Origin of the sequence: Propionigenium maris DSM 9537 (assembly GCF_027925155.1) — a bacterium.
In the GTDB taxonomy this organism is placed as follows: Bacteria; Fusobacteriota; Fusobacteriia; order Fusobacteriales; family Fusobacteriaceae; genus Propionigenium; species Propionigenium maris.
Genome location: NZ_BSDY01000019.1, coordinates 1 through 57,671 on the forward strand (window position 1 = coordinate 1; position 57,671 = coordinate 57,671).

Below are 57,671 nucleotides of genomic sequence, written 5' to 3' on the forward strand. Positions count from 1 at the left end.
CAAACTCTTCATTCAAATATATTTTAAATCACTTTCGTGATTATACACCTAATTATTGGTTGCGAATTGATTAAAAAATCATTTCGTCTTTCTGACTTATCTTCTCTATTTAATTGCTAATGTCCTTGCTGCAAAACACCGACATTGCTGAGGATGTTTTGTAGTACTCAGATAACTTTCAGTTATTCTGAGTTTCATTTTTCGTCCTTCGGTCTCCCTCGCGGACAAGAAGTATAATATCACTATTACAGTCTTCCGTCAACACTTTTTTTAAGTTTTTTATTTTTTTCTTCACCTTCCCTTAATCTTAATTCCAGCTAAACCCAGTATCTGCACCTTTACCTCCTAAAATCCCCTGGAAATATTAACTTTTTTTTAATTATTTTAGAAATATTTAATTACCCCCTTCCCCTGTTACCTTGTACTATATTTAGGTATAATAAGGATCTTTTTATTCTAAGGAGGAATAGATTTTGGACGGATTTTCTATAAATTTAAAGAAGAACTTTGAAAATATAACCGATGAGGAATTAAAAAAGGAACTGGAAGACTTCTATGAGAAGAAACAAAAACTTAGAAAGTTAGTTGAAAAGCAGGCAAAGAAGGAGATGCTCTTCAACGTAACCTTTTTGGTTGTTGTTTTAGGCTTCTTTATCCTAGGGGCCATCCTGAAACATATCGATGCCACCCTTTCCCTGGAGATAGCTATCCTCCTTGTTTCTGTAAAGATGGTATGGATGATCTACGAGCAGCAGAAGGCCAACCACTTCTTCTTTTGGATATTAAGTACTCTAGAGCACGAGGTCAATCAGCTCCACGTCACCATCCACACCCTAAAAAGGAAAAATAAAACCCTATAAAAAAAGCTGAGATTTTAAATCTCAGCTTTTTTATCTTCAAATATATCTTTCAGAACTTCCTCTAATGCATCTTCCTTGGCTATATCTTCCTTGGCATAGATGAAGCCCCTTCCTATAGCTTTTCCATCTACAAGGACTCTGTAACTTCCTAGTTTCTCTCCCTTTGCTACAGGAGCTACAATCCTCTTATTATAGTCGGTCTCTATCTTTACATCCCACTTATTGCTTGTAAACTTCATGATATCCTTCTCTGGATAGATAGGAAGATACTCCTCCTCTCCCCTCTCTACCCTGATCCTTCCAAGGGCAGCATGGGAATCCACTACCTTCCTTACCTGAAACTCCTTATAGAAGAGATCTATAGTTTCCTCGGCCACCTTATTTCTCCTGTATTCCGTTGGTGATCCGAAAACTACAGTTATGGCATTTATATCATTTCTTTTACTTGCTATACTTATATTATATCCCGCTGTGCTGTGGTGCCCCGTCTTTATACCATATATCCCCTTCTCCACAGAAAGGAGCTTATTCCTGTTCCGGATTCTCTGGCTTCCCTGGATAACTGTTTCCTTGGTAGAGGCGATCTTTATGTAGTCTGGATACTTAAGAGCTTCCAAGGACAGAAGGTATATCCCCCTTGCACTCCCCTCATCCATTCCTGTACCAGTCATATGAGGCGGCAGTCCCATGGGAGTATAGAAGATAACCTCGTCACCGGCTCCTGCCTCCCTGGCCTTTTCATTCATAAGCTCTATGAAGTTATCCACATCTCCACCACTTACATACTCTGCAAGGGCATAGGCTGCATTGTTGGCTGAATATATAGCTGTGGCCTTGATGAGTTCCTCCACAGATATCCTCGATCCTCTTCCCATCCAGATCCTGCTTCCTCCCAGGTTTCTGGCTTTCTCACTTATGGGAACCATATCCGTGAGCTTTATCTCTCCTGCATGGACCTTGTCGTAGACCACCATCAGGTTCACCATCTTAGTTACCGAGGCCAGAGGGTGCCTCTCATCTATATTCTCTGAATAATATATATGTCCCTTATCATCTCCCAAGAGGAGAGAAGTATAATCTTCCTCTGCCATCCCCTTTAAAGACATAAGAAGCATCAGTATCATTAAAATTCTTTTCTTCAACATTCCATCTCCTGTTTTCCAGTATTTATACCCTATATTTTAACCTTTTTTCACCGTTTCTTGAAGGTTTAAATTGACATTTTCAATTTAATGCGATCATTATTCCAGCTCTTCCTTCCATTTTCCCCATCAAATATAAAAAGAGAGGTTTCCCTCTCTTTCTTAAATTAATTATTTTTTGCTCATGTAGTCTTCGATAGCTGCCTTGATAGCTTCCTCAGCTAGTACTGAACAGTGCATCTTTACTGGCGGAAGACCGTCTAATGCCTCTGCCACTGCTTTGTTAGTAAGCTCTAGCGCTTCACTTACATTTTTCTCTAGTATCATCTCAGTAGAGATAGAAGAAGTTGCAATTGCTGATGCACAGCCAAAAGTTCTAAACTTTACATCCTTGATGATATCGTCCTCTATCTTTAAGAATATCTCCATTACGTCTCCACATGAAGGACTTCCTACCTTTCCGTATCCATCTGGATTTTCAATTACACCTGAGTTTCTTGGATTCATAAAGTGATCCATTACTTTTTCTGAATATTGCATCTGCCTTCACTCCTTATTTATTAACGAATTCTCCCCAAAGAGGTGATATCATTCTTAATCTTTCAATAATTGGCGGTAACTCTGCCAGTACATAGTCGATCTCTTCCTTGGTGTTGTATTTACCAAGGCTAAATCTGATCGTTCCGTGGGCAAACTCTACCGGTATACCGATTCCCAGCAGTACATGGGATGCCTGAAGTTCATCTGAAGAACATGCTGATCCCGAGCTCACTGCAATTCCTTTATAGTTAAGGGAAAGAAGTATAGACTCCCCTTCTAGATACTTAAATGTCACACTTGAAGTTCCAGGTAGTCTTGGTGCTCCCTTGGCATTTATAACTATCTCAGGGACCTTCTTCAGAAGCTCCTCCTCAAAGTAGTCTCTCAGTTCAGATAGCCTCTTGCACTCCTCCTCCTGGTGAGCTACAGCAGCCTTCAGGGCTGTTGCCATTCCTACAATACCAGGTACATCAGATGTTCCAGGTCTTCTCTTTCTCTCCTGTCCACCACCTGTGATTACCTTTCCAAGTCTTGTTCCCTGCTTTATATAAAGGAGTCCCATTCCCTTAGGCCCGTAAAACTTGTGCCCGGAAATAGTAAGAAGGTCTATTCCCATCTCCTTTGGTTTAAGCTTTAGTTTACCAGCAGACTGTACTGCATCTGTATGGAATACAATCTTCTTCTCATTGGCGATCTTAGCGATCTCCTCTATAGGCTGTATAGTACCAATCTCATTGTTGGCATGCATTACAGTTATAAGTATAGTTTCTCTTTTTATTGCAGCCTTTAGCTCCTCTAGATCTACCAGACCATTCTCATCCACTGAAAGGTAGGTAACTTCATACCCCTCCTTCTCAAGGTCTTTACAGGTATTTCTCACTGCAGGATGCTCGATGCAACTTGTAATTATGTGGTTTCCTCTTCTTTTATAAGCTCTTGCCACTCCACGAATAGCCATATTATCAGACTCTGTTCCAGAAGCTGTAAATACTAACTCACTTGCCTCTACTCCCAGTATATCTGCTATAGTTTTTCTAGCTTCTTCCATCGCCTTATTTGACTCTTGACCAAAGCCGTGCATACTTGATGGATTTCCATAAACTTCCCCAAAATAAGGTAACATAGCCTCTAGGACTTTTTCATCTACTTTAGTTGTAGCATTGTTGTCTAAATATACCTTCATTTCCATCCTCTCCTGAACATTAGTTAATATGAATATAGCATTCTTTATGATCGCTGTCAAGAATTGTTTTTTCCTGCTCTTAGTATAACACAGTTACCATACTCATTCAAGGTATAACCCTTGTTTTTTAAGGAGTTTAATGGTTTTAAGGGCTTAAATAACACTAGTGATTTTATACTTTTTGAAACCTGGGTTTTCTCTAGAATAGTGTTTAACTGCTCTAGAAATGTTTGGACACACATTTGTTTTAAGTTTCAAAATAATAGAACTCCTCACTTTATTTTCTTACTTTTTTGATAAGTTTCTCATTATTTTTCTTCCGTAGTTACAGAGTTCATTTAATTCACATTCTGTACATCTAGGTCTTCTTGCCACACACACATCCCTCCCCTGAAGTATCAGGTAGTGGGAGAAGTCTATCCAGTGATCCTGGGGGACTATCTCCATGAGCTCCCTCTCTATTATTATGGGGTTATCTCCCTTTACAAGGCCTATGAGGTTGGTGAGTCTCTTTACATGGGTATCCACTGTAATCCCCGATGCAAGTCTCCACACCTCTCCCCTCACTACATTAGCAGTCTTTCTACCTACCCCTGCAAGGGCTGTGAGTTCATCCATCCCCTGGGGTACCTCGCCATTATACTTTTCCACTATCTCCATACTGGCTGCCTTGATATTCTTGGCCTTATTTCTGTAGAAGCCTGTACTCTTTATGTGTCTCTCTATCTCCTCCACAGGCATAGCTGCAAAGGCCTCTGGAGTATTTACATGCTTATACATCTCCTCGGTGACTATATTTACCCTCTTGTCCGTACATTGAGCCGACAGTATTACAGCTACCAGCAGCTCAAAGGGTGTTGTAAAGTTCAGGGCACACTCCGGGTTCCCGAACTTATCATTCATTATCTTTATTATCTTTTTGGTTTTTTGCTTCTTGGTCATCTATTCTCCTTGATACCTATACCTCTCCTCAGGCTCTATATACTCCAGACCTATCTCGGTATAGATCTTCCTCTCCTCTATATTCTCTCTTCTGAGCTCCATCTCCCTCTCCCTGTAGATCTCCTTTACCCACTTGACGTGCTTCTTGGGACCCGTGGACTGCCACAGGGTAAAGTTGTATCTCCTCTCTATCTCGGGAATGGCGTGGATACATACCCCGCTCCTCAGCTGAAACTCATACTTATTTATCCTTCTCTCTACCTCGGGGTAGCTTCCTACCACTTCCAGTACCTCTCTCTTCTCTCCCAGTACAAGAAAGTCTATATCCCCTACATCTTTCCTTCTCCTTCTGAGGCTTCCGCTAGGTTCACACCTGTACCCCCTCTCAGAGAGGTATTCCTCCAGCCTTCTATACTCTCCCGCGGCAAATTCATATGAAAAACGCTCCTCCATCTTCCCCTACCTTCCAAAATTTCTCTATTTTATCCCCAGCTTAATCTAGCTTAAAGTCAATCCAGCAGCTAGTGCCCCTTTAGATCTCCCTTCATAAACTTCAGGCCCTGCTGCTAGCATCTATATAACTATTACATCCTCTACTCCCAGAGCCAGAGCCCTTCCCTTCAGCTCCTCCAGATACTCATCGGAAGGGGAATCTACTCCTGTGAGTTTTCCCTCCCTCACCCCTATCCTTCTGTACTTTATTATCTTATACCTTACTCCCCTTCCCCCTATGACCTTGGAAACCTCCTCCACAGTCTGGGTGTTATCGAGCTTTTCAGGTACAACCACAGTCCTTACCTCAAAGAGCTTTCCACAATCCAGGAGAAACTTCAGGTTTTCCTTCACATTTATATTTCCCTGGCCCGTGAGCTTCTTGTGCTCCCTCTTATCCCAGGCCTTTACATCTACCATAAAGGCATCGGTAACCTCTACAAACTCCCTATACCTCTCCTCCCATAGGGGAAGGGATCCGTTGGTATCTATGTAGCAGTCCAGCTCGGTCTCCTCCTTTACCCTTTTAAAGAGCTCCGTCAGCTCCTTATACTGAAGGGTAGACTCTCCTCCGCTGATGGTAATCCCCCTGAGGAAGGGTGCCACCCTCTTTATCTCACCTAGGAGTTCCTCAAGGGTATACCTTCTCACCATGGGACTTGCGTCCTTGGGACAGGTCTTTATACACTTATCACACTCTATACAGCCCTTGGAATCCCACACTACCTTCTTCCCCTCTTTTTTCAGGGCTCCTGTGGGACAGCCTACTACACACTTCTTGCATGAGCTGCACACACCTATGGTTTCAGGGTTGTGGCAGTAGTCACAGTTGTAGTTGCATCCCTGGAGGAAGATTGCCATCCTGTTTCCTGGGCCGTCTACACTGGAAAACTTTATTATCTTATTTACTAATATCATCTCTGCACCTACTCTGTAAATCTTTTATTGTCCCTGCAAAAAGGAGCAGACCAGGTCTGCCCCTCTACCTCTATTTTTCTTGTCTCAGCCTTCTGGAAAGAGCTCCGCTGTGGTCCGCTGCTCCCTTTCCCAGAACAGTGGTGTCTCTGAGGACCGCTTCTCCCCTTTCAAGCTTCTCTATCTCAGATCTCTTTACCAGGTAGCCAGTTACCCTTACCACGTCGCAGTCGCTTCCGTAGAGGGAGTAGAACCTCATCCCTGCTCCAAAGGCTCCCCTTATTATATCCAGGATAGATTCCTTGTTGTTCTCATAGGTCCTGTCAAACACAAAGATATCCCCTATACCACTTGGGAAGTACTTGTGAAATGGTGCCGACTGAACCACATGCTCAAACATCTCAGGTTCCTCTCCCACTGGAATTCTGCACCCTGGGCTTTCATTTTTATCCGTCTCTATACCTACCTGGGAGTGGAATAAGTGCTTGTTGTCGAAGTAGGCTCCTGCATACTCCGACCTGTGGTTCTCTATCATGGAGGATATTGCCTTTACGATCTCCATTGCCAGCTCATCAGCTTCCCTGTTCCTTCCAAATCTCAGGTCTCTCCCCTCTGTCTTCATAAGGGTATTGGTACACTCAGCCAGGCCTACTATTCCCAGAAGTCCCGTAAACTGCTCCTTTTTAAGGAATCCCTCCCTCACCAGGAAGTGGGTCTCATAAAAGCCGCTCTCCTCTATTATAAATCTGCTTCTCTCATCTATATATCCCAGGGTTTTCTCCACCAGGTGTGGAAGAGCCGTCTCCATAAACTCCTCTACACTGTCGGTATCCTGAGCCAGCCTTCCAAGTCTCATCCTTACAAGGGTATTTGCTCCTCCCCCTACCTTAAGGCCATTGTAACAGCTGACGATTCCATACTCTCCTCCGAAATCCTCTGTAAACATCCTGTTATTGGCAAAGCTTGGCTTAGCTGTAGTAAGAGCTGTATCTATACTCTGGATAGCCAGCTTTTGGCTGGTAGTTTCATCATACTTCAGTGTCAGGTTTGGTGTAGGAAGCTGCAGCTCCTTCATCACCTCTAAGATTATAAGACCTGCTTTAGTTTCAAGGGGTCCTATATTGGCGTGGCAGAAGGAATCCGTTATCGTTGCATCTATATGCTTTAAAAACAACCTTATTGCAAGACGTGCCTCCTCCTCATCCTCCACATAGGGCTCCAGCAGATAATCCAGATTCCCCAGATAAACAGGCATCGTCGTTATAGACGGTACATGCTTATACAGAATCAGCAGATTGTTGGTTGCCTCCCATATATTAGTTGCAGGAGTAAGCCCTAAAAACTCACATCCCTTCTGCATAAATAACTCATAGTCTGGTACGATATATCTCGGTCTGTAGGGAGCATTCCCCTCAAAGAGGTCACACATAATCCCCATATCCCTGTACCTCTGTGTTTCCTCATCTATCTTAAGTATATCGATAGTACTTTCAGCCAGTCTTGCCAGCCCCGCTATCTTCTGCTCCTGGGTAAGTCCCCTGTCCCTTACTATATTCAGAGCCTGTTCCATCAAATCACCCCTAAAAATTCTCTTTTTTAATGTGTTTATTATACCATCTCAGGCTTTTTTTTAGAAGAAAAAGGACCCCTCTCGGGGATATTTTTTACTCTTTTTATAAAGAACTTTAATCTCTCCCCTCTACTCCTTATCTAATGGTGTATTTTTTTTTAATTTTATGCTATAATATGTGGTATTTTTAAACTCAGCTAAACTACCTAAGTTGGTAGTTTACTTTATAATAGTGCAATAGATGTTATGGGCTAATACCTGAAGCCCTGGGCTATTTTTGATTTTTACAGGTAATGCAGCAGTTTTATGATTTTGAGGTGATTTATGTTCCTACCAACTACAATAGAAGAAGTAAATAAACTGGGATGGGATGCTCTGGATATCATCCTTGTCTCAGGGGATACCTATATAGACTCATCCTACAACGGCAGTGCTGTTATAGGGAAGTGGCTCGTTAAACATGGTTTCAGGGTAGGAATCATAGCTCAGCCTGATATAGATTCCAGTGAGGATATTACACGTCTTGGTTCTCCGGAACTCTTCTGGGGAGTCTCAGCAGGATGTGTGGATTCCATGGTGGCAAACTATACTGCTACCAAAAGAAGAAGAAGGTCAGATGATTTCACACCTGGAGGGGAAAACAACAGGAGACCCGACAGGGCTGTCATAGCCTATACCAACCTCATCAAGAGGAACTTCAAGGATGAGAAGAAGCCCATAGTTATAGGTGGTATCGAGGCTAGCCTTAGAAGAACTGTTCACTATGATTTCTGGTCCAATAAACTGAGGAAGTCGGTGCTCTTCGATGCCAAGGCTGACATCCTCTCCTATGGAATGGGAGAGAGATCCATGTTGGAGCTTGCCCTTGCCATGAAGAGAGAGGAGGAGTGGAGAAACATCAGAGGTATCTCCTATATAGCCAAGAAGCCCAGAAAGGGTTACGAGCTTCTTCCCTCCTACACAGAGTGTGTAGAGAGCAAGGATAAGTTTGTAGAGGCCTTTGAAAAGTTCTATATCAACTGTGATCCAGTTACAGCTAAGGGACTGGTACAGCAGCAGGATACCCGTTACCTTATACAGAATCCCCCTAGTCTCACTCCTACCCAGGAGGAGATGGATGAGATCTACGGAATGGACTTTGAGAGGGAAGTACACCCCTACTATCTCAAGCAGGGGCCCGTTAAGGCCATGGAAACAATCCGTAACTCCATAACAACTCACAGGGGGTGTTACGGTGAGTGTAACTTCTGTGCCATAGCTGTCCACCAGGGAAGAACCATCAGTCAGAGAAGCGAGGACTCCATAGTTAGGGAGGCTGAGCTTATCACAACTGGAGACAAGTTTAAGGGATATATCTCAGATGTGGGAGGTCCCACTGCCAATATGTATGGCATCGAGTGCCCTAAGAAGCTAAAGGCCGGAGCCTGCAAGGACAGAAGGTGTATGTACCCACAAACCTGCAGTGCAATAAGGCCAAACCACAGCAAGCAGATCTCCCTCCTTAAGAGACTTAATAAGCTGGAGGGTGTAAAGAAGATCTTCATCGCTTCTGGTATCAGATATGACCTTATCATGAGTGATAATAAGTGTGGTAACCTCTACCTGGAGGAGCTCATCAAAAGCCATATCTCTGGTCAGATGAAGGTAGCTCCCGAGCACACAGAGGACAAGATCCTTAGTCTTATGGGTAAACAGGGAAAGGGTGTACTGAAGTCATTTAAGGATAAGTTTTATGATATAAATGAAAGGATGGGTAAGAAGCAGTTCCTTACCTACTACCTCATTGCAGCCCATCCGGGGTGCGGTGACAAGGAGATGGCAGACCTCAAGAAGTTTGCCAGTCAGGAGCTGAGACTGAACCCCGAGCAGGTACAGATCTTTACCCCTACTCCATCCACCTACTCCACATTGATGTACTACACTGAAAGGGATCCCTTCACAGGGAAGAAGCTCTTCGTAGAAAAGGATATCAGCCGGAAGGAAAAGCAGAAGAATAAGCTTACTGCCAAGGAGGAGAGAGGATTTGGTAGAACTTTCCTGGGAAGGTCAAATGGAAGCTCCAAGAAAAGCTCTGAAAGCAGGGATGGAAATAATTCCAAAAGAAAGAGCGGTAAAAACACTAAACACAGTAAAAACGCTAAACTAAGTACAAATAATAAAAATAGATCTAAGAAAAAATAAGGAGGTTTAACATTGAAACCAATAGTTGCTATAGTTGGAAGACCTAATGTAGGTAAATCTACTCTATTTAACAAGCTTGTTGGAGATAGAGTAGCTATCGTTGATGACCAGCCGGGTGTTACAAGAGACAGATTATATAGAGAAACAGAGTGGTGTGGTACAGAGTTCGTACTAGTTGATACTGGAGGACTTGAGCCTAGAAACAACGACTTTATGATGTCAAAGATAAAACAGCAGGCTGAGGTTGCCATGAACGAAGCTGATGTTATTATGTTCATAGTGGATGCCAAAGCTGGAGTTACAGCTCTAGATGAGGAGGTAGCTTACATCCTCAGAAAGAAGAATAAGCCGGTTATCCTTTGTGTAAACAAGGTAGATGATTTCCTGGCTCAGCAGGACGATCTCTATGACTTCTGGTCATTGGGGTTCGAGCACCTGATGCCAATCTCTGCAGAGCACAAATCCAACCTTGGAGATATGCTGGATGTTATCACAGAAAACATCAACAAGCTGGAACTTCAAGAGGAAGAGGAGGGACTGAAGCTTGCTATCATCGGTAGACCAAATGCTGGAAAGTCCTCTCTAGTTAACAGACTTTCTGGTGAGGAGAGAGCTATCGTAAGTTCCATGGCAGGAACTACAAGAGATGCCATCGATACTTCCATCGAGTTTGATGACAATAAATATATTCTTATCGATACTGCTGGTATCAGAAGAAAGTCCAAGGTAGAGGAGAGCCTTGAGTACTACTCTGTACTTAGAGCTATTAAGACTATCAAGAGAGCAGATGTATGTCTTCTTATGCTAGATGGTCAGGAGGGAATTACCGAGCAGGACAAGAGGATTGCTGGTATTGCCTACGAAGAGAGAAAGCCTATTATAGTTGTTGTAAACAAGTGGGATGCTGTTGAGAAGGAAACTATGACTATGAAGCACATGACAGATGAGCTTTATGAGGAGCTTCCATTCCTTAGCTATGCTCCAATCGAATTTGTTTCAGCTCTTACAGGACAGAGAACTCTGAGACTTCTTGAGCACGCTGACCTTGTATATGGTGAGTACACTAAGAGAATTTCCACTGGTCTTCTTAACGGAGTGATCAAGGAAGCGACTATCATGAATGCACCACCTACAAGAAAGGGTAGACTTGTTAAGATCAACTACGCTACACAGGTATCATCTGCACCGCCTAAGTTCGTAGTATTCTGTAACTACCCAGAGCTGGTACACTTCTCATACCTGAGATACCTTGAGAACAGACTTAGAGAATCATTTGGATTCGAAGGTTGTCCTATAGATATCATGACTCAGACTAAAAATAGATAATTAAAAACCACCCTGAAACCAGGGTGGTTTTTTTTATCTATCCTTAACTTCTTAGGAAATGAGCTCCTTCACTACATTTCCATCTGTATCCAGTATCTGTATATTTGAATCGGGGTGGGACAATAAAAACCTCTCATAGATCTCCTCAGCCTGAGTATAGTTCCCTGCTGGCGCCTTGCCACATACCACTGCCATCCCATCTTCGGTAATCTCGGACACTGCCCTGACAACGTGAGAAAACTTATAACTCATGTTAAATCCTCTTGCCCTTTTAATCTGTTCCTCAGAGTTTTGTTCGAATGTTGCTAAATCAGCCTGATTAAACCTTCTTCTTCCCAATATTATCTCCTCCTGATACCCAAGATTAAATACCCTTACTACAAAGATAGCCAAGTTTTCCCCTCTTGTCAATAACCAGACATTCGTAATTTTTAGAGAATGGAGTTCCGAACACCTTTCATTCACCTGAAAAGATAAGATCCTCAATAAAAAAAGAAGGGTTTCCCCTCCTTTAATGTCTCTTTTCAAGAACCATATATATCAGGTGGTTGGTGACATCTATCTTTGTCCCATCCCCATACCTTCTCATATAGATATCCTCCAGCTCCCTGAGGCTTCCCTTTGTAAGGATCTGTCCAGTTCCCGTTGCACTATTTGCCCCTATACTCTTTATCATCTTCAGAAAATCAAGTACACTTGGATAACTCTCCACCATATACTCCTCATCCGATGCCAGCAGAAGGAAGCTGTCCTCCACTATCTCCTTTAAGGCACCGGTAGATATAAAGTCCTGAGAGAAACAAAAGCTTCCCTCCATCATCTCAAAACTTTCCCTCAGCTCACAGTAGGTTCTCTTTCCAAAGGTAGAAAAAACTATCTTTCCTCCAAAATCCAGCAGTGAATGAAGGTGTTTAAATAGATTTTCCTGGTTCTCTATCCACTGAAAGGTTGCGTTGGAAAAGATAATATCATACTTACCCTCGATGACGTGCTGCTCTATGTCACTTAGGACATAGCTTATCCTCTCATCCTCTCCCAGTTTTTCCCTTGCTTTCTCCAGCATGCTGGGAGATATATCCAGTAGGTCTACCCTGGAGTTGGGAAATCTCTTGAGCAGCTTCTCAGAAAATATCCCTGTTCCGCATCCTACCTCAAGGATTCTGTAGCTCTCCTTGGATCCGTCCACGAATATCTCCATCTTATCTGCCATATGTTTTTGAATTATTGCCGCCTTATCATAGGTACTTGCTCCCTTGGAAAAGTTACGGCTAACTCTATCCTTATCTATCATGCTGGCTCTCCCTTCTAATTTTCCCACATTCTTCTTACATTTTCCATAAATGCAAAGTCCTCAGCCTCACTTCTTCCCTTTACTGTGAGGTATCCTCCAACTAACATTCCATTGGCACCGCACATAAAGGCACTTCCCATGAAGTCCTTGAGGATCCCCTCTCTTCCGGCTCCTATCTTTATTACCTTGTCCTTAAATATGATTCTATAGATAGCTATGGTCTTCAGTATCTCATCCATTGCCAGATGCTCCCTCTCTCCGTGGGGAGTTCCTGGAATAGGATTTAGAATATTTACCGGTACACCGTCTACATCCAGGTCCTTTAGGGTAAATGCCATGGAGATCCTGTCCTCCCACGACTCACCCATACCGATGATACCTCCGCTGCACACTGCCATTCCTACATTTTTAGCTGCCTTAATGGTAGCTATCCTTCCCTCTATATTATGGGTAGTTGCCACTATCTCATTGTATGACTCCACAGATGTCTGCAGGTTGCTGTGAAACCTTGTCACTCCCGCTTCCTTTAACTCTGCCAGCTCCTCTTCATTTAGAAGGCCTATGGAACAGCAAAGACTTACCTTGTTGTCTGTCTCCTTGGCTCTTTCTATAAACTTCTTTATATTTTCAAATTCTTTGCTTCCCTTTTTTATACTTCTTCCGCTTGTTACTACCCCAAACTTAGAGCTTCCCAGCTCCTCAGCTCTATTATATTCATCTAAAAGTACCTGCTCCCCCTTTAGATCATAGGTAGTTAAACTTGTCTTATAGTGGGCCGACTGAGCACAAAACTTGCAGTCCTCCTCACATTGTCCAGACTTGGCATTTGATATGGTACATGTATGGATAGTATTTCCGCAATACTTCTCCCTTACCTCATTGGCTACTGCCATGAGTTCCATAAGCTTTGATCCCTTTAGCTTTGTTAATTCCAATGCCTCTTCCCTTGTTATCTCTCTATCTATGAGTTCTCTTAAATTCATAATCTCCTCCATAAGGTTTAAAAGCTACTCTAATTATAGCACATTAATAGAAATAATTTTTCTACTTAATTCCCTCTAATATTTCAGCCAGTCCTTTAACAGCTTCCCCTCTTTTATAGTTAGCATATAAGTAATTGATAGTTTCTTTTTCTGCAATATATATCACTGGACTATATCCTATCACTTTAAAATTCTCAACCACTAAACTATAGTCTCATACTTCTATAAAAAAAAACTACCAAATAATGGCAGTCTTTGAATTTCATTATTGAGCTCTTCTTATTGCTGTCTTCAATCTGGCCCTTATAGTAAAGTCAAATGCTCCCTTATCTTCCACCTGGATATGAGCATCCCTTATCTCTGCCTTTGCTAACTCCTCTCTGATGATAGCCTCTATACTTGATCCAAATTGCTCATATACTGAAGATTCAATATTTAATGTGAGTCCCTCTCCTGGACTTACGATTATCATTAAATCATTTGATTCTACATTTCCAACTACAGCAGTTTTAGTAATTTTCATGGTTCCTCCCTCTTAGTGTCTTTGGCTTACCGACATCTTCTCAATTTTTTTTATGATTTCCTTCCCTCTATCCGATCTCAGGAATTCAATAGTTGTTTCAGGTAATAGTTTAAAGGCTTCCTCCAGCCTTCCCTCCCTTATATACCTTCTTACATAGGAGGCACTTATTACCCTTCCCTCTGCTTGGCTTCTCTCTACCTCTATAACTTCAATGCTCTCTTCTCCCAGAGCTTCCTTTAAAACCTTGTTGTACATATTAGTTGTTTTTGACAGGGGTTCCGTCCCTACATACCTTCTGCTTATATTTAAGGTCTTGGCTATATATTTGGCAAATACTAAGGCATCCACCCTTGCATATATTTCAGGTATATCATCCTTACTCTTTATAAAGTAGGTCGGAAAGGTGGTACTGGAAACGATATATTCACTGCCCTCATGGACAGTGACATTCTCAAATTCAGCGGTTCCCCTTCTCAGTAGCTCCAGCCTTACATCATAGGGAAATACACTCCTGTCTTCCTTCACAATAAACACGTGTACATGATCATTTTCCCTGGATGCTTTTTCAATTAGAGACCTGTGTCCCAGGGTAAAGGGGTTTAAGTTCATTACTATGGAAGCCACCCTCCCCTTCTCCGATCTTTCCTTTTCAAGGTTTTTCAGGTAGGAACCTATCCCGTCGGATCTCTTCTCTAAGAACAGTACATCCTCTGTTTTTACTATGGTGTAAAACCCCAGCTTATTGAACTCAAACTCCTTCTCTGGTTTGGTAAAGATAAAGACATTCATCCTTCCACTCATATAGACCCTTTTGAGCATCTCCCCTACCAGCGTATTGGTGAGTCCCTGCCCCTGATATAGCTCATCTATAGCCAAGAGCTTTATACAGTTTTCGGTCAGGGAGCAGCATCCTATCAACTTATCACCGTCATAGAGCCCTATGGTATAGTCTGTTTCCTCATAGGTAAGCTCATGCTTCTTTAGAAACTCCTTATACTCACTGATCCTGCTGTTAGTTACAATCTCTTCCCTACTATACATTTAAAATCCATTCCTTCCCAAAATTTTTAATTACTTTTTGTAATATTAGCGCTAATATCACCATATCCGCCGATCCGCCGGGAGATATCCTTCTCTTAATAAAAACTTCAGTTATTTCATTGATTTTATCGTAGTCCAGTTTATTGTCCCTATAACACTCGTGAGATACTTCCTTTACTTCCCTCAGTATCTCCACAGGATGTCTGTGAAGTAGTGTGGTGTCATCTATCTCCCTCATAAAAAGTAGTAGTAGCCTGAGAACATTTTCATTACCTTCCAGCTCACTACTTTCAACTATCTCATGGATATTATCGGTGAGTACCTTGAATCCTTCAAAAACAACCCCTCTTACTCCTGTAATTCCGTGATCTAAGTAGATTCTCTCACCATAGGTCAGGTCTTCCTTCCCCTCCAAACCTTCAAAGTCTTTTAGGATAGACTTTCCTAGCTCCCCTACTATATGGCATATGGAATCTATCTCCTTGTCATAGTAGAGGACATTTGTAAGGGAGGGAAGCAGGAACCCCAAGAGGAAAACTGCCCCCTTGTGGGTATTTACCCCCCCTGTACTCTTAAACATCTCTTTTTCTGCTTCTAAACCTATCCCTCTGAGACGGGGAAGGGTATCTTCATCTATTTCAAAGCCCGTATACAGGTATCTTTCCATACTTTCGGTGAGGGCTTCCTTACTCCTTATAAATGTGTCGTAATCCATATCTCTATGGCTTCCGCTACACTCCTTGGTTACCAGACCAAATTTGGGATGAGCAGATACTTCCTCAACAATAGAGTCCGTGGTAAACTTTAAAAGAACCTCAACCAGTCCCTCTCTTATTAACTCCTTGGTTTTAATAAGGACCTCCTCCAGGGTGTGGGCCCTCTCCCTGAGACATGTATTGTATAACCTGCCGCATACAATGCATCTTCTCGGTTCCAGCCCCAGATCGATTCTTGATACTGACTTTTTCATATCTGAAAAGAGGTCTATATCAACGAGCCTTCCCAGAGTTGTTTCCTCCAGCCCTATTAACTTCCTCTTAGTCTCTACATAATCAAGCCTTGGAAGCTCTATTATATAGTAGTTACCATCAAAGGAATCGATGAATTCAGTGGAATTAATATCAAAGGTTTCCTCTATTTTCTTATAGAAGTAATCCAGGATAGCTTTTGTTCCATCTATATTTTTGTCGTTACCTACAATATTCACCTTAAGGGTGAGAATTAAGTTGTTACTGCTTAATCTCTCCCTTACCAGGTTCACTCTATTTTCTCTGTCTAAAAGTATCTTCTCTCTTATATCCATCTTATTAACCTTTTTATTTTTTAGTTTTTATTTGTCTGATCACATCAATAACAGTTCCATCTCTGTACTCGATTACACCAACAATCTTGTCTGTGTACTCATTCTTAGCTGGCTTTCCTGTCAGTGCCTCGACCTCTTCCTTTAATTCGTTTATATCCTTTAACACGATTCCTGCTCCTGTAAACTTCTCAATTAGATCGGTTCTTCTAGGGTTTACACATACTCCCCTTTCAGTAACCAGTACATCGATTGTATCTCCAGGAGTTACAACATTTGTTACCCTATCCATTACGATAGGAAGTCTTCCCCTCATGGAAGGTGCCACCACTAGAGTCAGTCCCGCTCCTGCTGCTGTATCCTGTGCTCCACCAATAGCTCCCATGATCACTCCAGTTGAGGCTGTCAACGAGTTGATGTTAAAGTTTGTATCTATCTCTGTTGCTGAAAGAATCATTACATCCAGCTGGTGAGCCACACACGATCTATTATGAGGGTTTGCATACATACTTGCAGACATCTCTACGTGGTTAGGGTTCTTTCTCATAGACTCTGCCGCTGCTGCGTCAAATGTCTGAACGTCCAGTAGCGACTTGAATAGTCCATCCTCCAGGAAATCCACTGCTACCTTAACGATTCCTCCAGATGAGAATGACCCGGTAATCTTGTTTTCCTCCATATACTCTCTCAGGAACTTACAAACAGCCAGCGACGGCCCTCCGCTTCCAGCCTGGAATGAATATCCCTCCTTGATCTCTCCAGAAGCTATCAGTACATTTGCTGCCTGCTCGGCAATAAAGAGGTCCTTTGGGTTACTGGTGATTCTAGTGGCTCCAGTTGCAATCTTTCTGGGATCTCCAATCTCATCTATCTCAACGATAAAATCTACATTTGTCATTGGGATTGCGATATTATTTAGAGGGAATGGTACCAAATTATCCGTCACTGCTATTACACAGTTGGCATACTCAGCATCTGCCATAGGGTATCCCATTGCACCAAAGGCATTCTTCCCCTCCATACCATTCATATTACCCATTGTATCACAGATAGGTGCTGCAAGAAATGCCACATCTATTGAAAGCTCTCCAGACTCGATTGCTCTTGCTCTTGCTCCGTGAGACCTGAAGATAATTGGCTTATCCATAATGGCATTCCTGCTCATCTCTTCAGCAATTAGTCCTCTAAGTCCTGAAGTCTCCAGCCCGCTTACCACTCCATTCTTGATATGCCCCAGTAGCGGCTCATGAGCCTTTGTCAGTGACGATGCCGCCACTGTCAGGTCCTTGATTCCCATCCCAGCAATTACATCCATTACCTTGTTTAATACAAAGTCACCATTTCTTAGGTGGTGGTGGAATGAGATAGTCATCCCGTCCTTAAGTCCGCTTCTCTTGATAGCTTCCTCTAGGTTCTCTATTATCTTTGAACCTCCCGGCTTAGAAGATCTTATCCTTCTGGTTTTTGTTACTGCAGTTGGCTCTGTTTCAAAGGCTCCTGCATATGGTTTAAAGTCTTTTCTGTATCCCTGAATCTCCTGAGGTATCTCTATACCAACCTTGTTTATGCTCACACCAATCCCTCCTACTTAATTAAGCCTGCAGCTTTTGCAAGTCCGACAATTCTTCTTGCTTTATCAATTACTGGAATATCTACCATCTTTCCGTTAACCTGTACTACTCCACCCTTTTCAATTCCAGCTTTTTCTGCTGCCTCGATTATAACTAGAGATTTTTCTACATCCTCCATCTTAGGAGTGAACACATCGTGAACCTGTCCAACCTGTGAAGGGTGGATACAGGATTTTCCTGCAAACCCAATCTGCCTTGCGTACTTAACCTCATTGATAAATCCATCTATATCCTTAAAGTCAGCCCATACAGTGTCGATAGCATCAACCTTAGCTATAGCAGCTGCATTAACCACTCTTTGTCTTGCAAACTGTAGTTCACTTGCATCCTTTGTTCTGTCTACACCTAATAATCTTGTGTAGTCTTCCGCTCCAAAGGAGATAGATATTACTCTCGGTGATGCAGTAGCCAGATCCAGTGCATTCCAGACTCCAAGGGGAGTCTCTAGGGAACACTGTATCTTACAGCTTCCCTCCTCTATTCCATATGCTCTCTCTACCTCTGTTAGCAGGGCATCCAGCTCCTTTACCTGCTCTACCTTTTCACACATAGGTAGTCTCATTCTTCTGAGTCCCGCTGGAACAAGGGCTCTTACGTCAGCCTCTCCAAACTCTGTATATAGAGGATTTATTCTTGCAAAAACCTCTATATCTCCAAAGCTTAAGCTCTTAAGAGCTTCTGCTAACAGATCTCTTGCCAGGTCCTTTTCATCGTACCTTACTGCATCCTCTAGGTCAAACAGCAGACAATCTGGCTTATACATTTGAGCATCTATATACATTGTTGGGTTTGTTGCAGGACAAAAGAGCATAGTCCTACGTAACTTTTTTATTTCCATCCTTATCTCTCCCTCTTATAAATTTTAATTTTCACATTTCTTTTTACAGGCTGAGGTAGTGATACTATGACCACTACCTGCCTTCAAAGTTTATAAATCTTAGCTTTCAGAAGTCCCCTTTCCGTTCCATAAGCTAGACTTCAATAAATGAACTCCCTATTACTCAGATTATGGCATTAAAGGGCAAGGAAACCCTTGCACCTCCTAAGGGGATGCTATAATACTCTCACAGCAAATATAGTTTTTACTAATATCCCTGCACCTACATCGATTCTACCACCAATGTATGATCCTATCATCCCCATAGTCGGTCTTAAGGCAACCTTCTCCTTTTATCTTACTTTTAGAATACGTTTAGAAGTACACCGGCAGCTACCGCTGACCCGATTACCCCTGCCACATTTGGCCCCATGGCGTGCATAAGAAGGAAGTTGTGGGGATTCTCATCCTGTCCTACCTTCTGTACTACTCTGGCTGCCATAGGTACTGCTGATACTCCCGCTGCTCCGATCATAGGATTAATCTTTCCACCAGTCGCTTTACACATTACCTTACCGAATAACACCCCGCTGGCTGTTCCTATAGAGAAGGCTGCAAGTCCAAGAGCTGTTATCTTCATCGTCTGTGGATTCAGGAAGGACTCAGCGTTAGCTGTAGCTCCAACTGTAATCCCCAGTAGAATAGTTACTATGTACATCAACGAATTTGTTGCTGCATCCACAAGCTTTGGTACCATTCCAGATTCCTTGATAAGGTTACCAAACATAAGCATTCCAACTAGCGGTGCCGCTGTAGGTAGCAGCATTACCACTAGGATAGTTACAATAATAGGAAAGGCTATCTTCTCATTCTTACTCACGTGCCTTGCCTGCTCCATCTTGATCTCTCTCTCCTCCTTAGTGGTAAGAGCCTTGATGATGGGCGGCTGGATAATTGGTACCAGGGCCATATATGAGTAGGCTGCCAGAGCTATTGGTCCCAGTAGCTGCGGCGCTAGCTGTGAAGTCAGGTAGATAGCTGTAGGTCCGTCTGCTCCTCCGATGATACCGATGGAAGCTGCTTCCGGTCCTAGGAATCCCATTGCGATAGCTCCAAGGAATGCAAAGAAGATTCCAAACTGTGCTGCTGCTCCAAGTAGGATACTCTTAGGATTTGCTATAAGTGGTCCGAAGTCTGTACTTGCTCCCACACAAAGGAAGATAAGAGGTGGATATACTCCGTACTTAGTTCCCTGATACAGATAATAAAATAGTCCGCCCTTTTCCATCAATCCTCCCCCTGGAAGGTTAACCAGTAACATTCCAAAGGCAATTGGGATCAACAGGTATGGCTCATATCCCTTTTTTACTGCTAGGTACAGGAATCCACATGCAATAAGCATCATGATTACCTGCTGAATGGATAAAAGGGAAAATCCTGTACTGCTCATAAACTGAGCTATAATCTCTAACATTGCTTTCCTCCTATCCTAAAGATACTATTGCATCTCCTAAGTTTACTGCTGCACTCTTTCCTACGTGGATCTCAGTTACAGTTCCCGCATCTGGAGCCAGGATCTCAGTCTCCATCTTCATAGCTTCCAGTACCGCTACAAGCTGTCCCTTAGCTACCGAGTCTCCTACCCTTACCTTGATGTCTACGATAGTTCCAGGCATCGGAGCTGTTACAGTCTCCCCACCTACCATTGCCTTCTTAGGTGCAGCGCTAGCTGGAGTTGACTCCCCTACAGATGCTGGTGCCTCTACAGTTCCCTCCGCGGTAGTTACCTCCTGTAGCTCCACCTCATATGCCCTTCCATTTACCTTTATCTTATAGATCTTCTTCATCTCTTCTAAATCCTCCGTTAAAGCCTTTTTATTCTTGTTATTTTATAGTTTGTATCTCTATTCTTCCCTGCTGCTTCCATGGAAGCTACAAGTGCCGCTACCATCATGTCCTCATCTGCTTCCAGTTCAGCCCAGTCTACCCCTGCAGCTGCCACTGCCGGCGCACTTGGTGTTGGTGCAGGTCTGGATGATGCCTTCTTTTGTTCATCCTGCGGGATGTGTTTAAACATCTCCAGGATTAATGAAATGGCAAATAGCAGTATAAATACTATTCCCATGGCTATTGCTGTAAGCTGTAGACCCTCTGCGAAGGTCATTTGCTCTTGAAATATCAAGTTATTTCCTCCTTTTTTTTGTACCTTTCTCTTGAAAGAAAGGTACTCAAAGTTCAAGACCTGTTAAAAATTAACTATTGCGTAATCTTAAAATTATGAAATAATCGTATCGTCTGACTAAGTTCCTGGCAAGTCGCCGAATATATTTCTATAATTTTAATTCATACTTCATTGACGTAAATTTTCAAATGGTCCCTTAAAACCTCTTTATTGTAACCCTTTATATAACCAAATTTATATGGTACTCCTCTACTTCCTCTACCTGAGGCTTCCCCCTATTCTCCAGGAACTTCTTGGCATTTTCAGGGAATAGAGCATACATGAGTACATCCTCCTCCGATTTAGCCAAGTCTCCGATCTCAGCTGCTAATCTATCAAACTCAGGTTCGATATCATCTGCAGGTCTGTGGGTTATAGGAGTCTCATCTCCGATTATTATCTTTTTTATCTCCTCGTCCACCGGTGCCGGTGACTGCCCGTACATCCCCATTACATAGTCCTTGATCTCCTTTGGTACCACCTTGTATCTTCCGCCAGTAAGCACGTTGAATACCGACTGGGTTCCCACCATCTGTGATAGCGGTGTAACAAGTGGGGGATAACCTAGATCCTTCCTTACCCTAGGAATCTCATTAAGTACATCCTCATACTTGTCTGCTGCTCCCTGTCCCTCTAGCTGGGAAAGAAGGTTTGACAGCATCCCTCCGGGAACCTGATACTTCAGTGTCTTAGGCTCCGTATCCATCACCTTGGGGTTCAGTATCCCCTCTGCTCTATACTTCTCCTTGATAGGCTTAAAGTAATCAGCTATTTCAGCCAGGATATCCATATCAAGCTCTGGGTCCCTCTCATGTCCTCTGAAGGTCTCAGCAAATACCTCTGTTGCAGGCTGTGCTGTCCCCCCTGAAAATGGTGAGATGCCTGTATCTATAATGTCCACTCCAGCTTCCACAGCCTTCATGTAAAGCATATCTGCAATACCAGATGTACAGTGGGTATGAAGCTCTATGGGAAGCTCAGTTACTTCCTTCATCCTCTTTATCAGCTCATAGGCTACGTTGGGCATTAGGATTCCAGCCATGTCCTTGATACAGATAGAGTCTGCACCCATGGCATCTATCTCCCTTACCTTCTCCACATAGTAGTCCACAGTGTGAACCTCACTTGTTGTGTAGGCGATGCAGATCTGGGCGTGCCCCCCATACTTCCTTGTAGCCTCTACAGAAGTTTTGATGTTTCTGTAGTCATTTAGTGCATCGAAGATTCTTATGATATCTATACCGTTTTCAATTGACTTCTCTACAAACTTCTCTACTACATCGTCTCCGTAGTGTCTGTATCCAAGCAGGTTCTGACCTCTAAGCAGCATCTGCAGCTTAGTGTTCCTTACCCTCTTTCTGATCTCTCTCAGCCTCGCCCATGGATCCTCATTAAGGAACCTGATACAAGCGTCAAATGTAGCCCCTCCCCACACTTCCAGAGAATGGTAACCAGCCTCATCCATCTTCTCTAAGATTGGCAGGATCTCTTCAGTTTTAAGTCTAGTGGCAATAAGAGACTGGTGACCATCTCTTAGGGCCGTTTCCGTTATCTTAAGCTTACTCAAAAGATTAACCTCCTAAATTCGTTATACCGTACTCTGTATACAGTATTCTTTTAACAGGAAAAGTATATAATTTTTCACATCATATGTCAACGTTTTTATAGTATTTAATGCATATTTAATAAAAAAAACTCCTGGTTATTTGTTCGTTTTGTTTGTTTTAAAAACATTGAAAGTAGTTTTAACAATAAGATAGCAGGCATAGTTTTTATAGAACGACTCTGTTTCTGCATAAGCTATCCCCTGCTTTATCATCCTCTATGCAAATAGCCCGAATACTATGGATCCCACTATAAGCATCATGGCTCCCCCTATCCTTGAGGATATCTGCCCAAAGGAGATAAGCTCCATCCTGTCTGCTGCTCCAAGGACCGCAATGTCCCCGGAACCTCCCCTGTTTGCCATACACAGTCCCGCTGTAATGGCCGCTTCTATTGGATAAAATTTAAAAAACTTCGAGAAAAACATAATTGCTCCTACAGCCCCTAAAACTATAGCTGTTGCTATTACCAGATTGGAAAGGGTAAGAGCCCCTATAATATCATTTACATCTGTACCAAACCCCACTGCTCCCATAAGTACCCAGATAGTGTACTTGGAGAAAAAAGTCTGCATATTTTTGGCTCCCGCCTTTAATCTGTCTGGAATCACATCTGCCACATTGAGGATAATTACATAGATAACCAGAAAGGCCAGCCTGTGGATATCAAAGGCCAGGTTCCAGGACTTCCACACCTCTGCAGACAGGTGAGCAAATAAAAATAATACAGCCGTCATAAAAAGAGCTGCTGCAAAATCCTGCTCATCTGCTCCTGTAGCCTTCCAGTCTGTATCCTCCTCCCTCTCATTGCCGCTCATTATCAGCTGCCCATGTCCTGTAAGGTGAGGTCTCTCCTCTCCCAGCTCCTTCAGCAGTGCTCCTGTAAAGATGGCTATGATATTTGCTATGGTCAGGATAGATATTCCAAAGGCAAACCACTCCTGGGGATCTCTTCCCGTCTTGGCTCCCCACATCTCAGACATGGGAATCGCCCCTGCCCCGGTTCCTCCCCCCATTATGGGAAGTACATAGTTCATCACTATATCCATGGGATTTATTCTGAATAACAGTCCCGCTACAACTCCTCCTGCAGTTGCCCCCAATACTCCCAGTATGATTAGAGGAACATAACCACTTACCGACCTCAGAAGGGTTTTTCTGTTAACTGTAAGTACCGACCCCACAATGAGAGCAGGGATAAAGAGCTCCAGAAAGTTCACAGGCTGCTTACTGTAGAATATTCCTATGGATTTCATTACTGCCTCTGGTACCATCCTGTATGTGCCCAATATAGCAGACATAAAAAATACCAGTACCGTTCCTCCTCCTACATACTTGTTCCATATGGGTATCCTGTCCCCTATCTCACCAAATAGAAGACCAAATACAGCAAGAACTCCCAGAATTCCCAGGAAGTTCCCCCTTATATATCCTCCCTGTATCCCCTCACCATCTGGGAGATAAACCATGAGAGCCACCACAAGGAGCATCGTAAAAAATACCCCCGTTGGCAGCCCCTTCCACTTACTTTCCTTCATATCCACAAGTTCCTTAAAGTTTTTCATTCCTCATCCTCCCTCTGGTGAACCTCTCCATTAAAGGAGAGAAACTCTATTCAAAACTTTCACCTAAAATATCTCCGTCTTATGTGAAGTCTAGCTCAGAAGTTCACACATTTCAAATATCCTTTTCAGAGAGACAAAACGTCTAGACCAAAGGGTTTCCTTCACTCTTTCAAATGAAAATAACTATAAAATAAAAGTACCGGAGATAATCCCGGCACCTTTACTCTATGAGGTCTTTTACTATGCAAATAATCCGAATATTATGGAACCGATAATCAGCATCATCGCTCCACCTATTCTAGATGAAATCTGTCCAAAGGAGATTAGCTCCATTCTGTCTGCTGCTCCTAGTACAGCTATATCCCCGGAACCTCCTCTGTTTGCCATACAAAGTCCTGCTGTAATAGCCGCTTCAACAGCATAAAATCTAAAGAACTTTGAAACTAGCATGATAGCTCCAGTTGCCCCCAGTACAATAGCTGTTGCTATAGCCAGATTAGGAACTGTAAGGGCATTTATAATGTCATTTACATTTGTTGTAAATCCAACAACTGCCATAAGCACCCAGATCGTGTATTTCGAGAAGAAGGACTGCATATTCTTAGCTCCGGCCTTAAGTCTTGTAGGCACTACATCAAATACATTTAATATGATTACATATATTACCAGGAATGCCAGTCTGTGGATATCAAAAGGCATATTCCATGATGCCCAGATCACTCCTGAGAAGTGGGAGAACATAAACAGTACTCCAGTCATAAATAGTGCTGCTGCAAAATCCTGCTGGTTGGCCCCCACCGATCCCCAGTCGATATCCTCTTCCTTCTCTCCATCTCCTGAGATTATAAGATCTCCATTCCCTGTGAGGTGCGGCTTCCTCTCTCCCAGAGTCTTAAGTAGGGCACCTGTAAAGATAGCTATGATATTTGCTATAGTCAGGATAGATATTCCAAAGGCAAACCACTCAGTTGGATCTCCACCAGTTTTAGCAGCCCACATCTCAGACATAGGGATAGCCCCTGCTCCAGTTCCTCCACCCATAATAGGCAGTACATAGTTCATCATGATATCCAGAGGAGTTTTACCGAAAATCAACCCCATTAAAGCTCCCCCTACTGTTGCACCCAGTACACCAATAAGGATAAGAGGTACATATCCACTTACTGATTTCAGAAGGGTTTTCCTGTTAACTGTAAGTACAGATCCTACGATAAGTGCTGGAATAAAAAGCTCCAGGAAGTTTACCGGCTGCTTATTATAAAATACCTTAGAAGATTTTAGCACTGCTTCTGGCAGTAGATCATAGGTTCCAAAGATAGCTCCCATGAAGAAAACAAGTACCGTTCCTCCCCCTACATACTTATTCCATACTGGTATTCTGTCTCCAATCTCTCCAAAGAAGATACCGAATATTCCTGTAATTGCCAGAATCGATAGAAAGTTTGGCCTGATATATCCTCCCTGTACTCCCTTTGCATCTGGCAGATACACCATTAATAAAACTGCTACAAACATACTGAAGAAGATTCCTGTTGGAAGCCCCTTCCACTTACTCTCCTTGAAGTTCACTAGTTCACCAAAAGTTTTACTCATTTTAGAACTCTCCTTATTTTAATTTTTTAATACTGGATTAAGATCCTTCTATGAGCTTCCCGTAGATGTTTATCATACACTTTGCCCAACAAAAACAACTTTATATCCAATATCCTGAACACTGTATACAGCATTGTATTTTAAATGTTATTTTTTTTCAAACTTTTTTACTTCCCTCTTCATTTAAGCTTATTTTAAGGTTTTTAAAATTTAATAAACCTTTAAAAACAAGGCTTTAAAAGAAGGCATCTGTTTTTAAAATTAAATGATAATCTTACTCGTCCTCTTCTTGTATGTTTTTTTTGTTTTTTGTTCTTATATCAGACTCTTCCCCTACTCCTGTTAACTTTAGATTTTATCATCTATATCATCACATTTCTTAATTTAAGCTTAAACGTTTTTTAAGCTATATTTTAGCATTAGGCCTGAAATAACAATAAAAAAACCGGGAATATCCCGGCTTTTTTAAGGGTTAATATGTAAATTTTAGATTAATATCCTCTATGCAATCATTTGGAATACTATAGATGCGATGATTAGAATTATTCCTCCACCTAATCTAGATGAGATCTGGGCATATGAGATAAGGTTCATTCTCTTTGAAGCTCCTAGCACCTCTATATCTCCCGATCCTCCTCTGTTTGCCATACACAGTCCCGCTGTAATTGAAGACTCGATGGCATAGAATCCTACCAGGTGACCCATTAATCCTGCTCCTATAGTAGCTCCTACAACTATCATCAGTGCGATAATCACATTTGCTGGGGTGATTGCAGCGATGATCTCTCCTAGGTCTGTATAAGCTACCCCTACTCCTACCATCAGTACCCATGTCAGCTGCTTAGAGAAGAACTTCTGGAACTTTCCTGCACCCTGCTTGATAGACAGTGGGATAAGACCTAATCCGTTAAATGCCACTAGAGTTAATACTGTTAATGCATAGGTATGAATTCCAGATAGGAAGGAAACATTCTTATTTAAGAAAGTACCTATCATATAAGCTGAAAGACCCATCATGAACCCAACTGCCATATCTCTTGGAGTTACTTCTACCTGCTCATCCTCTTCTAACTGAAGGTTTCCTGCTCTTACAAGTTCTCCCTCTCCTGAAAGAACCTCATACTTCTTACCAATCTTATTAAGAACTGCCGCTACTACGATTGCCCAGATATTTGCAATAGTCAGTACTGCAATTGCATAGGAGTAGTAAGCTTCCTTAGGATTACCAGTTGCTGCCTCATAGATCTCAGACAGTGGAACTGCTCCTGCTCCGTTTCCTCCACCCATAGTAGGAAGTACATATAGCATCATGATCTCCTTTGGTGAGATCCCAAAGATAAATCCTCCCAGGATACCCATAATAGAAGCTCCTATTACTCCAGTTAAGATAGCTGGCAGGTAACCGATTAAAGATCTAAGTAGTAGTTTTCTGTTAACTGCAAAGATAGATCCAGTCATTAGAACTACAATATACAGAGTAAGAAACTTCGACTTCTTCATGAAGAAGGTAACAATATCTATCTCTCTCTCTGTAAACCATCCCTGATGTACAAACAGTGCTGCTGCTAGGAATATAAGAACTGGTGCTCCTCCGATATACTCCTTAAATACCGGCAATCTGTCTCCGATCTCTCCAAATATTGCTCCAAATACAAATGAGAATGCTAGTGCTCCCACAAGCCCCTTTGGTAGTGAATCTGTGAAGTGTACTAAAAGCACCGCCACAAGTGGAATTGAAAATAATTTTGCTGACATTCCAAATATCTTGAATTCAGCCTTTGATTTTTCTGAACTTACTGCTGCTGTTGACATTTTCCCTCCTAAATAATCACATAGTTAAATAATATTTCCCCGGTCCTGAAGAATATAGTTATGCCTGAAGATCTTCAAGCCTCCCATCAGAAGCTAAAAAGATTTTGAGTTAGAAATCCCTTAGCAATAAACTTCTCTTCAATACTAAATATAAACTGTCAGGTCCAATTGAGTTCCCCAACCCAATCACAGCATCCTGTATGTTGTATACAGGATATATGTCGATAGTGATTTTACATCACTATTATGTTTCTGTCAACAATTTGTTTCATTATCGTTCGTTAAGCGTTGTTTAACAAACATCTTTAAGCCTTGGTTAATATTGGTGTTCGTCCACTGTACCTTCTTTAAAATTTTCTTAAATTTTTAATCATTTCAAAAGTTTTTACTGAGTTATACAGTATACAGTACGTTCTGGCATTTAAGTTTTCTTTAGGTGGCTTTAAAAACTTATATTAACTCTCTTTCTCTATCTATTTTTAAGTCCCTACCACTACAAAAAACAAAAAAAGAGCCTAAGCTCTTTTTGCATTTTAGTATTGAATATTGGCCTTGATAAAGTCCCTGGATCTCTCAAGGTGCACCTTGTTTAGACTTCTTGCCTCTTCAACTGCCTTTTCCTTGATTGCCTCTACTATGGCCCTGTGATCGTTAAAGGCAACTTCCTTTCTGTCTCCGCTCTCTATAGCCATCCTTCTGAACCTTCTCAGGTATAGGTTTATATTGGTAATCATCTCAGTGACCCTGTCTAGGCTTGCTATATCATAGAGGGTGTCGTTAAACTCCGAGAAAAGCTTAAATACCTCCTTATCCTCACCACTTTCATCTATGAGGTCCTCTGTATCCTCCATGAGCCTTTCCAGCCTTCTTATATCCTTTTTCTTGGCATTGTTTATAACTTCCTCAAGGATTACTCCCTCCAAAGCTATTCTTATCCTATAGATCTCGTCTATATCCGACTTCTTGATGCTCTTTACCATTACTCCGCCCTTGGACTTGGATTCCACAAAGCCCTCCAGCTCCAGCATCCTAAGTGCCTCCCTTATTGGAGTCCTGCTTATCTGAAACTTTTCTGCATACTCAGTTTCCACAATCCTCTCTTCAGGCTGGATCTCTCCCTCTATTATAAGCCTCTTCAGCTCCTCATACACCAGCTCTCTTACCGATTTACTCTTCTTAATCACCATCTATCTTCACTCCCTGAGATAATCTCATCTCAATTCATAATGTTTTCTGTATACAAAGTACAGAGTATATAATAATATTATTTATACTTCCTTGTCAATTTAAAAATTCAACTATTAACTTTTTAAGCTCTCTATCTATACCATCCCTCTTACTATAATCTGAAATAAAATAAGGACTGAGATCTCTCTCAGCCCTTCTCTATAAACTTCCCACAATAAAATCTCTAGACCTCTCCAGGTGAAGCTTGTTCACTTCAAGAGCTTTAGAGATATCTTTCTCCTTTATAGCTTCCACTATCGCTTTATGATCCTTAAAGGCGATCTCCCTTCTCTCCTCATTTTCTATGGCTATCCTTCTGAAACTGCTCAGATATAGCTTGATATTGGTTATCATCTCTCTTACCCTGTTTAAATCCGCTATATCATAGAGTATATTATTAAATTCAGAGAAGAGCTCAAAAACTTCCTTCTCATCCTCATACTCTGCCATAAGATCCTCTGTATCCTCCATGAGTCTCGTCAGCCTACGGATATCCCTGGCTCCCGCCTTCTTGATTACTTCCTCTATAATAATGCTCTCAAGAGCTATTCTTATCCTATAGATCTCCTCGATGTCATCCTTGGTTATGGTCTTTACTATGACTCCCCCCTTGGACTGTGATTCTACAAACCCTTCCAGCTCCAGCATCCTTATAGCTTCCCTTATGGGAGTCCTGCTTATCTGAAACTTCTCTGCATATTCAGTCTCCACTATTCTTGACCCAGGTTCTATCTCTCCCTCTATTATAAGCCTCTTTAACTCCTCATACACCAGTTCTCTCATGGGTTTGCTCTTCTGTATTTTCATCTATATTCCATCCTTTAACTTCAAATTTCACTTCCCAATGTTTTCAAAAAAACATTACCTTTCCTTAGATATCTTAAGACCTTTTTCCTCCTTTGTCAATTACATCCATCCCAATTATTCCCTGCCTTCCCTTAATATCCTCAGTAGTTTAGAGAACCCCTCTCCTCTTTTGTGAAGATAATAACGTTTTTGACCAATAGGTGGTTAATTTTTACTCTCCCCAGCTTTCGACTTTTTTGTGAAAAAATTATATAATTATTACAAGATAAAAATATCACTAAAAAAACTCTTTAAAATCAATGTGTTTAAAGAACACTTTGGAAAAAGGCTTAAATCAACCATCATTTTAAAGGGCTTATTTTTTACCGGAATACAGAGATAAAAAATTGACATATAATTTCTAGGAGGAACTATTATGAAAAAAATATTTGAAGGATGTGCATCTATTTTACTGGGAGGAAGTCTTCTGTCTGGAATCTTCTACACTCTTGTTTCATTCAACTCATTAGTTGCTGTCAGCTAAAACTACTCATTATTGGACTAAAAAAAATACTTCAGGAGAGCTCTCGCAAGCTCTCCTTTTTTAGTTTCAAAAGATATAAAAAGCAACGTGACGTTGCATCCTTTCTAACCTTATGCAATAACTCTTTATAATGGAGTTAATCTATAATTCTATACTTTCCTTAGCAATAAAAAAGCAGCCTGAATCTCCAGGCTGCTTTTTTAGAATACATTTAGAAGTACACCGGCTGCCACTGCCGATCCGATTACCCCTGCCACATTTGGTCCCATTGCGTGCATAAGAAGGAAGTTGTGAGGATTCTCATCCTGTCCCACCTTCTGTACCACTCTGGCTGCCATTGGCACTGCTGACACTCCCGCTGCTCCGATCATAGGGTTGATCTTTCCACCGGTCGCTTTACACATTACCTTACCAAACAACACCCCGCTGGCTGTTCCTATAGAGAAGGCTGCCAGTCCAAGAGCTGTTATCTTCATCGTCTGTGGATTCAGGAAGGACTCAGCGTTAGCTGTAGCTCCAACTGTAATCCCCAGTAGAATAGTTACTATATACATAAGCGAATTTGTTGCTGCATCCACAAGCTTTGGTACCATTCCAGATTCCTTGATCAGGTTACCAAACATAAGCATTCCAACAAGCGGAGCTGCTGTAGGTAGTAGCATTACAACTAGGATAGTTACAATAATAGGAAAGGCTATCTTCTCATTCTTACTCACGTGCCTTGCCTGCTCCATCTTGATCTCTCTCTCCTCCTTAGTGGTAAGAGCCTTGATGATCGGCGGCTGGATGATTGGTACCAGGGCCATATATGAATAAGCTGCCAGAGCTATTGGTCCCAGTAGCTGCGGCGCTAGCTGTGAAGTCAGGTAGATAGCTGTAGGTCCGTCTGCTCCTCCGATGATACCTATGGAAGCTGCCTCTGGTCCAAGGAATCCCATGGCAATAGCCCCAAGGAATGCAAAGAAGATTCCAAACTGTGCTGCTGCCCCAAGTAAGATACTCTTAGGGTTGGCAATAAGGGGCCCAAAGTCCGTACTTGCTCCCACGCACAGGAAGATCAGCGGCGGATATACTCCATACTTAGTTCCCTGGTATAGCCAGTAGAAGAGTCCCCCCTTCTCCATAAGTCCTCCCCCTGGAAGGTTAACCAGTAACATTCCAAAGGCTATTGGGATCAGCAGGTAGGGTTCATATCCCTTTTTCACTGCAAGATACAGGAATCCACAGGCTATTAACATCATTATTACCTGCTGGATGGATAAAAGGGAAAAACCTGTACTGCTCATAAATTGAGTTATAATTTCTAACATTGTTTTCCTCCTATCCTAAAGATACTATTGCATCTCCTAAGTTTACTGCTGCTCCCTTTCCTACGTGGATCTCAGTTACAGTCCCCGCATCTGGAGCCAGGATCTCAGTCTCCATCTTCATAGCCTCAAGTACTGCCACAAGCTGTCCCTTAGCTACAGAGTCTCCTACCCTTACCTTAATGTCCACAATAGTTCCAGGCATTGGAGCTGTTACAGTCTCTCCCCCTACCATGGATTTCTTTGGAGTAGCTGGTGCCGGTGCTGTTTCTCCTAGGGTTGCAGGAGCTTCCACAGTCCCCTCTACAGTAGTTACCTCCTGCAACTCCACCTCATATGCCTTTCCATTTACCTTTATCTTATAGATCTTCTTCATCTCTTCAAATCCTCCGTCTATAGCTTCGTTATTCTTGTTATCCTATAGTTTGTATCCTTATTCTCTCCTGCTGCTTCCATGGATGCCACAAGGGCTGCCACCATCATATCCTCATCGGCTTCTAGCTCGGCCCAGTCCACTCCTGCCATCTCCACTGCTGGTGCTTTTTGCACTGGAGGTGCTGGCTTTGTCTCCGATTTCTGCTCCCCATAGGGAATATGTCTGAACAGCTCTAAGATTACCGATATGGCAAAGAGCAGTATAAATACTATACCCATGGCTATTGCTGTAAGCTGTAGACCCTCTGCAAAGGTCATTTGCTCTTGAAATATCAAGTTATTTCCTCCTTTTTCTTCTTCTTTCAATGTCACACTAATGTATATTTGAGATTTTTATCTGCCTTTAACAGTCGATCAAGCTTTGTACAGAATCTTTCTACCTCAGCCGTTAAACAATTTAAGTTTCTGACCGAGGGAAAGACTGTAGCTCATAAAGTCGATAAAATTAATATTTAGCCATTAAGACATTGTTAAAGGATCTCTTTTCTTGGTTCGTTCTTTGGAGAAGCAAAGAATGAACTAAATTATTAAATTACCAGGTTTATATGATACTCCTCTACTTCCTCTACCTGGGGCTTTCCTCTGTTCTCCAGGAACTTCTTTGCATTTTCCGGGAAGAGGGCATACATGAGTACATCCTCCTCAGATTTAGCCAGCTCCCCTATCTCTGCAGTGATCTTCTCAAACTCAGGCTCAATATCATCTGCAGGTCTGTGGTCGATGGGAGTTTCATCTCCGATTATTACCTTTTTTATCTCCTCGTCCACTGGTGCCGGCGACTGACCATACATTCCCATTACATAGTCCCTGATTTCCTTAGGTACTACCTTGTATCTGGCTCCAGTAAGGACATTGAATACCGACTGGGTTCCCACCATCTGAGACAGTGGAGTTACCAGTGGTGGATAACCAAGATCCCTTCTTACTCTGGGGATCTCGTTAAGTACATCCTCATACTTGTCTGCTGCTCCCTGTCCCTCCAATTGAGATAATAGGTTTGACAGCATTCCTCCGGGGACCTGGTACTTCAGGGTCTTAGGCTCCGTGTCCATCACCTTGGGGTTCAGGATTCCCTCGGCTCTGTACTTCTCCTTGATGGGCTTGAAGTAGTCGGCTATCTCAGCTAGGATATCCAGGTTTAGTTGTGGATCCCTCTCATGCCCCTTGAATACCTGGGCAAATACCTCGGTAGATGGCTGGGCTGTTCCCCCAGAGAATGGAGATATTCCCGTATCTATAATATCCACCCCGGCTTCCACTGCCTTCATATAGAGCATAGACGCAATTCCCGATGTACAGTGGGTATGAAGCTGCACAGGAAGGTCCGATACCTCCTTGATCCTTCTTATGAGCTCATAGGCTACACTGGGAAGGAGGATTCCCGCCATATCCTTGATACAGATGGAATCTGCACCCATGGCTCCTATCTCCTTCACCTTCTCCACATAGTAGTCCACTGTATGAACCTCACTTGTGGTATAGGCGATACACACCTGGGCGTGTCCACCATACTTCTTTGTAGCTTCCACAGATGTTCTGACATTTCTGTAATCGTTTAGGGCATCGAAGATCCTTATGATGTCGATACCGTTCTCTATGGATTTCTGCACAAACTTCTCCACCACATCATCTCCGTAGTGTCTGTACCCAAGCAGATTCTGACCTCTAAGGAGCATCTGAAGCTTGGTGTTCTTTACCCTCTTCCTTATCTCACGAAGTCTCTCCCACGGATCCTCATTGAGGAATCTAATGCAGGCATCAAAAGTAGCCCCTCCCCACACCTCCATGGCGTGGTATCCAGCCTGATCCATCTTCTCAAGGATTGGCAGGATCTCTTCAGTTTTAAGTCTGGTGGCTATGAGGGACTGGTGCCCGTCTCTAAGTGCCGTTTCCATTATCTTAAGCTTACTCAAAAAAACAACCTCCTGTTTTTATAATAAAACTTTAATCATCTCATATTTGACAAAATAAACTTTATACCATATTTAAGATACACATTTTAACATTTTTCTTCTTTATTTGCACTTTTTTTGAATATAAGATTTTTTTTCGAGACAATAATAAAAGTAAACGCCAGATAAGAATAAGTGCGTTAACTTATTATACTTCCTTAATTCATACTTCCCTCTATCCCAAAACTACTTTTCTCTTCCATAAAAAAACTCCTGCCTAAGCAGGAGTTCCCCTTATAATTTTACCAGATCTTTAGTTGTTCCATTGAGGATCTCATACCCGTCCCTCTTTACTACGATGTCGTCCTCTATCCTTACTCCCCCAAATCCTTCAAGGTAGATTCCAGGCTCGATGGTGATTACCATGTTTTCCTCAAGGACTATCTCCTCAGCCTTAAAGGATACCCCTGGATACTCGTGGATCTGAAGACCTATTCCGTGCCCCAGTCCGTGGGCAAAATACTCTCCATATCCCTTACCCTCAATATACTCTCTGGCTATCCTATCCAGCTCCCTGGTTGTTACCCCGGCCTTCACACTTTTCACTGCCAGCTCCTGAGCCTCTCTCACTGTATTATATACCTCCAGGTGCTTCTCTGTAGGGTTGCTTCCCAGGTAGATAGTTCTTGTCATATCAGATGCATACCCCTTGTAGAAGCATCCGAAATCAAACTTTACAAACCCTTCACTTTCAAGCTTCTTCTCACTTGCCACTCCGTGAGGCATAGCAGATCTGTAGTTTGATGCTACGATTATATCAAAGGAAGGCCCGTCTGCTCCCCTCTTCTTCATCTGATACTCAAGCTCTGTAGAGAGATCCTTCTCCACAGCTCCTTCCTTTATAAGGGGTTTTATAGCTGCAAAAGCTTCATCTGTTATCCTAGCTGCTTCCCTTATTATCTCTATCTCCTCAGGAGTCTTTATCATCCTTTCTCTCAGGAAGATATCCCCAAGGTCCACAAAATCTATCCCTTCAAAGTTTTTCTCAAAGCTTCTGAACTGAGAAAGGCTCACAGAGGTATCCTCTATAGCCAGCCTCTTCACACTGTTTTCCTTAAGAAGCTCTGCCACCCTTTCAAGGGGCTGTCTGTCCTCCCTCACTACCTCAAAACCATTGGGAACTACCTGAGCATCTGCCTGCTCTGTATATCTAAAGTCCGTTATAAAGTATCTCTTCTCTCCCGTTGCAAGAACTACCCCTGTAGTCCCTGTAAATCCTGAAAAATACCTTACATTTAACATATTGGTAATTAATATTGCATCTGCATTTTTTTGATCCATTATCTTATTTAGTTTCAAATCTATCCCCCCTCTTTTTTCTCATTATACAGTATTCCCCTCCTGGGGAAAATAGACTTTTGCAAAAATATAGGATTTTTAAACCTTAAAGACCTTATTTTAGATACTGCTTGAAGGTTGTCTCACCTATCTGGCAAAAAATAAAAAAGACCGCCCTCTACTGGGCGGCCTGCTGCCTTTGATCGTCCTTACTTTCAGTATCCTCTACATACTCCTGAAGTTCGCTGTCCCATACATACCACTTACCATCTACCTTCTTAAAGTAAGGCTCCCGCTTCATAATAGACCTCCTTCTGTATCTCCTTCTTCCCTTGCTGTTATCTTATTATTCTGAAGTTTCTTCCCCTTTCCTTTTTCTTAACCCTCTCTATGGTACACTAAAAAAGCAACGTGACGTTGCATCCTGATAATCAGCAGGAATCCTTATTTCTTCATGTAATTTTTTTATAAATTCTATACTTTCTTTAATAATAAAAAGAGACCCTGAGGTCTCTTGGTTTTAATATACTATCTTTCCGCCCCCTACAACTAATCCCTTGTAGTAGACCACCATATGCTGTCCTGGAGCATTCTGGGCATTCTCCTCTGTATATTCAAAGAAGACTCTTCCATCATGGGTGACAATCCTTCCTGGAAGGCCCCTGCTTGAAAACCTCGGTCTGGCCACAAGCTCCTTCCCATGAAGTTTCTGAAGCTCCACAAGAAATACCGTGTCCACAAGCTCCACCTTGGATCTCATGAGCTCATCAAAGTCTCCCAGAACTATCTCATTGCTCTCAGGCCTTATCTCGGTGATAAAGTATGCTCTGGGAAGAACTATTCCCAGCCCCCTTCTCTGGCCTATTGTATAGAGCTGATACCCCTCGTGCTGTCCAAAGATCTTTCCCTCCTTGCTGACAAAGTTCCCTGGTTCGATCCTATCCTCAAGTTTTCTCTTAAGGTACTCCTTATACCCCTCTGGGGCAAAACATATCCCCTGACTATCCTTCTTGGCGTGGGTTGATATCCCCGCCTCCCTGGCCATCTCCCTTACCTCAGGTTTCTTATATGAACTCAGAGGAAACAGCATCCTCTTAACTACATCCTCCCCCAGTCTGTAGAGCATATAGGTCTGATCCTTGAGGTCATCCTCAGCAAGCTTCAGCAGGCTTGCATCCAGTTCCTCACTATACTCCACATCGCAGTAATGCCCCGTAGATATATAGTATGCTCCCATCCTGTTGGCTGCCTCTATGAGCTTCTTTATCTTTATCTTCTCATCACACACTATACACGGAGACGGAGTCATCCCCCTGTTATACTCCTCTATGAAGTAATCCACTACCTCCCTGTCAAACTCCTCCACAGCGTTCACCACATAGTGGGGGATATCCACCTTGTGGCAGGCTGTTCTGGCATCAAAGATATCATCTAAGCTGCAGCACGTCTTCACATTGGGGTTCTCACTGGTCTCATCTCCCAGGTGCTTCAGGGTCACCCCTATTACCTCATACCCCTGCTCCTTTAGGAGGAGGGCAGCCACAGAGGAATCCACTCCCCCGCTCATTCCCACTACTACTCTTTTTTTATCTAACATATCTTATCCTTTCTTTGAGAAAGAAAGTTTTAGAAAACTTCTTTCATTAAAAACTTTTATAAATTATAATTTTTCATTACTTTTAAGTATTCAAATTTCTTTGCATTACTTCTGTCTTGAAACAGAAGTAACCAAGAGTTCAAGGCTCATTGAAAATAACTATTCCATAATCAAAAAAGTTTGAAAAAATCGTATCGTCTGCCACACCCTTGTGATAGTCGACGAATATTTTTCTAAACTTTCTTTTCATATTTCATCTACGCTATTTTCAAATAGCCAAGCTCAATTTATACTTAAACCAATTTTTCTTTTACGAAATAAAATAGTATCCTTTAACTTCTTTACATCTTACCACAACAAAATTCATATAATACTCTTTAATCTTATGAACTTTTTCTTTTATTTCCTCACAATTCTTCTCTTGGTTACTATGCAAGCACAATAGTTCCTTTAAGTCTTTCCTCAATACACTTACAGATGATAGAAGACCCCTACTAGGATGACAACATCTTAAAACCCCAACTTCTCTTGTTATTGTATTTAAGTTATTTTCTATAGTTGATAAATGAGAAAAAATAACATCTATATAAAATTCTAAATTTTCTCCTGTATATCCTGAACTCTTAAATATTGAACCCATGAATCCATCAATTCCTCCCTCTAACTCATGTGTTATTTTACGTACTCTATTTCTTTCTGGAATTACAACTGTCATTACATATGTAAGTAAACTTACAAATAAACCTGATAAAATTGTCTGAAATAAATTAACATAAGAATTTTTTGAATCTAAGTAACAAAAAAATAAAATCATTAGAATTGTATTAAATACTAAAATAACTTTCCAACTTTTTAGAGTTAAATTATAGAACTTCCTACTAACTGAACTAGATACATATTCTTTATAAGCTTTTACTATTTTATATTCTCTATATACCTTTAATTCCATTTTTTCTCCCTTCAGATATATTGATTCCAGTAATTTTCAATTTTTTATTTAATTTCATTACAATAGCTTACTTTAATTCTTCGTTTGCCGACTGCAGATAGTCGTCGAGCTCCACTTATCCTCTACCTCGTTTCGTTGTACTCATTAGGTTCTATCTAGAGCCCCTAAAAGAAACGGAAGCTATGTTATACTTCCAAAGACAATTATCGGAAGTCTTGATTTTTCGGATACATTTGTATCAAGATAAAGGTATCAAATTTTTTTAGGTACCTTTTGTATCAAGACAAAAGGCACAACTCACATCACTATATTTTATCATAAAATTATAATTTTAATTACCCCCATCCCTTTCTTAGATTTCCTCTTATTTTTTAAGGAAAACACCCACCATATAGGTGGACTTTGTCCACTTATTTATTAAATTTATATAAAACATATTAAATTTTTAACAAAAATTTGATTATTATTTCAAGGTTATGCTAATCTTGTACCGTAATTAGATATTACAAGTGTATTTTCAAAAAAACAATGATTAGGAGTGTGTATGAAAAGAAGAGAATTTTATATCATAAGTGGATTGGTAATGTTTTTGTGTATGGGGACGATCTACTCATGGGGAGTTTTTCAAAAACCCCTTGTTGAGGCCCTTAAAGACGCCCACGGAGTAAGCATATCATCTACCATGGCAAGTATGCCCTACACAGTATTTTTAATGTTTTATGCTTTTTCCATGCCTGTGGCTGGGTTATTTATCAAAAAGATAAACCCGAAGATCCTTGCCATAGGAGGATCGCTGCTCATATCTATAGCATGGATCCTCGCGGGAACTGCTGACAGTATTGAGTTTATTATAGCTACCTATGGAGTTCTTGGGGGAATTGGTGTAGGTATAGTATATGGTATACCTATGGCTATTGTAACTGAGTGGTTCCCTGACAAAAAAGGTTTTGCTGTGGGACTGACCCTTTTGGGATTTGGGCTCTCTCCATTTATCACTGCTCCTCTCGCTACTGAGCTGATAATAATGTTTGGGGTATTTTCTGCCTTTAAGATCCTGGGAGTAACATTTGCTGTTATCCTGAGTCTTCTCTCCCTTACCCTTAAGTTTCCGGAGAAGAAGGAAGGCCACCACTACGTAGGAACTGGCCCATCTGGAGAATTTACTCCTGTGGAGATGGTAAAGACTCCTACTTTCTATGCTTTGTGGACATGTTATGTCATCGGGACCTTCTCAGGTCTTATGATCATAGGACTTTCCAGCAGCTATGCCCAGGAGGTTGTTAACCTTACTCCGGTAAAGGCAGCTTTCTTCACATCCTTCTTTGCCATCTTCAATGGTATAGGAAGACCCATCTTCGGTGCCCTTACAGATAAACTGGGAACAAAGAGGACTATCGCTATATCCTATACCCTGATAATAACTGCAGGAGTTCTTTCCTTGTTATTTGCAGGAAATATCATCGTCTTTGCCGTGGCCTTTGCCATAATGTGGCTAAACCTTGGAGGTTGGCTGGCTATTGCCCCTGCTTCCACGGTAAACTTATTTGGAAAGACCCACTATACAGCAAACTACGGGATCCTCTTTACTGCATATGGAATAGGAGCCCTTATCCAGGGGTTTGTTGGAGGATATATTAGGGAGACCTTCGGTTCCTATGCATATATCTTCTATCCTGTAATCCTGGTCTGTGCTCTGGGACTACTGCTGTCATCAGGATTTATCAAATCAAAGAAAAAAGCTGCTGATGCAGCATAAAAAGAGCAGCTGTCTTATGACAGCTGCTTTTAATTTATCCCTTGTCTATTCTGTTTCCCAGTTTTTTATCTATCAATTCCTCTATATCAGCCAACAGTTCCTCCTTGAGATTTTTCATCTCATTTTGTCTTGTATGAAATTTTTCTATATCTTCCATAAGCTCCTTCCTAAACTTATCGTTCTCATCCTGCTTTACAGAGTGCTCCTCAGTTTCAGAGCTGAGGATTATCCCAAGGGAAAAACTCAGTAGGAATACTCCCAGGATAGACTCTATAACTGCCACAGTCTGAGCAACCCAGCTCTCTGGATATATATCTCCAAATCCAACACTGGTAAGGGTTATAAAGCTGTAGTAGATATGTCTGAAGTAAAGTTTTACTCCACCCAGGTCCTCCGCCATCTCCAGACTCATATTAGAGAAGGCAGGTTCAGGGGACAGAGTTGTTATGAGAGCATAGACAAATCCAAAGCTTACCCCCATACTTACATAGGTCATAAACACTATTATGGTGTCCCTTCCCGTTGGCTTTCTCCTCTTGAAGATCACATCTAAGAACACATACCTTATGAGGACTATGTGTCCTATGGCGATAGCCAGAAGATTCAGTCCCGTTACACCTATATAGAAGAAGCTGGACCTGTCTATCTCTACCCTTCCTCCCTTGGACTGTATCCCCATGAAGAGGGGAACAAAGAGGAGAAAGTAGAGGATCATATATATGGCATAGAGGGGATTTTGCCTTATCTTTCTCAGAAAGCCAATCCTGAAAACAAAGAGTACCGGAGCTATATTCATAAATATCATAGGGAAGTAGTTAAAGAGTACTCCCTCGATATCCCCTATATACTCCCCATTGGGGTTATTTATCTCTGCCAGCAGAGCCAGAAGAAGGGAGAGTATAAAAGCCAGAGCCAGCACCTTTCTACTTCTCAGAGCTCCATAACTATTGATAACTTTTCTTAGCCGCCTAAACAAATCTATCACCTCTCAAAGGAGATATGTATCTCTCCCACATCATAGTTTCTTCTCTCACCCTCTACATCCACAACAAGGGTTCCGTCGGAAGCTACCTCCCTGGCCACTCCCTCCTCAATCCTGTTTCTGAGATCTATCTTTACGGGTCTGTTTTTCAGGTAGTTTTTGGAGTTAATTTCATAGAGAAGCTCGCTCCACCCTCCCATGAGAAATTTACTATAGCATCTCTTAAATTCCTCTATAATTTTAAGAGCTACCTCCTCCGGTTCATAGGATCTGCCGCTCTCTCTGGAAAGGGATGTTGCCCTTCTCTCCAACTCCCCAAACTCGGTATTGTTAACATTTACCCCTATACCTATGATAAAGAATCCCTCTACCTTCTCCACCAGGATTCCCGATACCTTTTTTTCATTTAGGTATACATCGTTGGTCCACTTAAACTGATAATCCCCAGCCTCTATACCCTCCAGAGCTCTCAGTACCGATACTCCCACCACAAGGGGTAGTTTTCTCCACTCCTCCAGGGGAAGATACTCCTCCTCCTTGAGGGCAAAGGAAAATAGTGCTGCTCCCTCAGGGGACTTCCACTCATTTCCCCTTCTTCCCCTTCCTGCAGTCTGTACTTCTGCTATAGCCATATCGTAGTTTTCCAGATCTCTTCTTCCCTTTAAGAAGGTATTTGTAGAATCTATCTCATTAAACCTGTATATTCTCATTCCTCTTTCCTCCTATCTCCTTTATCTCTCTCAGCCTCGTCTATTAACCCTATTATATCACGCTAAAGAAAATTTTTATTCCCCTTTAATCTATTTTTTAGATTGATCTACCGATAAGCTGCAAACTACGACTCATCCTTTGCAGGTTGGACCTTCAACGAGGACCTTCCCCTTGAAAAATAATTCAAATTAATAAGCAAACTAAAAAGAGGAGTTCATCTCCTCTTCTTTTATTCCATAACCTAATATCTCAATATAAAAGTCTGTCCTCCTTGGCTCTCCAACTCTGAAAAACCTCTATGGATTCCCTCCTCATAAGCTGTTCACTGGGAATTTTTCTCAGGGAGTGGGGAAGACAGAATTCCTTGTAGAGATCCTCATCTATGAATCCCGCTTCCGCTGCATCCCCCATCTCACAGGCAAAGAATATCCTCTCAATCCTCGCCCAGTATATGGCAGATAAACACATGGGACAGGGCTCACAGGATGTGTAGATTACGCATCCCTCCAGTGAAAAGGTATCCAGGTTTCTGCAGGCATCCCTTATGGCGTTTATCTCTGCATGGGCTGTGGGATCGTTGCTGCTGGTAACTGTGTTATATCCCCAGCCTACCACCACTCCATCCTTTACCACCACTGCTCCAAAGGGGCCGCCCTTATCATTTTCCATACCCCACCGGGCAAGGTGTATAGCTTCCTCCATATATTTCCTCTTCATCTCTTCCCTCCTATAAAAACTTCTATACTAGGAAAGACAGGCTTTCCTTCTAAGAAAAGAGAATTTCCTCAAAATATATCCCCTAGATAAAAAATGGGACTTTGAGATTTAAATTATTTTTTCGTTGCTGATTTATACAGATTAAAATCAGAAGTACAAACCACACAAGTCAATAAGAATTCAGGTTTGAAATTAAAGCGGCTGTCTGCAGGCTGTCGTCTAGCTTCACGTTAATAACTTACTTCATTGCGTTTAGCTACTTCAGGCTCTGTAGAGAGTCCAGGAGAGCAATGGAATGTTTGGAGTCCTCACAAAGACAATTGCCGGAAGACTTGATTTTTGGGATACATTTGTATCAAGACAAAAGTATCGAATTTTCTTTGGGCACTTTCCTCAAATAAAAAGGATCCTTATAGGATCCTTTTTTTTAGTCACACTCAATTACATCCCCGTCATTGGGTATAACTGCCTTATTCTCCAGTTTATTCTCCCTCATGAGTTCCCTGAGGATCTTTCTGTCTATGAGGCAGTGATCCATGGCTTCCATGTGGTTTAGTATAACCCTTCCAGAGGAAAGTTCCACTGCTTCCAGCAGTTCATCCTCGGACATGAGGAGGGGTTTTCCCACTGCCAGCTTGGCCTTTCCCCCTGCCACTACAGTCCACTCGGGTTTCAGATCTGTTATCACCCTTCTTACCTCATCTGTAAGAACTGTATCCCCTGTTATATATAGGGTGGGCTCCCCTGGCATGGCTATAAAATATCCCACACCATGGCCCATAGCCCTTCCTATCCATCCCCAGCCATGCCTTGCTGGGACAGGCCTTATACTTCCGTCAAAAAAGAAGTTCTCCTGGGAGTTCTTCAGGGGTATCACCTTAAGCCCCCTCTTCATAAGGACTTCCTCATCCTCCTCCGAGCAGAAAACCACAATACTGTGCCTCTTGAGGTAATCTATAGCAGGTTCATCTATATGATCAAAGTGGGTATGGGTTATTAGAGCATGGGTTACACCATTTAACCTCTTCTCCATATCTTCAGGGAGTTCCACCGTGGGATTGGTTCTCTTAAACCTCAGCAGCTTAGTGCCCCTGAGAGAAGGCAACCTTCCCTTGGGAGAAAACATGGGATCTACCACTACCTTATACTCTCTCAGTGTTATTATTATTGTTGCGTGACGTATCTGCTCTATCAACATCTTTATTCACCTCTTTATCCCTTCTCTTCAGGGGAGTCCTTCAAGGAAGTGATTCTTTCTTAAGAGCACCCCTGACATCCTACACACCCATCATAAGGTTACTGCCTTAAAATGAATTTTTCTTTAAACTCCCTACATATTAATAATTCACAACCTTCGCTCCCTTTCCTCCCCACACCTGATCTTTTTTCCCATCCACTGGAGGAAATCCTATACTTTTTTAATAATTAAAAATGGCGGAGGTTTAAACCTCCACCATCTTTACATAGCCTTCTGCTGAATAAGTCCGTGATATACCCTTACTATGGTCTCAAGAGCTTTAGAGGTATATCCAAAGGCCGGATTGTGGAGAGCAGCTGTATGCCCCTCCTCTACATTCCTTGTTCCCGTTAAAAACATAAATGTAGGGGCTATATCCCTGTAGAAGGAGAAGTCCTCAGACCCAGTCATCTTCTTGGATTCCTCTGCCTCTATTCCCAGTTCTTCCAGAACCTCCACCATATCTCCATAGAGTCCTGCATCATTCACCATGGCAGGGTAGTTGGGCTTGAAATCCATATGAATCTTTATTCCGTAAGCCTCCTCATAACCCCTGTTCAGTGCCTCTATCCTCTCCCTGGATATATCTATATACTTGGAGTCATACATCCTAATAGTCCCCTCAAGCTGGATATTGTTTGGAATTATATTCCTTGCTCCCCCAGGCTGAAACACTCCGTCTACCTTGGATCCCGTCAGAAACTTTCCTATGGTAAATAGATACATATCATCTGGATGGACATTTCTAGACCTAATGGTCTGGTAGGCCCCTATGAGCTCCGAGGTAACCACAACAATATCTATCCCAGTATGGGGCTGGGCTCCGTGACACCCCTGCCCCTCTATATCCCACTCTATATTCACATTCTGGGCAGAGACATACCCCTCCCTTACAGCTACCCTGCCCTCATCCATCTCTGGGTTTACATGGGTAGCAAAGAAGCACTCTATCCTCTCCCTGTACTTCTCAAAAACCTCATCTCCTATAACATAACGTGCACCTCCGCACCCCTCCTCACCAGGCTGGAATATAAATAGAAGAGATTTTTCAAGGACCTTCCCCTCCCTTATCCCCTCATCTACCTGAAGGATTGTCTCCAGGAGAGCCGAAGTGTGAGCTGAGTGCCCGCAGGCATGGGAGAATCCCTTGTTTACAGAGGGGGATATGTGGTGGGAGTTATCTGCCAGGGGAAGGGCATCTATATCCGCCCTGAAGGCTATGACCTCATCCCTTCTTCCCTTAAAGTATACAAGGGTTCCCGTCCCCCCTGCCGCCTCATAGGCTATCCCGTTCTCCTCTAAGGTCCTCCTTATAAAGTCTGCAGTTTTATACTCCTCCATCCCGATCTCGGGTATCGAGTGGAGCACTCTGTCTAGCTCACATAGTCTATTCAATCTCATCCCCTCCCTCTATTATTCTTCCGTCAACTATTACATAGAGAGGGTCCTGGATAGTCACAAAGGGCTTCTCCCTCCAGATAACTATATCTGCATCCTTCCCTATCTCTATGCTTCCTATCCTGTTCTCTACCCCCATAACCCTTGCAGGGTTTATGGTCACCGCTTCCAGAGCTTTCCTGTACTCCATCCCCTTGGAGATGGCAAGGCCTGCACAGATTGGCAGGTACTGCAGGGGAATTACCGGGGCATCTGTAATGAGGCATACATCCCTTCCCTGGGAGAGCTTCACCACATTGTTAAACCCCTTTCCCCTGAGCTCCGACTTACCTCTGGCTCCCAGGCTTGGTCCCAGAAGCAGAGGTACATCCTTCCTCTCCAAATACTCCAGTACATCTACCCCGCAGGTCACATGATCCAGGGTATACCTTACATCAAACTCCTCGGCTATCCTTATGGCAGTAACTATATCGTCACCCCTGTGGGCATGGATCTTAAGGGGCTTCTCTCCCTTCATTACGGGGATCATGGCCTCATACTTTTCATCGTATTCCTCATAGTTCCCCTGGCTGTACTCCCTGCTCTTTCTCAGGAAATCTCTCAGGTTCCCCGCTATCCCCATCCTCGTCATATCATATCTCTTCTTGGGATTTTCCCCCAGGGCCACCTTCATACCTATATATGGATCTACAACTATATCCTCCACTACACTCCCATAGGTTTTTATGCAGGCATACTGTCCCCCTACAAGGTTAGCCGATCCTGGACCACTGGCGCAGGCTGTGATCCCGGCCTCCCTTGCTTCCTTAAAGGTAATATCCAGAGGATTTATGCCGTCTATGGCCCTCAGGTGAGAGGAGATCAGGCTGTTGGGTTCATTGTGTTCTGCATGAAAGGTCCCCGCTGAATCGGTCTTCATTCCCAGATGTGTGTGGGCATCCACAAGCCCCGGTGTCACATAGGCACCTCCGGCATCTATACACTTTTCTTCAGCATCCATGTCTAACGAGCTCCCAGCCTCTACTATGGCCTCTATCTTCCCCTCTCCGATCTTAATATGATATACTCCGTCCTCTACTCCGCTGCTGAGTATCCTTGCATTTTTTATAATCATATTCCCTCCTCAATAAATTTAAATTAAGTTCATAGTAACCCCAGGGCCAATTGGTAACCCCAGTAGGATCCAAAGAATAAACATTGCCGTCATAGTTAATAGAAGTACCATGGAATATGGAATTGTGAGAGCAAATATAGTTCCCATCCCAAGATCACGGTGCTCCTTCTCCCCTGGCCTCAGAGGTATTTTATTGCTTGCCTTATACTGAGCCAGCAGCCCCAGTACAACCGGCAGAGCCGAGTGAAGGGGAGAGATTATATTGGTACACGAATCTCCTATCCTGTAAGCCAGCTGTGCATAGGCCGGATGAACATTTAATACTGTAAACATTGGAACAACCATGGGAGCTATAAGGAGCCACTTGGATGAACCACTTGTCATAAATGGGTTTATCATAGTTGTCACTACTATAACCATTAGACACAGAGGAACAAGGCCTACGTCAGCACTCTTTAGCAGCTCCGCCCCCTTAATTGCAAGTATCTTAAATATATTGGACATATTTAACAGCTTTATAAATATAGAAGCTGCAAAGGCAGTTGTTAGAAATGGCACTGCCTGAGTCAGCCCCATGCTTATAATTTTCGGAATATCTCTGCTTGTCTTGATTACCCCTGTACCTATACCATATGGTATCCCCGTTGATAGGAATAGAGCAGATATTATCACTATAATGGACTGGAAGAGCGGCGACTTAGGAAGGAATCTTCCCTCACTATTTCTGAAGAAAGCCCCCTCTGGAAGAGACAGCAGAAGCATTATTCCCAGGAAGATAAGGAAACCAATAAAAGCATACCTCAATCCCCTCTCCTGCTCTGAACTTATCTTGTGGTTCTCCAAAAGCGACTTATCCTCTATTCCATCTCCGTCCCCCACCATGGGAATTACAAACTTTTCAGTAAAGATAGTAACTGTTAGGGACATGAGCAACGTGGCACTTGCCATAAAGAAGTAGTTCACCACTGGAGATATTGATACCTCCACCCCCATGGATCTCACTGCATTCTCTGTTATTCCTGCCAGAAGGGCGTCTGTTCCTGCAAGGAAAAGGTTTGCTGTAAAGCCTCCGCTGCATCCTACATAACCCAGTATAACTCCCACCAGTGGGTTTCTTCCCAGGGCTGCAAAAACCACTCCCCCTATGGACACTGCAAATATAGTACCTGCATCGGACATAAGATTGGCATTTATTGCTACAAATACAAGGGCAAATGTAATAAGTGATTTAGGTGCCTTCAATAGATACTTCTTCATAAATGTTTCAAAGAAACCTGTCTTCTCTATAAAAGCACTGGCTATCATCATAATCATCACAAGCTTCATAGGTGCGTAGGATATGAAGATATCCGGTATATTCTCCACTATATACTGAAGATTTTCCCTGGATAGTAGGTTTACCGTAGCTACCGTGGTTTCTCCTCCGGCTTCCCCCAGCTTCTTTCCCACTCCAAAGTAGGTAACCTCAAATCCCAGTTTGCTCAGGATAAAGGATGACACCATAGTTATCCCTATTAGCATACTAAACAGTATAAATGGATGGGGCAGCTTATTCCCTCCCCTCTCAATAATATCGATAAACCTGTTCATCAGGTTTCCCCTCTTCTTCCCCTTTAATACTAATTCCTTCACGTCTAACCTCCCCTTTAGTTAACAAAAGCATTTTAATGTTAACTATATAATTTCTAATGTATATAGTCCATAGGAGAGGTAAAATCAAGCTTTTGTATCCTTTTGTTCTTTTTTTAGGCAGACTTTTTTAACTGAGAATAATAACTAAAAAAGCCCCATTCCGGGGCTCTCTCTTAAAATCCATTGTATTTCATAATATACCTCTAAAAGGAGATAACTAAGGAAGTCCCCTATAATATCTACTTCAATCCTTTCCCTTTCCTCTTAAACTATCCCTGTAGTTGGAGCATTAAATATTTTCAGCTGCTATATTGATCCTGTCCCTTAAAGCTGCCACTAAACCAGATACAATCAATGTTGGTATTAGCCAGGCAAAGCCCTCTGAGGAGAAGGGCAGAATATTGAATAAGTGCTCTATGCTCTCTGATATTCCTGATCTTGCCACTACCTCCAGCACACTGAAGGCCAATCCCGTATATATGCTTCCCTTGAATACCCTATGATCCTCCACCTTGGCTATATTAAGAGCTATAAGGATTATTGTGGCAGGGTAGAGGATAGTCAGTATAGGTACAGCTATATCTATTATAAATCCAAGCCCCGTTGCAGCTAGTACTGCTGATACTGTACACACAGCTACAGTTATTCCTCTGTAGGAAAACCTGCTCCTCTCAGAGAAGAAGTCGGAAGCTATGGCAACCAGGGCAACAGAGGTTGTTAAACATGCCACAGTTATGCACAGCCCCAGTGCTCTTATTCCATATGTTCCCAGGGTAACTTTAGCAAAGTACATTACCAGTTCCGCTCTGCTCAGTCCCAGGTTATTCCCGTTGGCCATGGCTCCCAGATAGAGAAGTCCTCCATATACCAGAGCCATTCCTACCCCTGAGATAATTCCTGCTCTTACTATCATGGACCTCTGCTCAGATTCCCTCACATATCCATTGGCTTTTAATCCCTTAACTATTATTGCCCCTAATATTACTGAAGTTATGGCATCCATCGTCTGATACCCTCCGAAGAATCCATATGAAAATGAGTTCTGATCTATTACCTTGTCCCCAGGTACTCCAAACCCCATTAGAGCTCCCTTGATCATTACTACCGACAGAATAGAAAGGATTATCGGTGTAAGGTACCTTCCTATATTATTCATTAATTTGGAAGGATTCATAACTAAAAAATATACAACTACGAAGTAGATAGATGACACCAATAGCGGATTAAGCCCTCCAAGATTAGGAGCTATCCCCATCTCATATGCCGTTGCGGCTGTTCTTGGGATTCCAAGCATAGGCCCTATGGCCAGTATCAACAGGGTAAAGTAAGCTGTATTAAACTTACCGGAAACCCTATGGGCAAACTTATTTACATCTGTAGCTCTGCTGAATGCCACCAGTCCCCCTACCGGAAGGCAGATACCTGTAATAAAAAATCCCGATGCAGCTATTAGCCACTCCCTACCTGTTGTAACTCCTATCTCCGGAGGAAATATAAGGTTCCCCGCTCCAAAAAACATAGCAAATATTGCCAGTCCAAATACAAATACATCATTTTTCCTTCTCATGTCACCACTCCCAATATTACTTTTTTAGTACTTTTGTAGGTTTCTACTATAACATTTGTTACGTGGCGATAATAAAGGTGTTTTTTTAATTTATAGTATTTTTGTGGTATTTTAATGATACTCCACCTCACCAAGTAACTCTGTGGGATATGGCATCTTTTAAATCTTTGTACTTCTAAAGATTAAAGAAAAAGCAGCGTGACGTTGCATCCCTGCAAACATATAGAAGTTCTTATTTTTTCATGGATTTTTTCAATTCTATACCTTCCTTAATAATAAAAACCCTGAGGTTAGCCTCAGGGTTTTACCTTCCCATTGCTTTGATTTAAGTTTTTTCAGCTTTTCTTAATTTGTTAATCTTCTTCAAGTTCTTCTTTAATTTTTTTAGTCTCTTAATCTTTTCATAGGTCATAACTCCACCTCCTACAGATTAATACTGAAGTATGAAGTTTATATCCTGCTTTTTGTTTAAAGGTGTTAAAGATCGTTAAACTATTTTCTCTAGTGATAACGCTATTTTCTTTTATGCATATCTTGAATTTATTCTTTATAGAAAAAGAGACACCCCTGTGTCTCCCTTTGCTTAAATTAATGTCTTTCCTTCATTGCCCTGTCGATCTGCCTCTGCTGATCCTTCTTAGCCATCGACTGTCTCTTATCATAGTTTTTCTTACCCTTACCCAGGGCAATCTCCATCTTTACAAGTCCCCCCTTGGTATAGATGGAAAGGGGAAGTATGGTATACCCCTCCTGCTTTACCTTTTCATGAAACTTCTTTATCTCCCTCTTGTGGAGAAGAAGCTTTCTTACCCTGCTCTCATCTGGGTTATATACACTTCCATACTCCCAAGGAGTTATATTCATATTCATCACAAACATCTCATCTTTTATAATTCTTACAAATGATTCCTTGATACTTACCTTACCGGCTTTTATGGACTTTACCTCACTCCCGATAAGCTCCATTCCTACCTCTAATCTATCCTCTATAAAATAATCGTGAAAAGCCTTCTTATTCCTCGCTAGTACCATATTTCATACTCCTTTTTAGTACAAATTTCTAAGCTTAATTATACTATGTTTATCCTGTATTTTCAACCAGCCTTCCCTAGGGTAAAGCTTATCCCATAAACTATCAATCATAATAGAACTTTAAAAAAGAACGTAATCATTCTTTTATGATAGGAATTCTATCCTTTTTGTGCTACAATATTTTGATTTTTTAAGGAGGAACTAATTATGAGAAAGATCTACACACTTTTATTCAGCCTTATGGCTTTAACTGCTTCCATTTTTGCAAGGGAAGTGGATATTAAAATCCTTGCGTCATCCGATGTACACGGAAGGATCTCCCCGTGGGACTACTCCACAGATACAGAGAACTACTCTGGAGGATTCTCTCAGATCTCCACCCTTATGGATGAGTACAGAGATGAAAACAAGAATGTTATACTCCTTGACCTAGGGGACGCTATTCAGGATAACAGCATCGAGAAGTTCAACAGCATCTACTTTGCAGAGAACTTCCACCCGGTAATGAGGATCTACAATGAGATAGGCTATGACTTCATCGTACCTGGAAACCACGAGTTTAACTTCGGTATGGAGTTCCTGGACAAGGCCTACTCTCAGTATAACGGAAAGGTTCTGGCTACCAACCTCTACAGAGACAACGGTGAGCACTACTATACACCATCTGCTGTTGTAGAGAAGGACGGAGTTAAGATTGGTATCATAGGAGCTACTACCCCTATGACTGTAAAGTTCGAGGAGGATACAGATAACCTGGACGGAGTTGAGTACAGAGAGATTATCTCAGAGATCAGGAAGGAGGTGGCAAACCTACAGAAGCAGGGAGTTGATGCCATCGTCCTTGCAGGACACCTGGGAATTGAAAATGAAAACAATATAACTAATACAGGTCTTTCAGATATTGCTAAGGAGATCCCTGAGATCGACCTTATGCTGGGAGGACATGCCCACAAGGAGGCTTCAGAGGTAGTTGTCAATGGGACACCTATTACTATGCCGTATAAGTATGGAAAAGATATCTCAGTTGCTACCCTTAAGTTCGATGTAAATAAGAAGGGAACTGAGCTGACTTCCAAGGAAACCGAGACTGTTTCTGTAAAGGGAGTGAAGTCGGATAAGGCTGTGGAGAAGCTCTATGAGAGATTCCACAATATGCTGAGAGAGGAAGCTAATATAGTTGTTGGAGAGACAAAGAGAGACCTGGTACCGGCAGATGAGTTCAGAGGTATTCCTGCTATCCATACAGTGGATTCTGGTCTGTCTACACTCTTTGGAAAGGTTGGTTTCTACTTCTCAGACGCTGATGTTATTGCCCTGTCAGTGGATCAGGACAAGGCAAGACTGGACAAGGGACCTATCAAGGTAAAGGATATAAACTTCAACTACAGATATACTGGAGGGGACATCACTGTCTACGAGGTTACCGGTAAGGACCTGAAGAAGTACCTTGAGTGGTCTGCTGGATTCTTCAACACTCTAAAAGAGGGAGACCTTATCCTAAGCTTCGATCTGGACAGAAGAAGTGAGAAGTATGCTACCTTCGACTTTGCCAAGGGGGTTACATATGATATCGACATCAGAGAGGAAGCTGGTAACAGAATCAAAGACCTGACTCTAAATAATGGTACCCCTGTTAAGGAAGATACTATTATAAAGCTTGGTATGAACTCATACAGAATGGACAGAATGCTTGGAGCAGGTGGTCCCCTAGAGGGAAGTACTACAGTTAAGAAGCTTTGGGCTTCCAAGGAGGCTTACGGACTCAAGGACGGTACTATCAGATATATGACTATGAAGTATATCAGAGAGGCTAAGAATGGGGTTATCGAGGGAGAAGCTGCCAACAACTGGAAGATCATAGGTTTACCTGATTCCGAGGATGCCCACCTGGCTAAGAAACTTCTAAATGAAGGAAAGATCCAGCTCCACACTAAGGGAAGAGCAACTAATATAAGATCTATCAATGTAGATGACATCAAGAAGTTCAAATAGAAGTTAAGTATTCCATAGGAACAGCTTTTCAAGCCACCAGGGTTTGGAAGGCTGTTTTTTTATGGATATTTTCATTGTTTTAACAGACATAAAATATTCATTCTTGACACCTATAACCATAAGACTTAAAATATCCTTGATTCAAATTTAAAGGGGGATTTTTTTATGAAAAGGTTTATGAAACAAATACTGGTTTTATTTTTTATCATCTCTACATGTACATTTGCCAAGGAGATAAAGGTAGGACTTATCCTGGCTATGGGAGGACTGGGAGATAAGTCATTTAACGACTCTGCTTACAGGGGGCTTAAGAAGGCTGAGAAGGATTTTGATATAGAGGTAAAGTATGTTGAGCCCAGCTCATGGTCGGAGGACAGCATCTTCATTACCGAGTTTGCTGAAAACGACTACGATCTTATAATAGCTACATCATACACAGCTCAGGATGCTATGACTGAGTTAGCAGGAGAGTTTCCGGACACAAAGTTTGCCATTGTAGATACTACCATAGAGGGAGTTCCAAATACTGCTTCCCTTGTGTTCAGCGAGGAGGAGGGATCGTTCCTGGTTGGAGCTCTGGCTGCTATGATGAGTGAAAACAACTCTGTGGGATTCATAGGAGCAGTGGACATTCCTTTAATCAACAACTTCAGAAGGGGATATGAGCAGGGAGCCAAGTATATCAACCCTGAGATCTCTACAACTGCTATCTATATAGGAGGGAATGCTCCCTTCAACGATCCTGTAAAGGGAAAGGAAGCTACGTATTCTCTGGCTAACCAGGGAGTGGACGTAGTTTACCACGCTTCTGGTAACACAGGGGTAGGAATGATGGAAGCTGTTAAGGATCTGGGAATCTATGCTATCGGAGTAGATTCCGACCAGGACTACATGGTTGAGGGACAGGTTATCACATCCATGCTGAAGAATGTGGATAATGCTGTATATGCCCTTATCAAGGATACTGTAGAGGGTAACTTTGAAGGGAAGGCCTATAAGTTTGGTCTTGCTGAGGACGGAGTAGGAACTACAGACTTCAAATATACCAGAGAGGTTATCGGTGAGAAGAAGATCCAGAGGTTAGAGGAGATCAAGAAGGATATCATCGACGGAAAGATAGTTATAAAGTAAATTAAAAGTGCAGAAGAAATTCTGCACTTTTTTTTATTAACCTTACAAATCATTTGGGCTGTTTTATTGAATCTACTCTTCATAGTTGATGATGCTTTCTACTCAGGTAATTAGCTAGTCCGTTATACAGCTTAAGTTTATTACAGCATTCTACATAATTATTAGCCCACAGAGCTGTAATTGTAGCCCTTAAAGGGACGTAATATTAGTAATCATACTCAGGAAACATTTATGAGAGTTGCCTTTTCTTTGGTTCTTTCTTTGGGCAAGCAAAGAAAGGACCAAAGTAATTTTATTGGCATTTTCTGTGAGAAATTGACTTAATTGCATCTTCCACTGCATCGTGGAAGGCCTCCATCATAGTTGGATGGGCCATCATTATCTTTCTGGCTTCTTCCAAAGTCACCTTTTTATCCACAAGGTATCCCAACGGCCCCAGGTACTCGGAAACATCCATTCCACTCATGGATATTCCACATATGGTTTTACCGTCATTACTATACACCACTACAAAGCCTTTTTCTACTCCCTTAGAGAATCCCCTGAAGGTATCTGCAAAGTAAGCGGCCCCAGAGTACTCTCCCTCAAACCCAGTACATGCTATCTCCGGGATGGTATAGATGGCTCTGGAGAGGGATTCTGGGTAGGCTCTTCCCTCTGCTTTCCCTGCTAGAATCTCCCCCATCTGCTCCCCCTGGTACCTTGCAGCATTGGCCATTCCCATTATTCCGTTTATGTCCCCCACTGCATATATCCTCTCATTGGAGGTTCTGTAGTTCTCATCCACCACTATATAACCCTCCCTTGTCTCTACATCCACTCCCTCTGGCATATTGGATGTCCTTATCCCTGTGACCACCACGAGAGGAAACTCCATCTCTCCTCTATTCTCAAGAGATACCCTCACCCTGTCTCCCAGGTCTATACACTCCTCTACCCTGGTATTCAGATAGATTTCGGTTCCCCTCCTCTTGAGGTTTTCCACAACAGGTTCCACAAGATTATTCTCGGTCCCCTTGAGAACGGACTCCTCCATCTCCACAACTACAGTTTCTATCCCTATATAGGAGGTGATATTGGCGATCTCTATCCCCTCTACTCCCCCTCCTACTATACATATCCTCTCCGGCAGCTCCTCCATGGCCAGGAGTTCCCTGTGGGTTATAATCCTCTCCCCCCTCCACAGGCTATCCCCAGTGCTTCCAGTGGCCACTATGAGGTTCTTCCCCTCTATGACCCTTCCTCCGGCCTCTACCACTACTTCGTCTTCTCTCTCTTCTACGAACCTCCCCTTACCTATAACCACCTCAACTCCAGCCTTCTCTAGCTTTCTTCTTATGATCCCCTCTATATAGGCCATATCCCTCACTCCCTGGGCATACTTCCCCCTGTAGTGCTCCTCTATATCTACTCCTAGCTTTCTGAGAAGCTCCTCATCTACTCCTCTGAAACCGTCTAGTATCCTCTTCACAGCAAGGCTTCCCCACCTGAAGGCTGTTCCGCCTAGCTCCTCTCCCTCTATTAAAACCGTCTTTAATCCCCTCTTCCCTGAGGAGATAGCCGAATAATATCCCCCGGCTCCGCTTCCAACTACTATCACATCGTACTTCATACCTACCCCCTTCTCTCTTAGGACAATTATACCTGTTTTTTCCTCCCTCCTTCAATTAATATTTCTAAGGTAGTTCTAAGTTCATTATAAGTAATAATCTCTTCCATATCTGGTAAAATATAGTAGAAAAAGATATGATCTCCTCTCAATGGAGAACGATAAAAAGACTATGGAGGTACTATGATTATAGATGGTTACGGTATTCTGGAGAAAAGAGACAACCTGAAGCTCCTATGCTTTAGGGGAGGATTTTCCCTTAAAGGGATCACCTCTGAGGAATCCCTCTCTGGAGGAGATATCCTGAATAAACTTAAGGAGGAGCTGGGAGTATCTATTAGGGACCTTAAAATATCCCCAGAAGATACCTACACCCTCTGTACCCTCTCCCTGAAGAAGCACTCCTCACTTATGGAGAGGATGGGAGATCTTCTGAGACCCTATATAGGAGGAGTCCTTCTGGTAACTCCCTCCTAACCCCTTCCCTCCTGTATTTTTCCTTAAATTTCAATTATTTTTTAAATACTTTTTTCACTATAAATTTCTTTAGTAAAACTACCTAATCTCTCCCACTAAAATCTTCCTCATAGTTTTTGTGAATTTTATAACTATTTTGAGAAATGGTAGATTTTTAGGCGTTTTTGCATTTGTAATTCTGGAGAAAATATATTATCTTATCCTTAAAGGATTATAAAATTATGGTATGGGGGGATAAATATGAGGGGACTTTTAGTAGTTGATGTTCAAAATGATTTCTGCCAGGGGGGAGCTCTTGAAGTTAAGCAGGCAGAGGAGATCATTCCAGTAGTTAACGAGCTTATCGATAGATTCACCGACAGGGGAGAGGTTGTGGTTGCTACCATGGACTGGCACCCTGCTGACCACGGAAGCTTTGCTTCCAACTCAGGTGGAAAGGTGGGAGAGATGGGAGACCTCTGTGGTATATCTCAGATCTGGTGGCCCGACCACTGTGTACAGAACACCCATGGAGCTGAGCTCCATCCTGAGTTAAGATTCGTCCAGGATAAGATCCACAAGGGAACCAACTCCAAGGTAGACTCCTACAGCGGATTCTACAGTGCCTCCAGGGAGGAAACAGACCTGGATCAGTTCCTTAAGGAGAGGAAGGTGGATACCCTCTATGTAGTTGGTTTAGCCACAGATTACTGTGTTAAGTTCACAGTGATGGATGCCCTCAAGCTGGGATACAAGGTATACCTCGTTGCCGATGGTTGTCGTGGAGTGAACCTCAGTCCTTCCGACTCAGATGATGCCATCAGAGAGATGAGAGAAGGTGGAGCTGTAATAGTAAGTAGCAGAGATATTGTTTTAGATCAGTAGAAGAGGTGAGTTATGTCTAAAGGTTCAGGTAACGGTTATGTTACAAAGGTATTAAACGGGATGGCCCTGGGATTGTTTTCATCCCTCATAATAGGCCTTATCCTTAAACAGATAGGTGTTTACGGGGGGATCGATTCCCTTATAAAGTATGGAAGTATTGCTCAGTTTATGATGGGTCCTGCCATAGGTGCAGGGGTGGCCTACTCCAGAAGCAAGAATCCCCTGGTAGTTCTTTCAGGACTCATATGCGGAGCCATTGGTGCTGGCACAGTTAGGGAGGGTGGATCCCTGGCTATAGGTGAGCCTGTGGGAGCTCTTGTGGCTTCCCTAGTTGGGGCAGAGATAGGAAGACTGGTAGAGGACAAAACCAAGCTAAATATAATTGTAATCCCTGCTGCCACAATCTTTATAGGAGGTTTGGCTGGCTCCACAGTGGCACCACCAATCACATCCATGATGACAGCTATAGGGGGATTCATAAACTATATCACTACCCTTCACCCTATTCCCATGGGTATATTGATCTCAGTGGTTATGGGTATCATCCTTACCCTGCCCATCTCCAGTGCAGCTATATCCATCTCTCTGGGGCTTTCAGGGCTGGCTGCAGGGGCTTCCATCGTAGGATGCTCCTGTCATATGATAGGCTTTGCTGTGAGCAGCTACAGGGAGAATAAGGTGAGCGGGCTGGTTGCCCAGGGACTGGGTACCTCAATGCTTCAGATATCCAATATAGTAAAGAAGCCGGTTATTGCCCTTCCCGCTGTGATAGCCTCTGCTCTCCTGGGACCCCTTTCCACAGTGGTCTTTAAGATGCAGGGAAACAGTATTGGGGGAGGTATGGGAACAGCTGGCCTTGTTGGTCAGATAGCTACCATAGAGGCCATGGGAGGAAATGCCCTGGTTAAGGTTGTTCTTCTGCACTTCATCCTCCCTGCAACCATTGCCCTTGTAGTTAGTGAGGGAATGAGAAGGAGAGGGATCATTAGGTACGGAGATATGAAGATATAGATACTTTAAAGGGAGGACCTCATTGTGGGTCCTCCCTTTCCTATTTTTTGATCAGTGCCTCCTTGAGAAGATTAAACTTTTCCTCTATCTTTCCCTCTAAAACCTTGTTTTTTCTCAAGGCTTCCTCTACTCTTAAAAGAGAGTCCCTCTCCATTGCTATAACCACTACCTCCTCTCCTCTCCTCCCCTGTAGAGAACAACTCCCCTTCCTGCGCCCTGAAGCTCTACAAGGTACTCCCCACTACCTTCCCTCTCATAATCCACTACCTCCATGTAGAACTCACGGTTTATATCATCCATGGAAAACTTCTCCTCTATAACCTCCCTTGGAAATCTGTAGCTGTAGTAGAAGGTATTCCTTCCATCTGTGAGACGGCTCTCCTGGCCTCTGACTCCTCCCTCCAGTACAACCTCCTTCTGAACAAGCCTCAGCTCATCTCTATCTCTGTCCATCATCTGCCCTGCAAGAAACAATCCCACTCCCATTACTGCCACCATAAAAATTATAATTCTTCTCATCTCTTCCTCCACATCTAACTTTTCCTATGTCTGTTTATTCATATTATAGATCTACGGTGACAGATGGGTGACAGCTTTATGAAGAATAGAGGTTAAAATAAAAAAAGACTGTTAAACCTTCCAACAGTCTTTCTATAAAATAGATTCATTAAATTTTTTACCTTATCATCCTACGCACCCCTGAACATAAAAGGTCAGCCACAACCACGAGAAGGAGGTAACAGACCAGAAGCTGTGTTATCTCAGTGTATTTAAACCAGCTCATGCTCAGCTTAAACTGCTGCCCCAGTCCACCTGCCCCTACAAATCCCACAA

General features: G+C 42.4%; 53 protein-coding genes and 1 pseudogene (1 of these 54 running past the window's edge). 9 read left to right on the forward strand and 45 right to left on the reverse strand.

All coding sequences use genetic code 11. The features are described 5' to 3' along the window. Window positions 1-473 precede the first annotated feature (473 nt). Window positions 474-860 carry a hypothetical protein gene (locus QMG11_RS15160; protein WP_281837127.1) on the forward strand — a complete coding sequence of 129 codons (387 nt, stop codon included), beginning with the start codon at window positions 474-476 and terminating at the stop codon, window positions 858-860. Window positions 861-874: 14 nt separating this feature from the next. Here QMG11_RS15160 and QMG11_RS15165 read toward each other — a convergent pair whose 3' ends face one another. From QMG11_RS15165 to QMG11_RS15195, 7 genes are all read right to left on the reverse strand, one after another. Continuing rightward, entirely contained in the window at window positions 875-2,005 is a 1,131-nt protein-coding gene (locus QMG11_RS15165; RefSeq protein WP_281837128.1) for a D-alanyl-D-alanine carboxypeptidase family protein, read from the reverse strand. 168 nt (window positions 2,006-2,173) lie between these two features. Beyond that, a complete protein-coding gene (gene nifU / locus QMG11_RS15170; RefSeq protein WP_281837129.1) occupies window positions 2,174-2,542 on the reverse strand; it encodes a Fe-S cluster assembly scaffold protein NifU in 369 nt (122 codons plus the stop codon). 13 nt (window positions 2,543-2,555) lie between these two features. Beyond that, complete coding sequence (nifS, locus tag QMG11_RS15175; protein WP_281837130.1) at window positions 2,556-3,725, reverse strand: cysteine desulfurase NifS; 1,170 nt, start codon at window positions 3,723-3,725, stop codon at window positions 2,556-2,558. A gap of 285 nt (window positions 3,726-4,010) precedes the next feature. Next, window positions 4,011-4,667 carry an endonuclease III gene (gene nth, locus QMG11_RS15180; protein ID WP_281837131.1) on the reverse strand — a complete coding sequence of 219 codons (657 nt, stop codon included), beginning with the start codon at window positions 4,665-4,667 and terminating at the stop codon, window positions 4,011-4,013. Then, window positions 4,668-5,120 carry a nucleotidyltransferase family protein gene (locus QMG11_RS15185; protein WP_281837133.1) on the reverse strand — a complete coding sequence of 151 codons (453 nt, stop codon included), beginning with the start codon at window positions 5,118-5,120 and terminating at the stop codon, window positions 4,668-4,670. A gap of 120 nt (window positions 5,121-5,240) precedes the next feature. Then, window positions 5,241-6,077 (reverse strand): YjjW family glycine radical enzyme activase, encoded by an 837-nt coding sequence (locus QMG11_RS15190; protein WP_281837135.1) that lies wholly within the window; start codon window positions 6,075-6,077, stop codon window positions 5,241-5,243. A 70-nt stretch (window positions 6,078-6,147) separates the two neighbouring features. Beyond that, the gene (locus QMG11_RS15195; protein ID WP_281837136.1) at window positions 6,148-7,644 is read right to left on the reverse strand and encodes a YjjI family glycine radical enzyme; all 1,497 of its coding nucleotides are present in this window, start codon (window positions 7,642-7,644) and stop codon (window positions 6,148-6,150) included. A 324-nt stretch (window positions 7,645-7,968) separates the two neighbouring features. On the opposite strand from QMG11_RS15195, the pseudogene QMG11_RS15200 reads away from it, so the two are divergent. Together QMG11_RS15200 and der are read left to right on the forward strand one after the other, a co-directional pair. After that, window positions 7,969-9,660: pseudogene (locus QMG11_RS15200) on the forward strand (YgiQ family radical SAM protein); the annotation flags it as partial. 177 nt (window positions 9,661-9,837) lie between these two features. Beyond that, window positions 9,838-11,151 carry a ribosome biogenesis GTPase Der gene (der, locus tag QMG11_RS15205; protein WP_281837138.1) on the forward strand — a complete coding sequence of 438 codons (1,314 nt, stop codon included), beginning with the start codon at window positions 9,838-9,840 and terminating at the stop codon, window positions 11,149-11,151. A 51-nt stretch (window positions 11,152-11,202) separates the two neighbouring features. Here der and QMG11_RS15210 read toward each other — a convergent pair whose 3' ends face one another. The 25 genes from QMG11_RS15210 to QMG11_RS15330 form a co-directional block, all read right to left on the reverse strand. Next, on the reverse strand, window positions 11,203-11,544 hold the full coding sequence (locus QMG11_RS15210) for a hypothetical protein (RefSeq protein WP_281837140.1): 342 nt from the start codon (window positions 11,542-11,544) through the stop codon (window positions 11,203-11,205). A 118-nt stretch (window positions 11,545-11,662) separates the two neighbouring features. After that, the gene (bioC, locus tag QMG11_RS15215; protein ID WP_281837141.1) at window positions 11,663-12,442 is read right to left on the reverse strand and encodes a malonyl-ACP O-methyltransferase BioC; all 780 of its coding nucleotides are present in this window, start codon (window positions 12,440-12,442) and stop codon (window positions 11,663-11,665) included. A gap of 14 nt (window positions 12,443-12,456) precedes the next feature. After that, on the reverse strand, window positions 12,457-13,425 hold the full coding sequence (gene bioB, locus QMG11_RS15220; protein ID WP_281837142.1) for a biotin synthase BioB: 969 nt from the start codon (window positions 13,423-13,425) through the stop codon (window positions 12,457-12,459). A gap of 265 nt (window positions 13,426-13,690) precedes the next feature. After that, window positions 13,691-13,948: a citrate lyase acyl carrier protein gene (citD, locus tag QMG11_RS15225; RefSeq protein WP_281837144.1), complete on the reverse strand. Its 258-nt coding sequence runs from the start codon at window positions 13,946-13,948 to the stop codon at window positions 13,691-13,693. Between the two features lie 12 nt (window positions 13,949-13,960). Then, window positions 13,961-14,989 (reverse strand): [citrate (pro-3S)-lyase] ligase, encoded by a 1,029-nt coding sequence (gene citC / locus QMG11_RS15230; protein ID WP_281837145.1) that lies wholly within the window; start codon window positions 14,987-14,989, stop codon window positions 13,961-13,963. Then, on the reverse strand, window positions 14,982-16,292 hold the full coding sequence (locus tag QMG11_RS15235) for a triphosphoribosyl-dephospho-CoA synthase (RefSeq protein WP_281837147.1): 1,311 nt from the start codon (window positions 16,290-16,292) through the stop codon (window positions 14,982-14,984). The genes citC and QMG11_RS15235 overlap by 8 nt, the downstream gene beginning before the upstream one ends. A 13-nt stretch (window positions 16,293-16,305) precedes the next feature. Beyond that, window positions 16,306-17,862, reverse strand: a complete 1,557-nt coding sequence (gene citF, locus QMG11_RS15240; protein ID WP_281837149.1) for a citrate lyase subunit alpha — start codon at window positions 17,860-17,862, stop codon at window positions 16,306-16,308. A gap of 11 nt (window positions 17,863-17,873) precedes the next feature. After that, window positions 17,874-18,758 carry an HpcH/HpaI aldolase/citrate lyase family protein gene (locus tag QMG11_RS15245; protein ID WP_281837150.1) on the reverse strand — a complete coding sequence of 295 codons (885 nt, stop codon included), beginning with the start codon at window positions 18,756-18,758 and terminating at the stop codon, window positions 17,874-17,876. A gap of 343 nt (window positions 18,759-19,101) precedes the next feature. Continuing rightward, window positions 19,102-20,211, reverse strand: a complete 1,110-nt coding sequence (locus tag QMG11_RS15250) for a sodium ion-translocating decarboxylase subunit beta (protein WP_281833694.1) — start codon at window positions 20,209-20,211, stop codon at window positions 19,102-19,104. A gap of 10 nt (window positions 20,212-20,221) precedes the next feature. After that, on the reverse strand, window positions 20,222-20,584 hold the full coding sequence (locus QMG11_RS15255) for a biotin/lipoyl-containing protein (RefSeq protein ID WP_281837152.1): 363 nt from the start codon (window positions 20,582-20,584) through the stop codon (window positions 20,222-20,224). 17 nt (window positions 20,585-20,601) lie between these two features. Beyond that, window positions 20,602-20,919, reverse strand: a complete 318-nt coding sequence (locus tag QMG11_RS15260; RefSeq protein ID WP_281837153.1) for an OadG family protein — start codon at window positions 20,917-20,919, stop codon at window positions 20,602-20,604. 220 nt (window positions 20,920-21,139) lie between these two features. Next, window positions 21,140-22,525, reverse strand: a complete 1,386-nt coding sequence (locus QMG11_RS15265; protein ID WP_281837154.1) for an oxaloacetate decarboxylase subunit alpha — start codon at window positions 22,523-22,525, stop codon at window positions 21,140-21,142. Window positions 22,526-22,780: 255 nt separating this feature from the next. Continuing rightward, window positions 22,781-24,127, reverse strand: a complete 1,347-nt coding sequence (locus QMG11_RS15270; protein WP_281837155.1) for a 2-hydroxycarboxylate transporter family protein — start codon at window positions 24,125-24,127, stop codon at window positions 22,781-22,783. Window positions 24,128-24,367: 240 nt separating this feature from the next. Then, entirely contained in the window at window positions 24,368-25,720 is a 1,353-nt protein-coding gene (locus QMG11_RS15275) for a 2-hydroxycarboxylate transporter family protein (protein ID WP_281837156.1), read from the reverse strand. A 501-nt stretch (window positions 25,721-26,221) separates the two neighbouring features. Further along, window positions 26,222-27,532: a citrate/sodium symporter CitS gene (gene citS, locus QMG11_RS15280; RefSeq protein ID WP_281837157.1), complete on the reverse strand. Its 1,311-nt coding sequence runs from the start codon at window positions 27,530-27,532 to the stop codon at window positions 26,222-26,224. A 533-nt stretch (window positions 27,533-28,065) separates the two neighbouring features. Continuing rightward, window positions 28,066-28,719 carry a GntR family transcriptional regulator gene (locus QMG11_RS15285; protein ID WP_281837158.1) on the reverse strand — a complete coding sequence of 218 codons (654 nt, stop codon included), beginning with the start codon at window positions 28,717-28,719 and terminating at the stop codon, window positions 28,066-28,068. Window positions 28,720-28,918: 199 nt separating this feature from the next. Beyond that, a complete protein-coding gene (locus tag QMG11_RS15290; RefSeq protein WP_281837159.1) occupies window positions 28,919-29,566 on the reverse strand; it encodes a GntR family transcriptional regulator in 648 nt (215 codons plus the stop codon). A 723-nt stretch (window positions 29,567-30,289) separates the two neighbouring features. After that, the gene (locus QMG11_RS15295) at window positions 30,290-31,399 is read right to left on the reverse strand and encodes a sodium ion-translocating decarboxylase subunit beta (protein ID WP_281837160.1); all 1,110 of its coding nucleotides are present in this window, start codon (window positions 31,397-31,399) and stop codon (window positions 30,290-30,292) included. 10 nt (window positions 31,400-31,409) lie between these two features. Beyond that, window positions 31,410-31,772, reverse strand: coding sequence for a biotin/lipoyl-containing protein (locus QMG11_RS15300; protein WP_281837161.1), 363 nt, complete (start codon window positions 31,770-31,772; stop codon window positions 31,410-31,412). A gap of 17 nt (window positions 31,773-31,789) precedes the next feature. Further along, entirely contained in the window at window positions 31,790-32,107 is a 318-nt protein-coding gene (locus QMG11_RS15305) for an OadG family protein (protein WP_281837162.1), read from the reverse strand. 251 nt (window positions 32,108-32,358) lie between these two features. Then, the gene (locus tag QMG11_RS15310) at window positions 32,359-33,744 is read right to left on the reverse strand and encodes an oxaloacetate decarboxylase subunit alpha (protein WP_281837163.1); all 1,386 of its coding nucleotides are present in this window, start codon (window positions 33,742-33,744) and stop codon (window positions 32,359-32,361) included. Between the two features lie 273 nt (window positions 33,745-34,017). Then, a complete protein-coding gene (locus QMG11_RS15315; RefSeq protein WP_281837164.1) occupies window positions 34,018-35,082 on the reverse strand; it encodes a M24 family metallopeptidase in 1,065 nt (354 codons plus the stop codon). A gap of 157 nt (window positions 35,083-35,239) precedes the next feature. Further along, window positions 35,240-35,362, reverse strand: coding sequence for a hypothetical protein (locus tag QMG11_RS15320; RefSeq protein WP_281837165.1), 123 nt, complete (start codon window positions 35,360-35,362; stop codon window positions 35,240-35,242). Window positions 35,363-35,581: 219 nt separating this feature from the next. Further along, window positions 35,582-36,658 carry a tRNA 2-thiouridine(34) synthase MnmA gene (mnmA, locus tag QMG11_RS15325; RefSeq protein WP_281837166.1) on the reverse strand — a complete coding sequence of 359 codons (1,077 nt, stop codon included), beginning with the start codon at window positions 36,656-36,658 and terminating at the stop codon, window positions 35,582-35,584. A 310-nt stretch (window positions 36,659-36,968) separates the two neighbouring features. Beyond that, window positions 36,969-37,607 carry a hypothetical protein gene (locus tag QMG11_RS15330; RefSeq protein WP_281837167.1) on the reverse strand — a complete coding sequence of 213 codons (639 nt, stop codon included), beginning with the start codon at window positions 37,605-37,607 and terminating at the stop codon, window positions 36,969-36,971. A 544-nt stretch (window positions 37,608-38,151) separates the two neighbouring features. On the opposite strand from QMG11_RS15330, the gene QMG11_RS15335 reads away from it, so the two are divergent. Further along, complete coding sequence (locus QMG11_RS15335) at window positions 38,152-39,363, forward strand: L-lactate MFS transporter (protein WP_281837168.1); 1,212 nt, start codon at window positions 38,152-38,154, stop codon at window positions 39,361-39,363. A gap of 34 nt (window positions 39,364-39,397) precedes the next feature. Here the strand turns inward: QMG11_RS15335 and QMG11_RS15340 are convergent, their stop codons facing one another. The 9 genes from QMG11_RS15340 to smpB form a co-directional block, all read right to left on the reverse strand. Further along, the gene (locus tag QMG11_RS15340; RefSeq protein ID WP_281837169.1) at window positions 39,398-40,339 is read right to left on the reverse strand and encodes a potassium channel family protein; all 942 of its coding nucleotides are present in this window, start codon (window positions 40,337-40,339) and stop codon (window positions 39,398-39,400) included. 5 nt (window positions 40,340-40,344) lie between these two features. Beyond that, complete coding sequence (locus tag QMG11_RS15345; protein WP_281837170.1) at window positions 40,345-41,055, reverse strand: biotin--[acetyl-CoA-carboxylase] ligase; 711 nt, start codon at window positions 41,053-41,055, stop codon at window positions 40,345-40,347. A 250-nt stretch (window positions 41,056-41,305) separates the two neighbouring features. Further along, on the reverse strand, window positions 41,306-41,773 hold the full coding sequence (locus QMG11_RS15350; RefSeq protein WP_281837171.1) for a nucleoside deaminase: 468 nt from the start codon (window positions 41,771-41,773) through the stop codon (window positions 41,306-41,308). 427 nt (window positions 41,774-42,200) lie between these two features. Beyond that, the gene (locus tag QMG11_RS15355) at window positions 42,201-42,971 is read right to left on the reverse strand and encodes an MBL fold metallo-hydrolase (protein WP_281837172.1); all 771 of its coding nucleotides are present in this window, start codon (window positions 42,969-42,971) and stop codon (window positions 42,201-42,203) included. Between the two features lie 261 nt (window positions 42,972-43,232). Continuing rightward, complete coding sequence (locus QMG11_RS15360) at window positions 43,233-44,405, reverse strand: M20 metallopeptidase family protein (protein ID WP_281837173.1); 1,173 nt, start codon at window positions 44,403-44,405, stop codon at window positions 43,233-43,235. After that, entirely contained in the window at window positions 44,398-45,522 is a 1,125-nt protein-coding gene (locus QMG11_RS15365) for an amidohydrolase family protein (RefSeq protein WP_281837174.1), read from the reverse strand. The genes QMG11_RS15360 and QMG11_RS15365 overlap by 8 nt, the downstream gene beginning before the upstream one ends. Window positions 45,523-45,540: 18 nt before the next feature. After that, window positions 45,541-47,154, reverse strand: a complete 1,614-nt coding sequence (locus tag QMG11_RS15370) for an AbgT family transporter (protein ID WP_281837175.1) — start codon at window positions 47,152-47,154, stop codon at window positions 45,541-45,543. A 289-nt stretch (window positions 47,155-47,443) separates the two neighbouring features. Next, window positions 47,444-48,721, reverse strand: a complete 1,278-nt coding sequence (gene brnQ, locus QMG11_RS15375) for a branched-chain amino acid transport system II carrier protein (RefSeq protein WP_281837176.1) — start codon at window positions 48,719-48,721, stop codon at window positions 47,444-47,446. 588 nt (window positions 48,722-49,309) lie between these two features. Continuing rightward, a complete protein-coding gene (smpB, locus tag QMG11_RS15380) occupies window positions 49,310-49,753 on the reverse strand; it encodes an SsrA-binding protein SmpB (RefSeq protein WP_281837177.1) in 444 nt (147 codons plus the stop codon). 207 nt (window positions 49,754-49,960) lie between these two features. On the opposite strand from smpB, the gene QMG11_RS15385 reads away from it, so the two are divergent. Further along, window positions 49,961-51,745, forward strand: coding sequence for a bifunctional metallophosphatase/5'-nucleotidase (locus tag QMG11_RS15385; RefSeq protein ID WP_281837178.1), 1,785 nt, complete (start codon window positions 49,961-49,963; stop codon window positions 51,743-51,745). Window positions 51,746-51,910: 165 nt separating this feature from the next. Continuing rightward, on the forward strand, window positions 51,911-52,876 hold the full coding sequence (locus QMG11_RS15390; RefSeq protein WP_281837179.1) for a BMP family lipoprotein: 966 nt from the start codon (window positions 51,911-51,913) through the stop codon (window positions 52,874-52,876). Between the two features lie 292 nt (window positions 52,877-53,168). Here QMG11_RS15390 and QMG11_RS15395 read toward each other — a convergent pair whose 3' ends face one another. Then, window positions 53,169-54,488, reverse strand: a complete 1,320-nt coding sequence (locus tag QMG11_RS15395) for an FAD-dependent oxidoreductase (protein ID WP_281837180.1) — start codon at window positions 54,486-54,488, stop codon at window positions 53,169-53,171. Between the two features lie 180 nt (window positions 54,489-54,668). Between QMG11_RS15395 and QMG11_RS15400 the strand changes: the two genes are divergently transcribed. The 3 genes from QMG11_RS15400 (at window position 54,669) to QMG11_RS15410 (ending at window position 56,837) form a co-directional block, all read left to right on the forward strand. Next, window positions 54,669-54,962: a hypothetical protein gene (locus tag QMG11_RS15400; protein ID WP_281837181.1), complete on the forward strand. Its 294-nt coding sequence runs from the start codon at window positions 54,669-54,671 to the stop codon at window positions 54,960-54,962. A 240-nt stretch (window positions 54,963-55,202) separates the two neighbouring features. Next, window positions 55,203-55,826, forward strand: coding sequence for a bifunctional nicotinamidase/pyrazinamidase (gene pncA, locus QMG11_RS15405; RefSeq protein WP_281837183.1), 624 nt, complete (start codon window positions 55,203-55,205; stop codon window positions 55,824-55,826). 12 nt (window positions 55,827-55,838) lie between these two features. Further along, window positions 55,839-56,837: a PTS sugar transporter subunit IIC gene (locus QMG11_RS15410; RefSeq protein ID WP_281837185.1), complete on the forward strand. Its 999-nt coding sequence runs from the start codon at window positions 55,839-55,841 to the stop codon at window positions 56,835-56,837. Window positions 56,838-56,877: 40 nt separating this feature from the next. Here the strand turns inward: QMG11_RS15410 and QMG11_RS15415 are convergent, their stop codons facing one another. The 3 genes from QMG11_RS15415 to QMG11_RS15425 form a co-directional block, all read right to left on the reverse strand. Next, window positions 56,878-57,003: a hypothetical protein gene (locus QMG11_RS15415; protein WP_281837187.1), complete on the reverse strand. Its 126-nt coding sequence runs from the start codon at window positions 57,001-57,003 to the stop codon at window positions 56,878-56,880. Continuing rightward, a complete protein-coding gene (locus QMG11_RS15420) occupies window positions 57,003-57,356 on the reverse strand; it encodes a hypothetical protein (RefSeq protein ID WP_281837189.1) in 354 nt (117 codons plus the stop codon). The genes QMG11_RS15415 and QMG11_RS15420 overlap by 1 nt, the downstream gene beginning before the upstream one ends. Before the next feature lie 157 nt (window positions 57,357-57,513). Next, a protein-coding gene (locus tag QMG11_RS15425) for a PhnE/PtxC family ABC transporter permease (RefSeq protein WP_281837192.1) crosses the window boundary here: on the reverse strand, window positions 57,514-57,671 show its 3' portion. It continues 697 nt past the right edge of the window; 158 of the gene's 855 nt are visible here — the last part of the coding sequence; its start codon lies beyond the right edge, outside the window; it ends in the stop codon at window positions 57,514-57,516.

Bases quoted from the DNA above. Each gene is read 5' to 3' on its own strand.
- QMG11_RS15400 (WP_281837181.1), top strand. From the start codon at position 54,669: ATGATTATAGATGGTTACGGTATTCTGGAGAAAAGAGACAACCTGAAG.
- citS (WP_281837157.1), bottom strand. From the start codon at position 27,532: ATGTCAACAGCAGCAGTAAGTTCAGAAAAATCAAAGGCTGAATTCAAG.
- QMG11_RS15300 (WP_281837161.1), bottom strand. From the start codon at position 31,772: ATGAAGAAGATCTATAAGATAAAGGTAAATGGAAAGGCATATGAGGTG.
- QMG11_RS15345 (WP_281837170.1), bottom strand. From the start codon at position 41,055: ATGAGAATATACAGGTTTAATGAGATAGATTCTACAAATACCTTCTTA.
- citD (WP_281837144.1), bottom strand. From the start codon at position 13,948: ATGAAAATTACTAAAACTGCTGTAGTTGGAAATGTAGAATCAAATGAT.
- QMG11_RS15295 (WP_281837160.1), bottom strand. From the start codon at position 31,399: ATGTTAGAAATTATAACTCAATTTATGAGCAGTACAGGTTTTTCCCTT.
- QMG11_RS15250 (WP_281833694.1), bottom strand. From the start codon at position 20,211: ATGTTAGAGATTATAGCTCAGTTTATGAGCAGTACAGGATTTTCCCTT.
- QMG11_RS15245 (WP_281837150.1), bottom strand. From the start codon at position 18,758: ATGGAAATAAAAAAGTTACGTAGGACTATGCTCTTTTGTCCTGCAACA.
- QMG11_RS15235 (WP_281837147.1), bottom strand. From the start codon at position 16,292: ATGGATATAAGAGAGAAGATACTTTTAGACAGAGAAAATAGAGTGAAC.
- nifU (WP_281837129.1), bottom strand. From the start codon at position 2,542: ATGCAATATTCAGAAAAAGTAATGGATCACTTTATGAATCCAAGAAAC.
- nth (WP_281837131.1), bottom strand. From the start codon at position 4,667: ATGACCAAGAAGCAAAAAACCAAAAAGATAATAAAGATAATGAATGAT.
- QMG11_RS15320 (WP_281837165.1), bottom strand. From the start codon at position 35,362: ATGAAGCGGGAGCCTTACTTTAAGAAGGTAGATGGTAAGTGGTATGTA.
- smpB (WP_281837177.1), bottom strand. From the start codon at position 49,753: ATGGTACTAGCGAGGAATAAGAAGGCTTTTCACGATTATTTTATAGAG.
- QMG11_RS15255 (WP_281837152.1), bottom strand. From the start codon at position 20,584: ATGAAGAAGATCTATAAGATAAAGGTAAATGGAAGGGCATATGAGGTG.
- QMG11_RS15335 (WP_281837168.1), top strand. From the start codon at position 38,152: ATGAAAAGAAGAGAATTTTATATCATAAGTGGATTGGTAATGTTTTTG.
- QMG11_RS15395 (WP_281837180.1), bottom strand. From the start codon at position 54,488: ATGAAGTACGATGTGATAGTAGTTGGAAGCGGAGCCGGGGGATATTAT.
- brnQ (WP_281837176.1), bottom strand. From the start codon at position 48,721: ATGAGAAGGAAAAATGATGTATTTGTATTTGGACTGGCAATATTTGCT.
- QMG11_RS15330 (WP_281837167.1), bottom strand. From the start codon at position 37,607: ATGGAATTAAAGGTATATAGAGAATATAAAATAGTAAAAGCTTATAAA.
- bioB (WP_281837142.1), bottom strand. From the start codon at position 13,425: ATGAATTTAAGAGAACTCATAGATAGAGAGATAACAAGGGAAGAGGCA.
- QMG11_RS15290 (WP_281837159.1), bottom strand. From the start codon at position 29,566: ATGAAAATACAGAAGAGCAAACCCATGAGAGAACTGGTGTATGAGGAG.
- QMG11_RS15390 (WP_281837179.1), top strand. From the start codon at position 51,911: ATGAAAAGGTTTATGAAACAAATACTGGTTTTATTTTTTATCATCTCT.
- QMG11_RS15350 (WP_281837171.1), bottom strand. From the start codon at position 41,773: ATGAAGAGGAAATATATGGAGGAAGCTATACACCTTGCCCGGTGGGGT.
- mnmA (WP_281837166.1), bottom strand. From the start codon at position 36,658: ATGTTAGATAAAAAAAGAGTAGTAGTGGGAATGAGCGGGGGAGTGGAT.
- QMG11_RS15385 (WP_281837178.1), top strand. From the start codon at position 49,961: ATGAGAAAGATCTACACACTTTTATTCAGCCTTATGGCTTTAACTGCT.
- QMG11_RS15190 (WP_281837135.1), bottom strand. From the start codon at position 6,077: ATGATATTAGTAAATAAGATAATAAAGTTTTCCAGTGTAGACGGCCCA.
- QMG11_RS15275 (WP_281837156.1), bottom strand. From the start codon at position 25,720: ATGAGTAAAACTTTTGGTGAACTAGTGAACTTCAAGGAGAGTAAGTGG.
- citC (WP_281837145.1), bottom strand. From the start codon at position 14,989: ATGTATAGTAGGGAAGAGATTGTAACTAACAGCAGGATCAGTGAGTAT.
- QMG11_RS15270 (WP_281837155.1), bottom strand. From the start codon at position 24,127: ATGAAAAACTTTAAGGAACTTGTGGATATGAAGGAAAGTAAGTGGAAG.
- QMG11_RS15195 (WP_281837136.1), bottom strand. From the start codon at position 7,644: ATGGAACAGGCTCTGAATATAGTAAGGGACAGGGGACTTACCCAGGAG.
- QMG11_RS15365 (WP_281837174.1), bottom strand. From the start codon at position 45,522: ATGATTATAAAAAATGCAAGGATACTCAGCAGCGGAGTAGAGGACGGA.
- QMG11_RS15355 (WP_281837172.1), bottom strand. From the start codon at position 42,971: ATGTTGATAGAGCAGATACGTCACGCAACAATAATAATAACACTGAGA.
- QMG11_RS15410 (WP_281837185.1), top strand. From the start codon at position 55,839: ATGTCTAAAGGTTCAGGTAACGGTTATGTTACAAAGGTATTAAACGGG.
- QMG11_RS15285 (WP_281837158.1), bottom strand. From the start codon at position 28,719: ATGGTGATTAAGAAGAGTAAATCGGTAAGAGAGCTGGTGTATGAGGAG.
- QMG11_RS15185 (WP_281837133.1), bottom strand. From the start codon at position 5,120: ATGGAGGAGCGTTTTTCATATGAATTTGCCGCGGGAGAGTATAGAAGG.
- QMG11_RS15420 (WP_281837189.1), bottom strand. From the start codon at position 57,356: ATGAGAAGAATTATAATTTTTATGGTGGCAGTAATGGGAGTGGGATTG.
- bioC (WP_281837141.1), bottom strand. From the start codon at position 12,442: ATGATAGATAAGGATAGAGTTAGCCGTAACTTTTCCAAGGGAGCAAGT.
- QMG11_RS15165 (WP_281837128.1), bottom strand. From the start codon at position 2,005: ATGTTGAAGAAAAGAATTTTAATGATACTGATGCTTCTTATGTCTTTA.
- nifS (WP_281837130.1), bottom strand. From the start codon at position 3,725: ATGAAGGTATATTTAGACAACAATGCTACAACTAAAGTAGATGAAAAA.
- pncA (WP_281837183.1), top strand. From the start codon at position 55,203: ATGAGGGGACTTTTAGTAGTTGATGTTCAAAATGATTTCTGCCAGGGG.